Raw genomic sequence first — 57,671 nt, forward strand, 5'->3', positions numbered from 1 at the left:
GGCATAGAAGGTAAAAGCCCTGTAGCCCAAAATGAACGTATGCCTAGAGGTATCCTGAGTACGGCGGGTCACGTGAAACCCCGTCGGAATCCGGCAGGACCATCTGCCAAGGCTAAATACTCCCTAGTGACCGATAGTGAAGCAGTACCGTGAGGGAAAGGTGAAAAGCACCGCGGAAGCGGAGTGAAAAAGAACCTGAAACCGTGTGCTTACAAAAAGTCAGAGCCCTCTATATGGGTGATGGCGTGCCTTTTGTAGAATGAACCGGCGAGTTACGTTCCCGTGCGAGGTTAAGTCGAAGAGACGGAGCCGCAGCGAAAGCGAGTCTGAATAGGGCGCTTTAGTACGTGGACGTAGACCCGAAACCGTGTGATCTACCCCTGTCCAGGGTGAAGGTGAGGTAACACTCACTGGAGGCCCGAACCCACGAATGTTGAAAAATTCGGGGATGAGGTGGGGGTAGCGGAGAAATTCCAATCGAACTCGGAGATAGCTGGTTCTCCCCGAAATAGCTTTAGGGCTAGCCTCGGATGTTGTGAGTTGTGGAGGTAAAGCACTGATTGGGTGCGGGGCCCGCCAAGGGTTACCAAGTCCAGTCAAACTCTGAATGCCACAAACTTAAATCCGGGAGTCAGACAGTGAGTGCTAAGATCCATTGTCAAAAGGGAAACAGCCCAGACCATCAGCTAAGGTCCCCAAGTGTGTGTTAAGTGGGAAAGGATGTGGAGTTGCACAGACAACCAGGATGTTGGCTTAGAAGCAGCCACCATTGAAAGAGTGCGTAATAGCTCACTGGTCGAGTGACTCTGCGCCGAAAATGTAACGGGGCTAAACACGCCACCGAAGCTATGGCTTGCAGCAATGCATGGGTAGGGGAGCGTTGTATGTACGTTGAATTCTGACCGTAAGGACAGGTGGAGCGCATACAAGTGAGAATGCCGGTATAAGTAACGAAAAGATCAGTGAGAATCTGATCCGCCGAAAACCTAAGGGTTCCTGAGGAAGGCTCGTCCGCTCAGGGTAAGTCGGGACCTAAGGCGAGGCCGAAAGGCGTAGTCGATGGACAACAGGTGGAAATTCCTGTACCACCGTAGCCGTTATGAGCAATGGAGTGACGCAGAAGGATAGTGACGCGAGCTGATGGATGCTCGTCCAAGCAGTGAGGCTGGTTAGTAGGCAAATCCGCTAACCGTAAGGCTGGGCTGTGATGGGGAGGGAAATTTTAAGTACCGAAGGTCATGATTTCACACTGCCAAGAAAAGCTTCTAGCCAGGCGAAGGTGCCCGTACCGCAAACCGACACAGGTGGGTGAGAAGAGAATTCTAAGGCGCGCGGAAGAACTCTCGTTAAGGAACTCGGCAAAATGACCCCGTAACTTCGGGAGAAGGGGTGCCTCGGTAGGGTGAATAGCCCGAGGGGGCCGCAGTGAAAAGGCCCAAGCGACTGTTTAGCAAAAACACAGGTCTGTGCGAAGCCGCAAGGCGAAGTATACGGGCTGACGCCTGCCCGGTGCTGGAAGGTTAAGAGGAGTGGTTAGGAGCAATCCGAAGCTATGAATTGAAGCCCCAGTAAACGGCGGCCGTAACTATAACGGTCCTAAGGTAGCGAAATTCCTTGTCAGGTAAATTCTGACCCGCACGAATGGCGTAACGACTTGGGCGCTGTCTCAACGAGAGATCCGGTGAAATTTTAATACCTGTGAAGATGCAGGTTACCCGCGACAAGACGGAAAGACCCCATGGAGCTTTACTGCAGCTTGATATTGGACTTTGGTACGATCTGTACAGGATAGGTGGGAGCCTTTGAAGCCTGAGCGCCAGCTTGGGTGGAGGCGCCGTTGGGATACCACCCTGATCGTATCGGAGTTCTAACCTGGTACCGTGATCCGGTATGGGGACAGTGTCAGGTGGGCAGTTTGACTGGGGCGGTCGCCTCCTAAAATGTAACGGAGGCGTTTAAAGGTTCCCTCAGAATGGTTGGAAATCATTCGCAGAGTGCAAAGGCATAAGGGAGCTTGACTGCGAGACCTACAAGTCGAGCAGGGACGAAAGTCGGACTTAGTGATCCGGTGGTACCGAATGGAAGGGCCATCGCTCAACGGATAAAAGCTACCCTGGGGATAACAGGCTTATCTCCCCCAAGAGTCCACATCGACGGGGAGGTTTGGCACCTCGATGTCGGCTCATCGCATCCTGGGGCTGAAGTAGGTCCCAAGGGTTGGGCTGTTCGCCCATTAAAGCGGTACGCGAGCTGGGTTCAGAACGTCGTGAGACAGTTCGGTCCCTATCTGTCGCGGGCGTAGGAAATTTGAGAGGAGCTGTCCTTAGTACGAGAGGACCGGGATGGACGTACCGCTGGTGTACCAGTTGTCTCGCCAGAGGCACCGCTGGGTAGCTATGTACGGAGGGGATAAGCGCTGAAAGCATCTAAGCGCGAAGCCCCCCTCAAGATGAGATTTCCCAGTATGTAAGACCCCTTGTAGACGACGAGGTTGATAGGTTCGAGGTGGAAGTGCGGCAACGTATGCAGCTGACGAATACTAATCGGTCGAGGGCTTAACCAAAACCCCTAATTGTTACTTTACGCAAGTTTCGTATCTAGTTTTCAAGGCGCAAACCACGCTTTGACTGTTTGGTGATGATGGCGGAGGGGACCCACGCGTTCCCATCTCGAACACGACCGTTAAGCCCTCCAGCGTCGATGGTACTTGAACCGCAGGGTTCTGGGAGAGTAGAACGTTGCCAAGCACAATGAAAGAGTCTTTTTGGAAGAAATTCCAAGGAGACTCTTTTTTTTACATCAGTACAAAATAGCGTAAAAAACCATACTAGCCCTATAAGGAGGGATTAGTATGAAAGCATTTTTTGTGAGCAAATGGGTGGGGATTTTATTAACTTGTCTTTTGGTTTTACAGGGTTGTTCGGTGAAGATGGACGCCGTGAAAGAGGAGTTGGCTCCGCTTCAATCCTTAAAGCATTCGGCGGATACAGGACCTACACCTAAACTAGAAGCAGCATCCAAACAAGCAACTCCTCCAGTAAAGGTATCCGCTCAGCGCCAGATGCCTGCTAAGCAGGTCGTCAAAGGGATTTATGTATCGGCCTGGTCTGCGGTAGGCAATAAACTGGAGCAACTGATTGATTTGGTGGATCAAACCGATTTAAACGCAATGGTGATTGATGTGAAGAACGATTCCGGGCAAGTTACATACACCTCGGCCGTACCTATGGTGAATGAGATAGGAGCCAATAGCCATGTTATCATTCGCGATCTGAAAGGGACGCTGAAGAGATTAAAGGACAAGCATATATATACGATAGCGCGTGTTGTTGTTTTTAAAGACCCATATTTGAGTAAGAAGAAAAGCAATTATGCGATGAAGACTTATCAAGGCAGCGTTTGGCAGGATAATAAGGGAATAGCTTGGGTGGATCCATACAAGGAAGAAGTGTGGGAGTATAATCTTCAAATTGCCAAGGAAGCAGCCCAGCTAGGGTTTGACGAGGTTCAATTCGACTATGTGCGATTCCCCGAAAACAGCAAACGAGTTGACGCGGAGGTCAAATTCGATAATCCAAGGAAATGGACAAAAGCACAGGTCATTGAGTCTTTTCTCAGTAAGGCGAAGGAGCGTCTGGGGAACGAGGTTTTTTTATCCGCTGACGTATTTGGTTTAACAACCTCCTCGGACAATGACATGGGCATAGGGCAGGACTGGTCAATGATTAGCAAGCAGGTTCACTATATCTCGCCAATGTTATACCCTTCCCATTATTCGAATGGGATGTACGGTATTAAGTATCCTGATCTGCAACCCTACGCGGTGATTCACAAAGCCATTAGTGATGCGAATGGGAAGAACTCAAACCTGATGCGAGTAAGTGCACCAACGGCGGAAATCAGGCCATGGTATCAAGATTTTACAGCAACTTGGGTGAAACCTCATAAGAAATACGGGAATGTAGATGTGAAAGAGCAAATTAAAGCGGCTAGGGAACAGGGTGTGGAACAATTCTTGTTATGGAATTCAAACAGCACATATTCCTATCGTTAACCGAATGTTCTTATTCGGATGGTTGTCGATCTCTAGAGGGTTCCTTTTCCTTGACACGAAAAATGGGCTTTTGTTAAGATTGCAATCATATACGGTGAGCAGGATGCTTATGTCGAAGTTTTTGAAGAGAAAAGATCTAAGGAGGAATATGTGTTGTGAGGGAAGACAAGTTTGGTAAAGAAGGTTTAACGTTTGATGATGTGCTGCTGGTGCCAAGGAAGTCTGAAGTGTTCGGTAAGGAGATCGACGTTTCAACGGTTCTTGCTCCTCATGTGAAATTGAATATCCCGTTCATCAGCTCTGCGATGGATACTGTTACGGAATCTGCCCTAGCGATTGCAATGGCCAGAGAAGGCGGTATTGGAATTATCCATAAGAATATGCCTATCGAGCTGCAAGCTGAGCATGTAGACCGTGTTAAGCGCTCAGAGAGTGGGGTTATCACAAACCCATTCTCTTTAACACCAGAACACCATGTTTATGACGCAGAAGAGCTAATGGCGAAGTACCGGATATCAGGCGTGCCGATCGTAGATGAGACGAACAAGCTTGTTGGGATTTTGACGAATCGCGACTTGCGTTTTGTTCATGACTACTCCATTAAAATTAAAGAAGTAATGACGAAAGAAAGCCTTGTTACAGCTCCAGTAGGAACTACGCTGCAACAAGCGGAAGGTATTCTTCAAAAGCATAAAATTGAAAAGCTTCCTTTGGTCGATGATAATTTCGGTCTGAAGGGATTAATTACGATCAAAGATATCGAGAAGGCGATTCAGTTCCCTAACTCCGCGAAGGATGCACAAGGTCGTTTACTTGTAGGGGCAGCTGTAGGCGTTTCTAAGGATGTTATGGAAAGAGCTGCTGCGCTTGTCAAAGCAGGAATTGACGTGATTGTAGTAGACTCAGCACATGGCCATCACATTAACATTGCTGAAACTGTCAAGAAAATAAGAGCTCAATATCCAGATCTTCCTATCATTGCAGGGAATGTAGCGACAGGTGACGGTACACGTGATCTTATCAAAGCTGGAGCATCTATGGTGAAGGTTGGGATTGGACCAGGATCGATCTGTACGACTCGCGTCATTGCAGGAATCGGTGTTCCGCAAATTACAGCTATCTATGATTGCGCACAAGCGGCTGCAGAATTTGGTGTTCCTGTTATCGCCGATGGTGGTATTAAGTACTCCGGTGACGTGGTCAAAGCGATTGCGGCTGGGGCGAGTGCCGTGATGATTGGTAGTCTTTTTGCTGGAACAGATGAAAGCCCGGGAGAGTCTGAGATTTTCCAAGGACGTAAGTTCAAAGTTTACCGCGGGATGGGTTCTTTAGGTGCCATGAAGGAAGGCAGTAAAGACCGTTACTTCCAAGAGAACGAGAGCAAACTTGTTCCTGAAGGTATTGAGGGACGCGTAGCGTATAAAGGGCCATTAGCTGATACGGTATATCAACTTGTTGGCGGTCTCCGTTCCGGCATGGGTTATTGTGGAGCAAAAAACATTCAAGAATTGATTCATGATACGCAATTTATACGGATTACAGGGGCTGGATTGAAGGAAAGCCACCCTCATGATATTCAAATTACAAAAGAAGCTCCTAACTACTCCTTATAATTGTAACAATTTGGCTATAATTGGAGGCGCAGGATTTGAACCTGTGTCTTCTTTTTTTTGTCTAATAGGGTGTGTTACAATATAAAATGTTATAAAAATTACTAGGGAGAGTGAAGTTGTGAGATTTTTTAGTTTTACAAGGAAAAAGATTGCTTTGGTGTTAGGTGTTAGTTTAATCGCTCAATCCGTACTTTTACATATACAACCGGCGTTCGCCGCAGATACCAAAACACCAGCCGCAACAACAGCTCCTGCGACGACTACTGCACCTACCGGGGGCGAGTTGAAGGTTAATGCTAAATCTGCAATTGTAATGGAAGCAAGCACAGGTGCCGTTCTATATGAAATGAATGCTGATGAGGCACTTCCACCGGCCAGTATGGCGAAGATGATGACGGAGTACTTGGCGATGGAGAGCATCAAGGAAGGCAAATTCACGTGGGACTCCCAAGTCACAGCTTCGAAAAATGCAGCTGATGTGATTGGTTCCGGCCAGTTGATTGCTGAAAATGAAACATTATCTTTCAAAGATATGTTCAGTGCGATGTCCATTTATTCCGCCAATGATGCCTCTGTAGCTTTCGCTGAGCTTCTGGGTGGGGGATCCGAGGAAAATTTCGCAAAAATGATGAATGAGAAGGCTAAGCAATTAGGTATGTCCGACCAGGCTCATTTTATCAGCGCTACAGGACTTTCTCGTGCTGATTTGAAGAATCCGCCGCAATCGATTGAAGGCGAAACGAAAATGACAGCGCGGGACGCGGCTATTCTTGCCTACAACATCCTCAAGGATCACAAGGAAGTTCTCGAATTTACGAAAATTCCTTCGTTAAAGCTGAGACCAACCGATAAAACGCCTATGATCAATTGGAACTGGATGCTGGAAGGCAATTCGACCAATGCTAATTTTAAAAAATATGCGTATACAGGCCTGGACGGTTTGAAAACAGGTTCCACAGATGACGCTGGTTACTGCTTTACGGGAACTGCCGAAAGAAACGGCATGCGTCTTATCACGGTTGTGATGGGAACGAAAACAGAACCTGAGCGTTTTAATGAAACTAGGAAGCTGCTTGATTATGGCTTTAATAATTTCGAGATTAAACCTTTCCTAAATGCGAAACAAGAAATAGATTCTTTGAAAATCGTAAACATTAAGAAAGGCGTTCAAACGCAAGTGCCTCTAGTAACGAAAACAGGCTTAACTTTCGTTACGAAAAAGGGCGCGAAGGATACTGATTTTAAAATCACGGCAGAGCCGCTTGAAGAGAGCAAATTGGTAGCTCCAATTGCTAAAGGCGATACGCTTGGTAAAGTGAAAGTTAGCTACAATGGACAAGAGAAAACGGCAGATCTAATTGCCAATGAAGATGTCGAAAAAGGAAGTTGGATCCGGCTGTTGTTCCGCTCCATCAAAAACTTCTTTGGCGATATGTTTAAAGGGATCAAGGGCGGTTCCTAGACCAGATAATGGGTTGTATAATGCCCCTCCTTCATGTAAAATAATTGTTTAGAAGTTTACTATCGAATCGTGTAGGAAACTGTATAAATTCGTACGAAGGTATAGGAGGAAATAAAGAATGGAAACAGGAACATCCCGCGTTAAAACAGGTATGGCCGAAATGCAAAAAGGCGGCGTAATTATGGACGTTATGAACGCCGAGCAAGCAAAGATCGCAGAAGCAGCTGGTGCCTCCGCTGTTATGGCGCTAGAGCGCGTACCTGCTGACATTCGTGCAGCTGGCGGAGTATCCCGCATGGCTGATCCAACTATCGTTGAAGACGTTATGAAAGTCGTATCCATTCCGGTTATGGCGAAAGCAAGAATTGGGCACTTTGTAGAAGCAAAAGTCCTGGAATCTCTGGGCGTTGATTATATCGATGAGAGTGAAGTTTTGACACCTGCGGACGAAGTGTATCACATCAACAAGCGTGATTTCACGGTTCCTTTTGTGTGTGGTTGCCGTGATCTAGGCGAAGCTTTGCGCCGTATTGGAGAAGGAGCTTCCATGCTTCGTACCAAAGGTGAGCCAGGAACAGGGAACATTGTTGAAGCTGTTCGTCACATGCGTATGATTCAAGGTCAAATTCGCAAAGTTCAAGGCATGTCCAAGGATGAGTTGATGTTTGAAGCAAAAACACTTGGAGCTCCTTATGAACTGATGCTGCAAGTACATGAAACAGGCAAATTGCCAGTTGTTAACTTCGCTGCAGGCGGTGTAGCGACTCCGGCGGATGCTGCTCTAATGATGCATTTGGGTTCCGATGGGGTATTCGTAGGTTCCGGTATCTTCAAATCGGACAACCCAGAGAAATTCGCAAAAGCGATTGTAGAAGCTGTAACACACTATACAGACTTTAAATTGATTGCAGAAATCTCCAAAAACCTAGGCAGCCCTATGAAGGGAATCGAAATCTCCAAGCTGCAAGCTTCCGAGCGTATGCAGGAGCGCGGCTGGTAATGACGAAAATTGGGGTTCTCGCGCTTCAGGGCGCGGTAGCAGAGCATATTCGTGGCATCGAGAAAGCAGGCGCCGAGGGCGTTGTAGTTAAACGTACAGAGCAGCTAGCTGAGCTTGACGGCATCATTCTGCCAGGCGGAGAAAGTACGACAATTGGTAAGCTTATGCGTACCTATGGTTTCATCGATGCGCTGAGAGAATTTTCTGCGGCAGGAAAGCCGATCTTCGGCACTTGCGCAGGGTTGATTGTTATCGCGAAAGAGATCACCGGACAGCCGGAAGCTCACCTCGAGCTGATGGATATTACGGTGGCTCGCAACGCGTTCGGGCGTCAGCGTGAAAGCTTTGAGACGGATCTGCCGATCAAAGGCATCGACGAGAATGTTCGCGCTGTTTTCATCCGTGCTCCACTGATTGAGAAAGTGGGCCCGGGTGTGGAAGTTCTGGCTACGTATGACGGCCAGATCGTTGCGGCGCAGCAAGGACATCTCCTTGCAGCATCGTTCCACCCTGAGCTGACAGACGATTTCCGTCTGCACAGCTATTTCTTAGATATGGTAAAACAAAGTCAAGCATAATTGATGGTACAAGCACCTTGATATCACCGGATACTCCGGTAAGGGTGCTTGCTTCCATATACAACCATTTTGCGCTAACGGAGGAATCTCCTTGTTTGATGTAAAGTTACTTCGAAACGATTTGGCTGCCGTGCAAGCAGCCATGCAAAACCGTGGGAAGCAGATTGAAGAGCTGAACGGTTTTACAGCATTAGATTTAAAACGTAGAGAGCTTCTGCAAGAAACAGAGCAGCTCAAAAATCGCCGCAACACCGTTTCTCAAGAGGTGGCTGGACGTAAAAGATCCGGCGAGAACGCGGACGAACTGATTCAGGAAATGAAGGTTGTCGGAGACCGCATTAAAGAGCTGGACGACGAGATTCGCGTCTTGGACGAGTCCTTACAGCAAGTTCTCCTCTCCATCCCGAATATGCCTCATCCTAGCGTCCCTGTGGGCCGCTCCGAAGAAGAGAATGTGGAGATGCGCCGCGTTGGCGAGATTCCACAGTTCGACTTTGAAGTGAAGCCGCACTGGGAAGTGGCGCAAGAGCTGGGCATTCTGGATTTCGAAGCGGCGGCGAAGGTAACGGGTTCCCGTTTTGTGTTCTATAAAGGGCTTGGCGCAAGATTAGAGCGCGCATTGATCAACTTCATGATGGACCTGCACAGCGATGAGCATGGTTATGAAGAAATGCTGCCGCCATATATCGTTAACCGCGATAGTTTAACAGGTACAGGTCAACTTCCGAAGTTTGAGGAAGATGTCTTCAAAGTTGAGAATTCGGAGTATTTCCTAATTCCAACGGCAGAGGTACCGGTAACGAACTATCATCGGGAAGATATTTTGACGACAGAGCAGCTGCCTGTTAATTTTGTTGCATTCAGCGCTTGTTTCCGGTCTGAGGCCGGTTCGGCTGGAAGAGACACACGCGGCTTGATCAGACAGCACCAATTCAACAAAATTGAGCTTGTTAAGCTAGTTAAGCCCGAAGACTCTTATGATGAGCTGGAGAAGCTCACAGGGCACGCTGAGCGCGTTCTACAGCTGTTGAAGCTGCCATATCGTGTGCTATCCCTGTGCACAGGTGATATCGGCTTCACATCAGCGAAGACGTATGACCTGGAAGTCTGGCTTCCAAATAGCGGCGCGTATCGCGAGATCTCTTCCTGCAGTAACTTCGAAGACTTCCAAGCGCGCAGAGCGAACATTCGCTTCCGTAGAGACTCTAAGGCGAAACCGGAATTCGTACATACGTTGAATGGTTCAGGACTAGCTCTTGGACGTACGGTGGCGGCAATCCTTGAAAATTACCAACAGGCGGACGGTTCAATTATCGTGCCTGAGGTTCTTGTTCCGTACATGAACAACGTAAAAGTCATTACGAAAAAATAGCACTTGCTTCTTTGCAAGGTTATGTGATACAATGCTTTTTGTCACTGCACAAGGTTGTCTCCTCTAGAGGGGACAGCTATCGTGGAGAGGTGGTCGAGTGGTTTAAGGCAGCGGTCTTGAAAACCGCCGAGGTGCAAGCCTCCGTGGGTTCGAATCCCACCCTCTCCGTAACCATGGTAATACCCCAACCAAAAAGTCATGCGATTCTTCATGAATCGTGTGGCTTTTTTTGTTATTTCTTTTTTACGAAGCGATTTACAAATAATTAAAAATAAATTAACACAAAATGTGTATTTAGCAGGATTCTCTTTTTTTATAATAGACAAGATATTCCATGCTAAGGAGAGTGAGCAACAGTTGAAGACTGTTAGGAAGAGATTAATGCCCGTTCTGTTATCGGCGGCTGTAAGTGTATCTTCGTTTGGCTCCATCGTTTCAACCGCAGCAGCAGACGCTATTGTAATCCAGGGGACTCCGTATCAAGCGAACGGTACTTATGATGTCAATGTGCCGCACGTGTTTATTAACCAAGTGTATGGCGGGGGATTATCGACAGATTCTAGCAATACGGCCTCATCCCATGGTTTTATTGAGTTATACAATCCTACAGATCACGACGTCATCCTTAACGGGTGGTCCTTGCAATACGCGGATCGCGGATCGTCGGCTAAGACAGGCCCTACAGGTGATTGGCAGAAGCTAGACCTAGTAGGAACGATTAAAGCCAAATCCTCATTCCTTGTTCTTGGACAAGCTACAGGTTCAGGGTCTCCTAAATTTAATTTGTCAGCTACATATGACCAGTTATGGACAGGGCGCTGGATCAATAACAAAGGCTTGAAGGTTGCGCTTATGAGCAATCAGACAAAGCTGGATGTTGCGAAAAAAAATCCCTTTGCCAATAATCCAAAGCCTGCCGGTTATGTAGATATGGTGGGGACGGGAAGCAATGATGGCGACAATACGGATATTCAGACGGATATAGATGGCTATGAGTTTGACTATCCGAAGGGATCCACGGAAGGTACGTCGAAACAGAAGTCCATTCGTCGCAAAGCATTAGCAGATACAGATAATAACAAAGCTGACTTCGCACAATTTGATATCACTGGTTCCGCAACAACAGACCAAGATAGAGCTTTGAAAGGTCCGAAATACGGGGCTTACGGGGAATGGTTTCTTCCATTAGGTTATACGAACACAAGTTTGCCTAATGCATATGAACAAATGGCCTACTCCGTAACGATGAGCGTTTATGGAGGGAAACCACCGTACACGTTCTCAGCTATGGGTCTTCCAAACGGGTTATCGATCAATTCGACAACAGGGGAAGTGTATGGTGCGCCTGCACAAGGAACATCTGTCACAACTAACGTTTACGTGAAAGTAACAGATAGCTCCCTTGCACAGTACGGTCAAAATCTATCCTTAACGGTCTTGGCTCCACAAGCTGTTAATGATGCTTTGAGCATCTCCAAAATCGGACAATTTGCTGTCGGCGTTACGAATAAAGACGGCGGTGTAGCTGAAATTGTTAAGTACAACAAAGATAACAATAAGTTTTATTTGGTAAATGGTTCGGGAAATCCACCAAGTTTGGAAATCGTGCGTCTAGACCTTGTGCAAGGTTTAGTCAAAGAGAAAACAGTCACGATGAAAGATCTGGTTGAAAAGGATGGTTTCTTATATGGAGACCTGACGAGTGTAGATGTCAATACGAAGACCAAACGCGTTTCCTTATCTGTTCAAGAGCTGGATTCTAAGAAGCCAGGGAAAATTCTTGTCATGGATTACGATGGCAATGTTCTGAAATCTTATGAAGCCGGTGTGCAGCCCGATATGATCAAAACGACCTCGGATGGCCGATATATTCTGACTGCCAATGAAGGTGAGCCGCGCACAAGCGGAGCAGATCCGGAAGGAAGCATCACCATTGTTGATACGACTAATGATACGGTATCTCATGTTAGATTCAACAATGTCGCTGTTATTGATGATAAGGTCCACATTCGCGGTGCGTCTGATCCATCAACCGGTGCTGTTACGGGCGAAGGACAGAAAGCAGATGCCGTGTTTGATTTGGAGCCGGAATACATCGCAATTTCTGAAGATAACACCAAAGCTTATGTATCGTTCCAAGAAAATAACGCAATAGGAACTGTGGATATCGGTTCCAAGACGCTTTTATCTGTAAAAGGATTGGGTTTCAAAGATTTGAGTCTTCCAAACAACTCCTTAGATCTTGTCAAAGACAATGCGATTAAGTTTGAGAATGTGCCTTTTTACGGCATGTATATGCCAGATGGTATTTCCACACAAACGATCGATGGAGTTCCGTACATCTTCACAGCCAATGAGGGGGATGTTACAGAATGGCCGGGCGTCAGAACCAATGGAAGCACGATTGGCGCTATGAAGGGTAGTTTGGTACCTGGTTCGGCGGCAGCAATCTTCTTGGCGGGGAAAACCGCTTATGACGGTGTTGAGGTTGCTGGTGACATGGGCCATGACAGCATTTATCTCTATGGCGGACGTTCCTTCTCCATCTGGCAAGCGAACACAATGTCTCAAGTTTATGACAGCGGCAATGATTTTGAGAAAGTGACGGCACAGCGTTTACCTAACAATTTCAATGCAAGCAATAGTAAAACAGCAATGGACGATCGCAGCTCGAAAAAAGGTCCTGAACCTGAAGATATTAAAGTTAGCAAAGTAGGCAGCAAGATTCTGGCTTTTGTTGGGTTAGAGCGTATTGGCGGAATTATGACTTATGATGTTACAGATCCAGCCAATGCGAAATTTGTTAACTATACGAACTCGCGTGTATTTACTCCTAAAGATAACTTGAACACGGACACCGGTCCTGAAGGCATTGAGTTTATCCCTGCTTCTGTTAGTCCAAATGGCAACCCGCTCCTGCTGGTGGCTAATGAGGTTGGCGGAACCGTAGCGGTCTATCAGCTGAATGTTCAAAAAGTTACTTTGGATAAGACAGTATTATCTGTACCGGCAGGCACCGCGCCAACAAAACTGACAGCAACAATATCGGATTCCCAAGGAAATGGCGTCACTTCAGGTACGGTGCAATGGAAATCATCGAACTCTTCCGTTGCAACGGTTAATGCAGAAGGGGTAGTAACTTTCGTTGCAAACGGCAGCGCAGTGATTACTGCTTTTAGCCCGGATGGGTATGGAGCAGCGGAAGCTAGCGTATCCGTATATTCCACGAGTTACGATGATAAAGGAAATGGTGGTACGCCAGCGTCTTCTGGGCCAACGTCTCCATCTACAGTACCAACTACACCTAGTACTAGCGGTGATAAAGCAACCATTACTGCTACTGTAGAAAAAGACAGCAAAGGTACTTCCGTAGCTAATGTTTCAGTCGCTCAAGTCACGCAAGCCTTAAAAGATATGACGGAATCGACAAGTAAATCGACGGTTCTTGAGATCAAAGCAAGTACAGATCCAGCATCGAACCAAGTGGACGTTAAGCTGCCTGCAGAAGCAATGAGTAAGATTGCAAGCAGCGAAACGACAGGAATTAAGATTGCTGCAGGTATTGGACAAGTATCTTTTGACAAGCAAGCGGTCTCCACCATCTCTTCTGCCGCGTCAACAGGTGAGGTTTCCATTTCCATACGTAAAGCAGATGTGAATGACATTACACAGAACATGGATGCTACGGCCAAAGAAGCGATCCAAGAGGCTGTCAAAGATCGTCCGATCTTCGATTTTACAGTCACTGCAGGTGGCAAAACAGTATCCAGCTTCAATGGAGGATCGGCTCAAGTCGCGATTCCATATCAACCGGCTGCAAATGAGGATATTAACGCTATTGTAGCTTATTACATCGCAGATAACGGTGAGATTACCAAAGTAACGAATAGCCACTTTGATCCTATCACAGGAACATTAAGCTTTAACGTTAAGCATTTCTCGAAGTATGCTGTTGGATATCAGAAAGCAAACTTCAAGGATACAGCTTCGAGCTTCGCTAAAGATTACATTACGTACCTGTCAGCTAGAGACATTCTGAATGGTGTCAATGACGATGCGTTCGCTCCGGAAGCGGATATCACCAGAGCCGACTTCACGTTGATTCTGGCTCGTATGGCTAATGCCGATCTGAGCTCTTATACAGGCACTGGCTTTGCGGATGTCAAAGCCGATAGTTATTATGCCAAAGCTGTACAATGGGCGGCTGAGAAAGGAATTACAAGCGGCGTACGCGCAGGCGAATTCGATCCTCAGGCGAACATTACTCGCGGCCAAATGGCCGCTATGATTACCCGCTTCGCTTCGTTCATGGGCTATACGCTGCCTAAAGCGACGCAGGCGACAGATTTTGCCGATCAAGCGGAGGTTCCTGCTTATGCGGTTGAGGCCGCGAAATCTCTGCAGCAAGCTGGAATCATTTCCGGCAAGTCCGGCAATCTCTTCGCGCCGCAGGACACGGCAACACGCCAAGAAGCAGCCAAGATGCTGGCGATTCTTATGCAACTGACGATGAAATAAGCAGTGGATTCACACAACTCCCCTAAGGTAAGAGCTTAGGGGAGTTGTTGTATTTTTACATGGATAAAAGCCGGTCGGCTTCCGCATTTTAAACATGTGGAGGTGTTACCTATGAGCTATGATAAGCTGACAATTGATCAAACGGAATTGGTACAAGAGTGGAGTAATGTCCTGCCTACTACCCTGCAGCCTACTGATCAGGCGCGTGTATGGGCCGATGAAGCCGATCCTCAGACCGTTAGGGTTCATATTGAGGCAGGTGGACATACGGGCTACAATTTCGATTTTAAAGTCAACTACGTGGATGCTAGAGAGGTTAAAGTGGAGTTGATGGATGTCCAACAAGGCACCATGCACATCGATGAAACAGGTGATGTTGTGCAAAATCTGGTGGACGACTATGTTCGTCACATTCATGAATGCGCACAAGCGCTCCATAGAGTCACACACCATTAAAATGGGGAGGGGAGTTCTCTCATGACGAAGCAAAAAACGCGGGATAAAAATTTGCAAAATGTAGACAAAGATTTCCGAACGAATGCTGTAAACAGCCACAATAGGCAGCAACAGCAGCAGCAAGTGAATGATCGCAGACATCAAGATGCTTTGAATCATCAAGAATAAATTGCAGATTAACTAGGAGGGAATGATCTCTATGAAATCAGATGCCTATGGAGTAACGGATACATCCCAGAATCAGTCGAGCGGCAATAGCCAGCGACAAAAGCAACAAGAGCCCCTCTCAGGGTCGAAAAAGGTGAAAAACCGTAACCATTCAAGAAATAATGGTCATGGTGAAGGCGCCGGCCACGGTCATTAATAATTTTAAAATAAGCATGATTAAAGTTCGATAAACCGGACATACTATATTTGTCGGTGAGCAGAGAGGTGTGGTTCCGTTGGAGCATTCCGCGAAACAAAAACCGTTGCATAGAGGACTTTCATACCTGTTATAATCAGGCTGGAGGGGATGTGCCAAAGACACTTACCGTGTTTTATAAGCAGATTTTCCTAAGGTTTACGTGTAACAAGTTTAAAAGAAATCAAAAAACACCGACAAAAAAAGAACCCCTTAAAAAGGGTTCTTTTTTTCGTTTATTTCTAAATAAACCTGCGAAGGATCTGAGTCCGTATGCTGCTCTTTATAATGAACAGGCTTCGTTTTTCTATAAAGCAGTAATTTAATGCCACCACCGATCAAAATCACAGCTACAATTAACGTTTGACCGAAGTTGTTCAGCCAATACATGTAGTTCGCATGGGGAAATACCTGATATAGGAACTGGACAATGACTTCTTTGAATACATAGTAGCCTCCAAGCAGGATGAGAACGAAGCCGATGGAGCGGTGATATGCTGACCAGTTTTCAACGATAGGTTTATCTACCAGTGTACCGTTCTCATACTTGGAGATACTCTGTAAGCCATCGAAGAAGCTGAAGAACCACAGAATCGGAATCAAAAAGAAGAAAAGGGACAAGCGCAGCACATCCAGCACATAAATGGAGAACAAGAAGATCGCCATCAGTTGAATGCCCCGTTTATTCATGGAGAGATACAAGTGAGCTGCACCTGGGAAAATAGCGATAATCGTTGCCAATGTTCGGTTCTTGCGCCCAGAATCATCGCCGAAGTGAAAGTCATCAAAAAGGCTGCGATCAATAAGCGGCAGGCCATCTTGCTTACGCTCTTGCTGCTTCAATGCATCGAACATGGTGTAAAACCACAAGACAGGCATAGCTAGCAGAAAAGCAACGAAGCTATCGTTATTGGTCATCATTGTGATGAAAAAGACGAGAACAGCAACCCCGAAGAACGAAACCATAGCGGTTAAACCGCGCTGCATAAGACCTAACTGGAAATGACCCAGCCCGGGGATGAAGGAAAGCAGCATAACTCTCGTTCTTTCTTGCTGCGAGGCAGCGTGAACAGCGTAAGGATTAGGCTCCCATGCTGGCGCGTGGTCATAAGGCGGTTCAGCTCCGTAGGGTGACCCATGCGGTCCATATTGCGGCCCGGGATAGGGTTGGTAGCGCAGCAGGTAGACGATCATATCAATCATATTGATGACAGCAACGAATAATGCGAACAGGAAAAGCGGAATAAGTATATCATCATCACGCACGTGAAAAAACGCTGCACCAACGAACATGAGAAATAAGGGGCCAAAGAATCCTGCTCCATATAAAATTGCACGTACGACTCGATTCATATAGAGATGACCCGCTCCGGGGATGAAGGACAACAGGAATGCGACGATGCTGCTCTTGTTAGGCATGAAGTGTGTAGACCTCCTTGTGGCTTATTTATTTTGCAGTGTATCCAGCCAGGTTAATGTTTTATTTAGCAATCGGTCCGATATCGGTTGATCCATTTTCATTTCTGGAGGAGGAGCGGGCTGAAGTGCACCTCGAGGCCCCAATTCCTGTGATAATCCGTGGAAAAAGCCTGTAGCGACTAAAATGAGTGTAGCAGCCGCGGCAATTCCGTAATGCAGCATCGTGGAGTGGTACCAGGATCGCTTGGTTCCCAACGTTCGTGCAAGCACGGCATCTACGAATGTTCGTTCATCCGTTTCCAATACGGGCATTATCATGGTCATTTGCTCCATACAGATCATATACCGATCCAAACATTCATCGCATCGGTATAAGTGATGCTCCATTTCGCTGATTTCATGGGGTGGCAGCTGCTGATTGATATATAGCCCCCAAGCATGTTCATCGTAGTGTTTCACATGAAATCCTCCTCCTTCCAGTTGTTACGGAGCCACTGCTTGGCCCTATACAGCTTCGACTCGATCGTTTTTACCGTTACCCCGTGGGCATTCGCTATATCTTGATAAGACTGATGTTGAATATAATAGGCCGTTAGTACTTCATGGTAATTGGCGGGGATTTGGTGGAGCTTCTGACGGACCAGCTCTGTGGTCTCCTTCATCAACACTTCATGTTCCACGCCATTTGAAGAGAAAGATGAGGTTCCTGCGGTTTGGACCGCTTGCATCGGAATTTCCATCTCTGACGTCATTTCTTCCCTTCGCCTGCTAGCCGACCGTTTAAAATCAATGGCCCGATTCACCGCTATGCGGGTCATCCACGTTTTGAGTCCTTTCATCTGGTACTGAGGGAGGGAGAAATAAATTCGGGACCAGACGTCCTGCGATAAATCCTCGGCATCTTTCGTATGGCGTACAATGGCGTAGATCGTCTGGAACAAGTATTGACGATAAGTCGCAACAAGCTCTCGGAACGCCGCCTCATCACCATTCAATATGCGTGTTACAAGCTCTTGTTCCTGAATGTGCTTCTCCTCCTCTCCGCATAAATAGACGAAGGCGACCAGGATAACCCTGCACTTTACTCAAAAAAAAAGAGCGAATCGAGTAGATTCGCTTATTATCGGTTAAAGCGCCGCGGTAGATCCGCTTGACTGGACAGCTGGAATCTTAGGCGTGACTCTTACGAACCATTGAGATAGAAGAGCACTGAATACACCAAGGATACCAAGGACGATAAAGCCCTGATTCAAGGAGAACCAATCGCCGATAACACCCATCAGCACAGGGCCAACGAACATGCCTAATCCATAGATGGCTTGGAAAAATCCCATTGCCGTTGCCCGCTTCTCCGCAGGCATATGTTTAATGCTCATTCCCATCAATAGGGTGAAGGAAAGCCCCCGACCAAAGCCGGCGAAAGCCTGGGTAACCATAAGCACCCATAAATGATGCGTAAAAGGGATGGTAAATGTAAAAATCCCCATGAGGACGAACCCCCAAACAACCATTCGCTTCTCGCCGTATTTTGCTGCCCATTTTCGCCCACCAAATAAAGAAGCTAGCGCAACCGGCACATTCGCGAATAAAGAGAGGAGCGATAAAGAGAATTTATCGGCGCCTAGTGAAGTGGCATAAACGGGAGTGAACCCGAAAACGGTTGCGAAGATGAGCACCTGCGACAAAATAGCCAGTAAGGATACGAAGAGAAGCGTACGGTCCGCAGCCACATTTCCGATAGCACGCATTGTGATCTTAGGCGCATCAGGCTCTATTTTTTCGATCAAAAAGAAAGAACCGATGAACCCGAGCACCCCCAGCAGCGCTCCTAGAATAAAAGCAGCCTCCCAACCGAGCGAATCTGCCGCCCATCCCGCGGAAAGAATGCCGAGCACTTGCCCTAAGGAGTTGAAAAAAGAGATCGTGCCGATCGCTTTCGTCGACTCTTCATGCTTATAGTAGCTCGTAAATAAGACCGTGAAGTCGACCCACGTTGCCGCGGCTGCCCCCGCTAGCGCTCGGAGAATTAGAATCCACGTGAAATCGTGGGTAAACCAAAGTCCAAGTCCCCCAATGGCTGTAAAAAACAGCCCAAACGTAATAAAAAGTTTTCGTTTATGAAAGCGATCCGACATGATGCCTACCGGTATGCGGAGCAGCATTTGGGAAATCCCATACATGCCAACGATCCATCCCGCCAGTTGGTGATTCCCGCCAAGGAATTCAACATAAGGCGCCATGATGGGAACGCTCGTATACATGGACATCCAGAACAACAAGGTGACTGCGCAAAACAATGGAATACGATAAGAGCTTGGGATTTTGTTAATCGTCACGGGGATAGCTCCTTTCAGACCTGATCTAACTACTGTTTTATTATAGAACATCGACTAGGGCAAGGCTATGATTGGTTGTTTGCAAAATAAAGCAACCGGTGGAAATTGCCTAGAAAAACCTAAATTTCCTGCTATATCAAGGGCACAAAAATGGATGATTGTAGGAAACGGGAGCACCCTGTACATTGAATCTTGTCGCTGGCAAGTAGCTGCCTGCTGAAATCATTACAACGAGAATGGAGGAATACAAGTGGGCGCGAGTCGATTGAAACAAGTCTGGTCAGGCATCGCTCGGGACAAATTTTTATATGTGTTAGCGCTTCCGGGGCTGCTCTACTTCCTTATTTTCAAATATGTGCCTATGTGGGGAATCGTCATATCCTTTCAAAACTATTCACCCTATCAAGGCATGTCGGGGAGCCCATGGGTGGGACTGGAGCACTTTCAAAGGTTCTTCTCCAATCCGGATTTCTTCACACTCTTCCGAAATACGCTGGCAATTAACGTCTTATCCTTAGTGCTCTTCTTTCCGCTGCCGATTCTATTATCCCTAATGCTGAATGAAGTACGCCATATGGTTTATAAGAAAATCATTCAATCGATTGTCTATTTGCCTCACTTTTTATCGTGGGTCATTATCGTAGGGATCACTTTCCTGCTGTTCTCAACAGGAGATGGGGCTATCAATCAAATGCTGGTTGCCCTGGGCTTTGGTAAAATCGACTTCTTAACGAATAAAAACTATTTCTGGGGCATGCTGACGGCGCAGTCCATCTGGAAAGATGCCGGATGGGGCACGATCATCTTCCTTGCGTCGATGGCGAGCATTGATCCTCAATTATATGAAGCGGGCAAGATGGACGGCGCAGGCCGGTTCCGCCAAATGTGGCACATCACCTTGCCAGGTATTCGTTCCGTTATTATCATTCTTCTCATTCTGCGGATCGGCCATATCATGGATGTCGGCTTCGAGCAGGTCTTCTTGATGATGAATGGGGCGGTATCCGAGGTAGCCGACGTATTCGATACGTATGTGTATAGGCTTGGTGTGAAACAAGGTCAATTCAGTTACAGTACCGCAGTCGGATTGTTCAAATCAGTTGTCGGCTTGCTGCTGGTCATTGGAGCCAATAAATTGGCCAAGAAATTTGGCGAAGACGGCGTTTACTAGAAATGGAAGGAGGAATCCTTGATGTCAGCAGAACATGTATCTACAAATATTGCTTCAAAAGGCGATCGCGTCTTTAACGCGGTGAACGCCATCCTGCTAGGAATAATGGGGATTATTACATTCTTCCCGCTCTATTACGTGTTTGTTGTTTCGTTTAGTGATCCGTCCAGCTACATTTCGAGCGAGTTTAAGCTGCTTCCTGCTAAATGGAGTTTGGCCTCTTACAAATACCTGATGTCGACCGATGCTTTTCTACATGCTATAGGAAACAGTGTGTTCCTAGCTGTAGTTGGGACAGTGCTTAGCTTGCTAGTAACATCGTGTCTTTCTTATGCGATTTCTCGTAAAAGGCTTCAGGGCCGCAAGTTCATCATGCTGCTTATTCTGTTAACGACCCTGTTTAATCCGGGGATTATTCCCCCTTATTTGTTGGTGAGAGACCTGCACATGATTAACAGCACGTGGTCGCTCATCCTGCCGGTTCTAACAAGCGGTTGGTATGTGCTGCTGATGAAAGGCTTCTTCGACAGCATTCCGGCTAGTCTGGAGGAATCGGCGCGTATCGACGGCTGTAATGATATCAGCGTCTGGTATCGCATTATTTTGCCGCTGTCGCTGCCTTCACTTGCTGCTTTCGGACTGTTTTACGCGGTAGCATATTGGAACACCTTCTTCACAGCACTTCTCTATATCAATGATTTCACAAAGCAGCCGCTTCAAGTTTTGCTCCAAAATATGTTGATTGACGCGTCAACGGCAGCAGGCGGCGGCGCCGCAGCTGAAATGATGTCCGAGCAGCGGATTCCTCCGGAAACGCTCAAGATGGCGGCAGTTGTTATTGCGACCATCCCGATTTTGTTGGTGTACCCGTTCCTGCAAAAACACTTTGCCAAAGGTGCAATGGTAGGTTCGGTTAAAGAATAGATAATTGATGAACATTTGGGGAGGTTGTACAATAATGGTTATGAACAAGAAAGCAATAAGCGTAGTAGCATCCACCCTTCTCGTTTCCTCTGTGCTAGCTGCATGTGGAAGCAAAGAGAGCGCACCGGCTGCCAGTGCGGGACAAGCAGCGTCCGGCAAGCCAACTGAGATTAGCATCATGACAATGTATTACACGCCGGAGCCTCCAGGGCCGGACAATGTTATCGTCAAAGAAATCGAAAAGAAAACGAACACAAAGCTCAAAATCACTTGGGTTTCACCAAACAACTATGGCGATAAAATCAACGTAACACTAGCTTCAGGCGATATTCCTGATCTGATCTTGCTGGATGATCCATTCAGTGCGCAAGTACGCGGCATGGTCGCTCAAGGCGCATTCTGGGAACTTACACCGATGCTGAAGGACTATCCGAACTTGATGGAATATCCGAAGGAATCATGGGAGAATACCAAGCAAGCTGACGGTAAAACGTACGGTATCCCACGTGCCCGTCCTACGGATGGCGGTGGATTCCCTTACCTGCGTAAGGATTGGCTGGATACGTTACATCTAGAAATTCCGAAAACGACGGACGAGCTCTACACAGTATTAAAAGCTTTTGTTGAGAAAGATCCAGATGGCAACGGGAAAAATGACACCATTGGTTATGTTGGCTTTGTCGACCAAAATGGTATGTCTTACATGGGTCAATTACAGAACAGCTTCACAAAAGTTAATGGCGATTGGAAGCTTGTAGATGGCAAATTGGTCAACGTAAACGTGCTGCCTGAAATGAAGGACGCACTTACTTGGATGAATCGTGCCTACCAGGAGAAGTTAATTCCTGAGGACATCGCTGTTCTCAAAAATACACAGGCCAAAGATTTGCTGAAAGCAAACCGTGGCGGAGGCTTCCAGGATACAGCTGAAGCTGCATGGGAACCGACGGAAGAACTGCGTAAAACGAACCCGAAAGCAGACTTTATCCCACTAGTTTCGTTAAATGGTTATTCGAACAAAGACAGCGGATTCTTCGGTATGTACGCGATTCCGAAATCTGTGCCAGAAGCGAAAGTGAAGCAATTGTTGAAATTCATGGATTACGGCGCTACGCAAGAAGGTTATGATCTGGCAAGCTTTGGTCTGAAAGATGTCCACTACACAGAGAAAGACGGCATCAAGACACCGACAGAGCAAGCAAAGAAAGATATTGTAGCTCAACAAGCGCTAGGTCAAATTTTCTTGAAATATGACAAGTATCTGCGTGCTTACCGCACAGGTATGCCGAACGATTACTTGGAACGCAACAGAAAAATCATTGATGAAAAAGTGAAAATCAGTACGGGTGACCCTTCGTTAGGTCTAAATTCAGATACGAACCAAAAGGTTGGTACAGAGCTTAGAAAGAAAATTCAAGATATGAAAACGAAGGTCATTATGGGGAAAGAATCGCTCAGCGCATGGGACAGCTATGTAGCTAAGTTGAAGACAGATCCGGATATGGTCAAAATCACAGAAGAAATGAACGCTGCTTATCAAAAACGCAATAGCGCGAAATAAATAAATACCGCCCCCCCCGACGCCAAAAAAATGCGGCAGTCGCGGGGGATTTCGGCATTGGATGAAAGAGGGACAGATGATGTGGAGTCGATGGAGGCAGAGCTGGTATTGGTGGACACAACGTTCCGGCAGGGGGAATTTTTATCGCAGAAGCTTGATCTTGGTGTTGTGCATTACCAGCTTGCCTACAGCCATCATCGGGTACACTTCGTATATTACGGGACGCGCTCATATTGAGAAAGAGATTATGCGCAACCATGATACTCTGCTGAAGAAAACGATGGATCGTATGAATGATAACCTGGCTCAGCTCGAGCTGGCCGCTACGCAGTGGTCTCTGGATAGCAGGATGGATGCCAGAATTGCGGATATGAATCTCAAGGATGAATACAACACAACGCAGAATCTATATCGTTTCCTGGGCCTGATGAAGGGAGCGTATCCTTTAATTGATCAGGCGCAGCTATATTTGGACCGAGAAGATCCCGTCATTATTTCGGATAGCGAGGGGATTGTTCCGATCCGTAATGAGCTGGAGCGGGATATTTTCCACACGTTAATGAAGCAAGAGCGAGGGGTGTTCTGGTGGGAGTCCTTGCCTAAGGGAAACGGGAAGCCTGAGTCTACTTCCATTGCGCTAATCGAGAAGCTGCCAAGCGTAGGAGAGCCGTATGGGGCCCTTATTTTGTATTTGAATCGCGATAAGTTGGTAGAAATGGTTGAAGAAATGGCCACAGACCCCAATGGCGCCGCGTTTCTTATGAGTAAGGATGGACATATAGTAATGGAAATGAAGAACATGCTGAATTAGAAGCTGCAGTCAGGGAAAGTGTCATCGGACGGTCGGAAGAAATAGGCTCTTACATCCTGGACCGGAAAGGGCAGTCCTACTCTGTCGCCTTCGGCCAGTTCTCGCGTTCCGGAACATTGTGGAAATTCGTAACGGCAACCTCCTTATCGCAATTGACGGCCCCTGTGGAGTTTATGTCTAGAAGTATGCTCAGTATAGGGGGAATAGGGCTTCTCTTGGCTGTGCTGCTTTCGTGGGTGGCTTCCAAGCGAATTTATCAACCGATTGTACGGCTCGTGAATGTGATTAAGGATTATAAGCCCACACAGGAGAGCCAAGGGGATGACCTTGCCTTTATTGAACAGGAGTGGCGGCATTTAAGTCAGGAGAGCAGGGTGCTGGAATCCAAGCTGGATAAGGCCTATCCTGCCCTAAGGTCCGCGTTCCTCTTGCAGTTGGTGCAAGGACACTTTTACTCCCTGAGCGAGACAGAGCTAAGAGGGCGGATGGAGAGCTTCGACTGGCAGACGGAGTCCCAGTGGTTCGTTCTGCTGCTGGTGAAGATTAGCGGATTTGCCAAAGAAGATGGCCGGTTCCTGGAAAATGAGGAACAACTGGCAACCTTCGCGGCAGCGAATATCGCGCAAGAGATCGTAAACACGCAAACCCCAAATGCGGAGATTATGAACTTCCAGGACATGACCGTAGGTATTCTGCTCTCTTACCCCATGGATCGGACGAAACAGCAGGCCAAAGATGAGCTGTATCTGTTAGCGAATGATTTGGCACAAACCATTAGCTCCCTTCTTAAAATGCAGACCACCGTCTGCATGGGCCGTTTAACCGCGAACGTGCAGGATCTGCCGCAGCTTTTAGTATTTTTGCGCAGCTCTATCCGCTATCGGGATTTGAAAGCTGATCATCAAGTGCTTGATTTGGAAGAGATGCTGCCGAGCACCAATGACGATGTGCATTATCCGTTTGCCTTGGAAAAAGAGCTGATGCAAGCCATTCGAATGGGTCAAAGCGAGCAGTCGCTGAGCTTGATCGAGAGCTTCGTTCATGAGCTTGTGCGCCAGTCGAGCAAAGAGAAGATCCTCCAGGAAGGAGCCATGCAGGTTCTGGGCAGTATGCTGCATACTATGCTGGAGTCAGGCTTTAATCCGCATCATTTCTTCGAGGGCTACAACTTGTACGAACAGTTGAATCAGCTTAGGGAACCCGAGCAGATGGTCCGCTTTTTCCAGGCGAAGGTGATCTCACCTTATATTGAAGGGCTGAATGAGTACCAGGACATCCATATGAAGCGCCTGGTAGAGCGCGTTACAGACCGGATTCAGGAGCGTTTTATGAACAGTGACATCTCCCTAGAGGAATGTGCGGACGCTTTTAATACAACGACCTATGCGCTAAGTAAAGCATTCAAGCAAATCAATGGCGTGAATTTCATCGACTATTTGATCACCCTGCGGATGGATAAAGCCAAGAAACTGCTGGTCGAGTCCGATTTAAAGGTCAACGAGATTGCGGAGCAGATTGGGTATCAGCCATCGTATTTTATCCGTCTTTTTCGGAAATATGAGAATATGACACCGGGACAGTATCGGGACCGGATGAAGTAGGGAGGGCCTGCCGCTTTTTGATGCGGTGGGCTCTTTTTTTGCGCTGAGATGCCGCCCCGCCCTATGTTGTACTTTATACAATACTGAAGGCGGTTTTACCCCGGAATCGTCATCTTCATTGTATGAAGTACACTCATTTTGGCCTGTATGGGGTTAATACCGTCCCTCCCTCTCCAAAGTGCTGCACAAAGTACAACGAAACTGCGAATTGAAGCCGAACCTCCGTCTTTTTGTTGCAAAAAGTACAACACAGCGCATGCTTTTTCCTGAGTACTACTGTTTGGTGCATCTCCTTGCCAGATTGGGGATAAACCTCCCTCTTTTTCGTTGTTAATAACGTTCTAAAAACCTCTTACTTGTACTGATGTTGATAACGCTGATTTTTTTTCTCAGCGGGCCGGAAGTCTATTAACATGTGGATAGGTAGAAAAAATTGAATTTTTGCAGGAATTTTCTAGAAATATTAGAAATGTTACAGGTGGCAATCAACAAGCTTATTTGGGTGGGGGAGAAAGTTTTTATGAAAAAAAAGAAACTATTTGTGTTTATGCTAGCGTTTTTCTGTTTGGCTGGTGTCGTTCATGCGGCGGGCCTTCATGGGGACTACAAGGGGGCTCCAATCGTGAAGGTTTTATTAGCGGGGAAAGAGCTTCAAGCCGAGGATGTGCCTGCTACGATACAAGATGGCAGAACCGTTGTCCCGTTGTACCTGTTGAAACAAGCCGGGGCATCGGTGACGTGGGATGCTGAGAAGTACACCGTTGATCTTGCATTCCCTCAAGTAAAGGAAGATAACGCAATGAAAGATTTTGCAGCTACTATTCCGTCATTGAATGAGAAAGCTAAAGAATATCAGGGGAAAAATGTGCAGCTTATCTATAATGAGTATGGCGCTTATTTAAAAATAGATTTAGAAATGTCAAATGATAGTGCAGATAAAGATCATACCATTGCACTCTCCGATTTTTTGGTTAATTCACCTGTAGATTCAATGATAGTAAGCATTATTTATAATAACTCGGTTAGAAACTTTGTTACCGTCAAACGATCAAATGCTGAGGAGTTTAGTAAGAGCAGTAAGGACAACCTAGCAGAATACCATTTTATGAAGACTTGGAACTCTCAGCGTGTAGATAATACAACGGATGTATCTGTTCCGAATAAACCTCAACCAACGCCTACACCGCTGCCCGTGTCAAATTCGCCAATTAGAGGTCCAAGATGTCACGAGATCGCTGCTCTTTACACAGAGCAGATAAACAATGAAGTCAATCAGTACAACGCAAATCTTAGCAATCATTCTGGTGATCTTACTGGATATGTAGATAAATTAAAAGAAAATATGAACAAAGCTTTAAAAGAATTTAACTGTCCTGTGGATTGAAAAAAAACGCCAGCTAACGGCTTATACCGTTAACTGGCGTTATGTTGTATACGCGCCCGAGATGATTCGAACATCCGGCCTACAGTTTAGGAAACTGTTGCTCTATCCTGCTGAGCTACGGGCGCATGGCAAAGATTATGATAGCACGAAGCCTTATATGGCGCAACCTTTGAGTGGCAAGATTTAACTTGTAGTTGAAATTCGTTAACTGCATCGTGCGATGGGGAACTACCGGGCGCTTTTTAAGCCAAAACGTACACTTCCAGGGTTCAGACGGAACTACCGGGCTCTATTTCGCCTAGTTAGCCAAGATTTCGGCTAGAAATGCTAAAATAGCGGATCACAGTTCCCACTTCCTCGCTGAAGTACTTAAGATCCGGCGAATAGGGGATCAGTTCCCTTTCGCGTATCAATGCGAGGCGACCGCTTGCGAAGCTAGCTCGCACTCAGCTTAGCGCCCAGCCCCAACGGCAAAGTCCAAAGCCAAAAGCCAAAGCCAAAGCCAAAGCCAAAGCCAAAGCCAAAGCCAAAAGCCAACGCCAACGCGCTATTCCTTCCCGCGCAGCTTGCGGAAAAACTGCGTCAGCATCGTCGCGCACTCCTCTTGCAGCACGCCGCTGACCACATCGACCCGGTGATTGAACCGGTCCTCCTGCAGCAAGTTCATCAACGTTCCCGCGCAGCCAGCCTTGGGATCGGTTGTGCCGTAGATCACCTGCGGAACGCGCGCTTGAACAATCGCACCGGCACACATCGGGCAAGGCTCCAGCGTGACGTAGAGCTTGCAGTCAAGCAAGCGCCACGCTTGCAAATGCTCGCTGGCTTGCTTAATAGCAATCATTTCAGCGTGAGCAAGCGGATCCAGCGTCGTTTCACGAAGATTGTAGCCGCGGCCGATAATTTCCCCTTGATAGACAACGACGGCACCAATCGGGACCTCTCGAATGGCTTCGGCTTTACGGGCTTCCTCTATGGCCGCTTTCATCCACGGGATATGTTCATTATATTCATCCACAGGGGGACACCTCACTAAAAATAATCTTATCCACATGTGAACAAAGGATCGAACAAATATTCGTTGTTAACAACCTGTGGATAACAATGTGTATAACTCGAAAAGTTGTGGATATTTAATTCTTCTAACATTCATACAACAAATACCAGATGTATGCAAGAGAATTAGTTGATAATAGGGAAATCCAACCGTATAATGAGAGATAACGTAGGTCTTTTAGACCATATAGCACGATATTGTACGACAAAGCATGACAATTCATTTGTAAGGTTCGATAATGGCAAACTTACCGAAAGGTAAGGACGCAAAGCCGAGGGTCTACGGTTCCTATGGAACTACGACAGCCTGGTTACCGAAAATCGATGCTTTTTCAGGTTGAGGTAATAGGCTGTCCCCAAAGCAGGGGCAGTCTATTTTTTTATATGGAACGCGGGGAGGGTTGATCAACAAAGTGGTTAGCAAACAAAAATCTGCTAAGTTCTACGGCAGCAAAGAAGGGTACGACGCTGATGTAATGATTGACAGCAAAGCGATGCTGAGCAAGGAAGATTTCGTAGCCACTGGCGTGCTGACCTATGCACTAGGTGACATTATTGAAGTTGAGCTGCCGGAGTATCATGTATTTGCGCTGGGAGATAAGTGTAAAATGACGGTATATACGAAATCCGGGCTGTTTGTTATGGATACGGTGGTTGTGGCCAAGGAGCAGGGTTCGTTGATTGTTCTGAATCCTCCTGAAAACCGCAGGAAGTTCACGGAAAAGCGGGAATTCCCTCGCGTAGATGTGAAGAATGAAGGGCTTCTTTTCGCGCTCCAAGATAGAAACAAGAAGCTCAAACATCATTTTGATACACCGATTCGATTCTCTATCAAAAATCTATCTATTAATGGTTTAGGATTTACGATCAGTGAAAATGCTATGCTTGAAAAAGTCATTCAAAAGAACTCTCAACTGGAAGTGGAGTTAATTTTGGGCTTTTTGGTGCCATGTACAATGGAAATTGTTCGGCAAGAAAAAACGAATGACGGCTACTATTACGGTGCTAGTTTTGTCAGCATCCCGGATGAGAAAACGAACGCGCTGCGCGGATTTATTTTAAAAAATCAGATTGAAACGTACTTCGTCCAGAAGCAGGAAAATGAAACAAAAAAAGCACTGGAAAAAAAGTCTGCAGCTAATCAGTAGCCTACAGGCTTTTTTTTGCGTTCCAAGTACTATATAATAAGAAGGATGATTTTCGAAAATTAAGGAGTTGTAACTACGATGGCTTTGAAAGCAGGTATCGTCGGTCTACCGAACGTAGGAAAATCGACATTGTTTAATGCAATTACACAGGCGGGGGCAGAATCTGCAAACTATCCGTTCTGTACGATAGATCCGAATGTTGGGGTAGTTGAAGTACCGGACGAGAGATTGCACAAGCTGGTAGAGATGATTGTCCCTAAGAGCATTGTTCCGACAGCCTTCGAATTCGTTGATATTGCGGGTTTGGTGAAGGGCGCGAGCAAAGGCGAAGGGCTTGGAAATAAATTTTTGGCGCACATTCGTGAAGTGGATGCCATTGTGCATGTTGTCCGTTGTTTTGAGGATGATAATATTACGCACGTCTCCGGTAAAGTAGATCCGATTGGCGATATCGAGACGATTAATCTTGAATTGATTTTGGCTGACATTGAGTCCGTTGAGAAAAAGATCGAGCGCTCCCGCAAAAACCTGAAAGGCGGCGACAAAAAAGTTGTTGCTGAGGTTGAGTGTTTGGAACGCATCAAGGAAGCTCTTTATAACGATCTGCCAGCGCGCAGCATCGACTTGAGCGACGATGAGAAGCTGCTTGTTCGCGACCTTCACTTGTTGACCATGAAGCCGGTTCTTTATGCGGCCAATGTGAGCGAAGACGAAGTATCAACAGCGGATGAGAATCCATTTGTTAAAATCGTTCAGGAATACGCGGCGAAAGAAAACAACGAAGTTGTTTCGATCAGCGCGAAGGTGGAATCCGAGATTGCTGAGCTCGAAGAAGAAGAAAAAGCAATGTTTCTCGAAGAGTTGGGACTTCAAGAGTCCGGCTTGAATAGATTGATTAAAGCAGCTTATCGCAAACTTGGCTTGTATACGTATTTTACAGCTGGGGTGCAGGAAGTAAGAGCTTGGACGATCCGCAAAGGAACGAAAGCTCCTCAAGCGGCTGGCGTAATTCATACCGATTTCGAGCGTGGATTTATTCGTGCCGAGGTTGTGTCTTATACGGATTTGGTAACGGCGGGTTCCATGAACGGCGCGAAGGAAAAAGGGCAAGTGCGTCTGGAAGGTAAAGAGTACGTAGTGAATGACGGGGACGTTATGCATTTCCGATTTAATGTTTAATGAATAAAAAATAAAGAAAGGAGTGATCCGTTATGTTGGATCGACTTCAGTCCATTGTGGACCGCTATGATAAATTAAGTGAGCTGCTATGTGACCCGGATGTGACGAGTGACACGAAGAAGCTTAGAGAGTATTCGAAGGAACAATCCGATCTTCAGGAAGCCTACGATGCTTATAATGAATATAAGAGCGTGAGCGAGCAGCTGGCAGACGCGAAAGCGATGCAGAACGAGAAGCTGGATGATGAAATGCGTGAAATGGTGAAAATGGAGATCGAAGAGCTTAGCGAGCAATCGGCTAATCTGGAAGAACAACTCAGAATCCTCATGATGCCAAAAGACCCGAATGACGACAAGAACGTCATCGTTGAAATTCGTGGAGCAGCAGGCGGCGATGAAGCAGCGCTGTTCGCGGGCGATCTTTACCGTATGTATACCCGCTACGCGGACGCGCAAGGATGGAGAACGGAAATTCTCGATGCTTCCGTGAATGATTTGGGCGGATTCAAAGAGATTATTTTCATGATCACAGGAAAAGGCGCTTTTAGTAAGCTGAAGTTTGAGAGCGGAGCGCACCGTGTACAACGTATTCCAGTAACAGAATCAGGCGGACGTATTCATACCTCCACTTCAACAGTTGTAGTGATGCCTGAGGCGGAAGAAGTTGAGATCGTTATTAATGACGCGGATATTCGCGTAGATACATTCTGTTCGAGCGGAGCGGGCGGTCAGTCCGTTAATACGACGAAATCAGCGGTTCGCGTGACGCACGTGCCTACGGGCATTGTGGCAACATGTCAGGACGGCAAATCGCAAAACTCCAATAAGGAGCAAGCGCTTCGCGTACTGCGTGCACGAATTTCCGATAAGATTCGCGAGGAAGAGGAAGCGAAATACTCAGGCGAGCGTAAAAGCAAAGTCGGTACAGGGGACCGTTCGGAGCGAATTCGCACGTATAACTTCCCGCAAAGCCGGATTACGGATCACCGGATTGGTTTGACGCTTCACCGACTAGATACAGTGCTTAACGGTGACATGGGAGAAATCGTGTCGGCGCTAACGATTGCTGCGCAGTCGGATGCTTTGGATAATGGGGAGCAGGCAATGTGATGCCAACTGCCTCGAAGACGATTAGAGAAGCCTATGTAGAGGCTTCTTCTTTTTTAGGGAAGCTGGGCGTAGCGGAGGCGGCTTCCTGTGTGGAGCTTTTGCTGCAGCACCTATTGGGCTGCAGTCGAACTGAGCTGCTGTTCCGCTTCCAGGAACAGTTTCCTGCCGAGCTGGAGGGCGCTTGGCGCCAGCTAGTAGAGAGGAAGGCCGCGGGAGAGCCGGTACAGTATGTAATCGGCGAGCAGGATTTCTACGGCCTTACGTTTGCCGTTAGTCCGGCTGTGCTGATTCCGCGGCCGGAGACGGAGCTGCTCGTGGAAGCTTTGCTCCGCGAGGGCTCGCGTCTGTTCCCGCAAGGCGCTCCGCTGCTTGCGGATGTTGGCACCGGGAGCGGCATCATCCCGGTGACGGTGGCTCACGCGCGCCCAGACTGGCGCGTGGCGGCCAGCGACATCTCCGCGGCAGCGCTGGAGATGGCCCGCTCGAACGCGCAGCGCCACGGCGTGGCTGCGCGAGTGGAGTGGCTCGAGGGCGACCTCCTCGAGCCTTACATTGAGCGCCGGATCGCTCCGGATATACTGGTGTCTAACCCACCGTATATCCCTGATGGCGAGCTCCCGGCGCTGATGCCGGAGGTGCGGCTGTTCGAGCCGCACACGGCTTTGTTCGGCGGTGTCGAGGGACTCGACCTGTACCGCCGGATGATTGCGCAGCTGCCGCTGCTGCCGCGAATCCCGACCGTGGTCGGGTTCGAGGTCGGCATCGGGCAGGCGGAGGCTGTGGCGGCGATGCTGCGCGCCGCCGCGGATTGGGAGGAGATCCGGTTCGTACCGGATCTCCAGGGGATTGATCGCCACGTGATCGCGATCCGGCCGCGGGAGCAGTAGGGGCTTGTTGTTGGTAACCAGTGGTGGCGTTGATCTTGATAATGGGGAAGGGAACAATGGTCCGCTATTCCGCTCTAAAGTCACATTTTTCAGCTGGTACAGGAACTACAGTCCGCTATTTTGCCGGTTTTGCCTGATAAACACTCCATGGCGATTAAATAAGACCCCGTAGCTCCGTTCAGAGAGGGAAACAGCCCGTTTTTCCTAAAATAGCGTTCTCTGGTTCCGCTAAAGATAGGACCTGACAGGGATTTTGTTGATTTGGCAGTTAACTGAATCCCAACTCTATCAAATCTACCAAATTTAAATAGATTAGTAGGTTTAGCCTCTCCTCTTTTTGCCTATACTGGCTAGTAGAAGCGAAGGGAAAGGGGCTTTTCCTCATGGTAAAAAGAACGGATCGCCATTCATTCAAGCACTTATTATTCGTGGCTTTTGCACTTATTGTTATGATAACTAGTTGGGAATCCAATCGTACGAATGCGGCGGTTATTTCGCCTACCATACCGGAAGAATCTATTCGCCTGCGTATTCTAGCAAACTCGGATTCGGCTCAGGATCAAGCACTGAAACGTGAAATTCGCGATGCAATTATTGAACGTATGCAAGGTTGGGTTGTTGGCCCGCATTCCTTGGATGAAGCCAGAGCGGTAGTATTGGCTCATTTGCCGGAGTTCGATGAACTTGTTGGACAAATGATTGAAGCCCGTGGCTACAGTTACACACATACGGTTGAACTTGGCAAAGTCCCTTTTCCTACGAAAATGTACGGGAATGAAGTTTACCCTGCAGGTGACTATGAGGCGCTGCGTGTCACGATTGGCAGTGGGGAAGGCCAGAATTGGTGGTGCGTGCTATTCCCGCCGCTCTGCTTTGTAGATTCGGTTTCAGGTGAAGCGGTGGCAACTGCCGCTGTAGTAGCGAAAACAGAAGGACAAGACAAATTGAAAACTTCGTCTACACCTGCACCTGCGGCAAAAGACAGTAAAGCAGCCCAGCCAACGGTCAAGCAGAAAGCAAGTACGGATGCGCAGCCTGTCATGGTTGATGCGACTGAAGACACGCAGCCTAAAGTGAAGTTTTTCTTCTGGGAAATGACCAAAAAAATCGTTTCATGGTTTAGTTAACTTGATTTCATTTTGGAAGTAAGGATGATAGATCGTGACAAAGTACTGGAAAGTAGACCCGGATAGGGTTGGTAACAAGGGTGAAGAATTATCAGATGCCGCAGCGCTTTTGCGGGACGGGGACACCGTAGCTTTCCCTACGGAAACGGTCTACGGGCTTGGTGCTGATGCTACGAATACCACAGCGGTAAAGCGTATTTTCTCAGCCAAAGGACGACCGTCGGATAATCCGTTGATCGTCCACATTGCTGATACGAAGCAGCTCTCAGATCTCATTGAGCCTGATAGTGTCACGCCTGACCATCATAGGCTTATGGAGGCTTTCTGGCCTGGCCCTCTTACAATCGTGCTGCCTGTAAAAACAGGCGGCATTTCGCCGTTGGTGACTGCCGGTCTTACTACGGTTGGCATTCGTATACCTGATCATCCTGTGGCCTTGGAGCTACTTCGAAAAGCAGCGCTTCCTATAGCAGCCCCAAGCGCCAATAGTTCTGGCCGACCGAGTCCAACGCTGGCCTCACATGTGCGAGAAGATCTGGACGGTCGAATCGGTGGTATTGTGGATGGCGGCGGCACGGGGGTCGGTGTTGAGTCGACGGTGATTCAGCTTGTAGATGGTGAGCTGTATATTTTGCGTCCAGGCGGCGTTACGGCAGAGCAGTTGCAGTCCGCCCTGCAGGCTATTCGAATTCATGAGCCTGAGCGGGAAGATGTGCAGGTCTCAGAAACGCCTCGTGCTCCGGGGATGAAGTATACGCATTATGCGCCAAAGGGATACATGCATATTGTATCTGGAGACAATGCTGAAGCAGTGGTTGAATGGATTCAGCGCGACATTCAAGCCGCTAAAAAGCGAGGGGAATCGACGGGGGTCCTTACTTTTGAGGAAAGGGCTTCTCTATTTGAAGCTGATTTGGTCATTGCCTGCGGCTCGTTAGCGGAACCGGATAAGATTGCTCAGGGGCTGTATGCTGCATTAAGGCAATTTGATCAGCAAGGGATTCAGTATATTGCTGCAGAAGGCTGCCCGGAAACGGGGATTGGTCAGGCCATTATGAACCGTCTGCGCAAGGCAGCCGGTCACCGGCTAGTACGTGTTTAGCTAGCATGATTCCCAGTTTGTCCGCATATCTTGGTTAAGAAAGCGGACAAGGGGGACAGCACTTATGCTCGTAACTGGCGTTGAATTTGGGCAGATCATCACCATATTCATCATGGCGATAGCCTTGGGTCTGGATGCTTTTTCCTTAGGAATAGGTATCGGCATGAAGGGAATTCGCTTGTTGGATATTTTTAAAATTAGCATGGTGATTGGTATTTTTCATATCATTATGCCGTTAATGGGCATATTTATGGGACAATATGTTTCGCTTCTGCTTGGCAATGTGGCCACTGCAGCCGGCGGATGTTTGCTCATCCTTTTGGGCTCCCATATGGTGTATAGTTCGATCCGCGGAGAGGAAGCAACCTCTTTTGATCATAGATCTTTATGGGGGCTTACGATTTTTGCGCTTAGTGTAAGCATAGATTCGTTCTCAGTAGGTGTATCCTTAGGCATGTTTGCGACGGATATCCTGTTAACCGTGCTTGTATTTGGTTTGTTCGGCGCGCTGCTCTCTGTAGCTGGTTTATTGGTTGGCAGACGGGTGAACGGCTGGGTTGGCGAGTATGGTGAAGCGTTTGGCGGGCTAATTCTGCTCGCGTTTGGGATCAAGTTTTTGCTATGATACAATGGAGGCGGAGCAGGCTCTGCCTATGTTTACGAAGAAAGTTTTGCTACGCAAAACTCTGAGGAGGATCTCATGTTGCGAATTCTATTTGTCTGTACAGGAAATACGTGCCGCAGTCCATTAGCCGAAGGTTTGCTGCGTATCAGGGTGCACCAAGAAGGACTTGCGGCAGAAGTTCGTTCAGCTGGCGTATCCGCAATGACGGGCGCTCCGATCTCCCGAAATAGTGCGACACTGCTGCAGGAGGCAGGGTTCAAAGAGCCCATTCGTTCACTAGCGATTCAGGAGTCTGAGGTGAAGTGGGCGGATCTCATTTTGACGATGACGATGGGGCATAAACGTTCGGTTATCCAGCGGTATCCGGGCGCGATTGATAAAATTTTTACACTCAAAGAATATGTAGAGGACGATCAGCGTATCCTTCAAGCGATTGAGGAGAGAGAGAAGTTGGTCACGGAGCTTCAGCTTAAGCAGGCTCTTTCACAAACAGTAACCGTTGAAGAACGAAATCGGATTTATCTGTTGGAAGATGCCATCCCGGATTACGATATTTCTGACCCGTTCGGAGGCCCTATAGAGGTTTACCGGCAAACAGCGAATGAAATCAGCGGGAGTTTAGATAAATTGGTTAAGAAGCTGCGCGAGCGGAAAGAGGATTCGCAGTCTGGGAAATGATTTGCGAAAGACATCTTTACACCTCGTGCATAATGCGATAAGATGGATTCATCAAGCAAGACTCAATGTAACTGGCGACGAGTGGGAGTAACCACAATGGAGCATTGAGCTATACGGCCGGTCGCCTGGGCAAAAGAGCAACGCGCTATTTCTAGCGTGTCCGCTCTTTTTTTCGTTTTCTGGTGGACTTTGGGATATAATAGAAGGGTCGAATTCGAACAAGCAAAGGAGCGTTCTATCCATGAAAATTGCGTTAGGTGCGGATCATGCAGGCTATCGTTTGAAAGATGTTATTATTCCTTTTATTGAATCCTTGGGCCATCAGGTCATAGATTATGGATGCAGCTGTGCAGATTCCGTTGATTATCCGGATTATGCGCTCAAGGTTTGTGAAGATGTGGTTTCCGGGGAAGCCGACAAAGGAATTCTGATCTGTGGAACAGGCATCGGGATGTCGATCGCTGCGAATAAGGTTCCAGGCATCCGTTGCGCGCTGGTTCATGATCTATTTTCTGCTAAAGCCACACGGGAGCACAATGATACGAATGTACTTGCTTTAGGCGAGCGTGTCATCGGACCGGGTGTTGCCGAGGAAATCGTGAAAATTTGGCTGGAAACAGAATTTTCCCAAGGTGTCCGTCACCAGAACCGCATTAACAAGGTGCAAAGCATCGAAGATCGCTTCGCGATTCATCCATAAGGGTGGCCACCATGACAAATTCCATACTTCACACGATTGCAGAAGATTTGGAAGCAAATCTTCGCGAGTTGGTAAAGGTGGGCAATCTACGGCCAGGTCACATTCTGGTCATTGGTACAAGCACGAGTGAGATTCTCGGTCATCGGATTGGGACGTCGGGGACACTGGATGCAGCTCGGCCGATTTTTGAAGCGGCGCAGCGCATTAGCCGCGAGTTCGGCTTGCACTTGGCTTTTCAGTGCTGCGAACATTTGAACCGCGCGCTTGTCATTGAGGAAGATCTCTTCGCGATCTCCCCTCAGCTTGAGCCAGTGTCGGTGATTCCTGTGCCAAAAGCCGGCGGTTCAATGGCCTCCTACGCATACCGTCACTTCGCGAAGCCTGTAGTCGTCGAGACGATTCAAGCGCATGCCGGGATCGATATTGGCAGTACGCTGATCGGGATGCATTTGCGGCGGGTTGCTGTGCCTGCACGGCCGCCCGTGCGGAATATGGGTCATGCTTATGTGACCATGGCCTTTACACGGCCTAAATTGATTGGCGGAACAAGAGCTGTCTACACACCTGAGGCTGCCGAGCAGCTCTATCAGCAAGCCGCGCCAGATGCGGATTGCTAGGTTAACTTATAGATATAAATTATCTTTTAGGAGGAATTCCATATGACAAACTTTCTAAGTAAACAAGATCCAAAAATCGTAGAAGCTATGAACCTAGAACTTGGTCGTCAACGCGACAAAATTGAGCTTATCGCTTCTGAAAACATCGTCAGCCAAGCTGTGCTTGAAGCGATGGGTACAGTACTGACTAACAAATACGCAGAAGGTTACCCGGGCAAAAGATACTACGGCGGCTGCGAATACGTAGACATCGTAGAAGATATCGCTCGCGACCGCGCGAAAGAGCTTTTCGGAGCTGAACATGCGAACGTTCAACCGCACTCTGGTGCACAAGCGAATATGGCTGTTTACTTGGCAGCTCTTAACCCTGGTGACACTGTTCTGGGGATGAACCTGGCACACGGTGGTCACTTAACACACGGCAGCCCTGTTAATGCTTCCGGTATTCTTTACAACTTCGTGGCTTACGGTGTAAGTGAAAAAGACTTCCGCATCGACTACGACGATGTTCGTAAAGCGGCTTTCAAACATAAGCCTCGCATGTTAGTTGCTGGCGCAAGTGCTTACCCGCGCACAATTGATTTCGAAGCATTGGCATCCATCGCTAACGATGTAGGCGCATTGTTCTTCGTTGACATGGCGCATATTGCCGGTCTAGTTGCTGCTGGTTTGCACCCGAACCCAGTGCCGCATGCACATTTCGTTACAACTACAACGCACAAAACGCTTCGCGGTCCTCGCGGCGGTATGATTCTTACGCGCAAAGCTTGGGCAGCTGCGATTGATAAAGCTGTATTCCCTGGTTCCCAAGGCGGTCCTTTGATGCATACGATTGCTGCAAAAGCCGTTTCCTTCGGTGAAGCTCTGCAACCGGAATTCAAAACTTACGGTCAAAACGTCATCGACAACGCGCAAGCATTGGCGACTGCACTGACAGCTGAAGGCATTAACCTTGTTTCCGGCGGTACAGATAACCACTTGATGCTGGTTGATCTGCGCAACCTGAACATCACAGGTAAAGATGCTGAGCACGTACTTGACGAGATTGGTATCACAGCGAACAAAAACGCGATTCCTTTCGATCCAACAAGCCCGTTCATCACAAGCGGTATCCGTTTGGGCACACCGGCTGTAACATCCCGCGGCATGGGCGTAGAAGCGATGCAAACAATCGCGAAAGTGATTGCAATTACATTGAAAAGCCCGAAAGATGAGGCTGTTCTTGAGAAAGCTCGCGGCATGGTGAAAGATTTGACGGCGCAATATCCGTTGTACGCAGGTTTAACTTACTAATCAAAATAGAAAGGGCTGCCTCAAAGGGTCTTTAATGACCTTTTGAAGCAGCCCTTTTTTTATACTACTGCATGACGCACCTTCTGCTCGGCTTCCTTCAGGCTCGGCAGTATGGACGCCAGCAAGCCAATTCCCGCGACGCCGGTTAGCAGAATAAACAGCGCCATGGCTCCGGATGGCAGAAAACCGCCGATGATCATGTTTAGTCCGCTAAGCATAATGGCAACGCGATTCGTCATGCTGCTGAGCGCCATATAGGAGCTGCGGGCGTGGTCGGGGACAAGCTGTACAAGCAGCGATTGTTTTAAAGGCACATAGGTCAGCTCACCTATGGTGGCAACGAGCATTAGCAGCATAAGCATGATTGGTTGGCTGCCGAATACAAGATATGTATAGCCGGCTACGTTCAGAAACATGGCGAACAACATCATCCTGGTGTCGGAATTTCCTTTGAGCAGCCGCCCAACAAAGAGGGAAAGCAGCACGACGGCGAGTGTATTCTCTGTGCGTAGAACGCCGACAAGAGGCAGACCGTCGATGGTGGCGGACATGCCGGGAAACCAAGGGGTGTGATGGATATCCTGAGCGAGCCGGATGCCGATATATCCGTTTAAATTCATTTCTACGGAAACGATAAGCACACTTGAGATTAGATAAATGAGGAATCTGCGGTCGCTCAGCACCTCTTTATAACGGTGATACATCGAGATACGTTTAGAAGGGTGCGCCTCTTCCTCCACGCTAGTCACCTCGACCGGCATCGTTTCTGTCATGAAAAAGGCTGTCACCAGCAGCGCAACAAGTGACATTCCGCTAGCAACGAATAAAAGCTCAAAGAGATAGTCGCTAAAGAAGAAACCGCCGATCATCCCCGCAATGGAAATGGCCAGGTTGTTTGACCAATAATTTATCCGATAGATGGCTTTACGGGTATCAGGTCCTGATACATCAATCAGCATGGCCTCTACAGCAGGTTTGCTTAGGCCCCAAGAGGCCGTACTGATTACTGTCATGATGAGCGTGAGTGCTGCGGAATGCCAGATTGGCGAATTAGCGAAGGTCATGATCGTATAAGCCAGAAGGGCAACGCCTTCCCCGATTAGCATCATTTTTTTTCGGCCGACCCGGTCTGCGTAATGACCGCCGATCGTGGCGCTGATTAGAGCCACAGCAATGGAGATAGTTGTCGCTGTGCCGGCGATGGTTGTGCCGAGTGTACGTGCAAAGTAAATCGACATGAATGGAATAACCATATTGCTGAGGATGTTGGTCAGAAAGCTTAGAGCAATGCGCAGTCGCACATTAGGATGGAATTGAAAGAATGTCATGCGTCATCACCTGTTTTCTAGTGTCGTCAATTTCCGTGTTCCCCCATCATAACAAATGACCATGAGTTAAAAAGTGTACAGAGCGTTGGAAAACTTTCACCTTTTATCCCTCCTGCAGGCTGTTGACGAAATGGCAAGGCGCAACTATACTCTTTGGTAATTCGTGTAAAGGAGGGGACTTTCATGCAGCTTGCCTTACAATATGCGCAGTTGAAAACATCAGTAACGCGTGTTTTACAGATCCCCCACACGTATATGGACGTGCCAGTCTCCGTAGAAGAAATTGCCGGTTACCTGTATTGTACGGAGCGTAATGTAAAAATTTTAATCCGCAAAATGAGCGAAATGGGTTGGATCGTCTGGACGCCGGGACGAGGCCGTGGACACCGCTCGATGATTCGATTTCTGGTTCCAGCGGAAGATGTGCTGATGGCGGAAGCGAAGATCCATGTTGAACAAGGAAACCTGAACCATGCGATGAGTTTGTTTCAAATGGAAGGTTTGGACGGCAGTGTCATGGATCGGTTCTTGGCCTGGCTCGGCAGTTATTTCGGATACAAAGGCAATTGCGATTCCGGAAATCCTGAAACACTGAGGCTGCCGATGCAGATTCGCGTGCTGACGCTTGACCCTGTCGATGTGCTGTTTTCGCGGGACTTGCATTTTGTGAAGCAAGCCTTTGACACGCTGCTTTATTTCAATCCGCTTTGCGGCAGCCTGGAGCCTGGCTTGGCTCATGAGTGGGAATGCAATGCGGATGCGACGGTATGGACTTTCTTTTTGCGGAAAAGAGTGAGATTCCATCATGGCCGGGAGCTGACTGCGGACGATGTGGTGTTTTCATTCAACCGGCTGCGCTCGCTGGGCACAGAGGATTCGCCGAATCGGTGGCTGTTGAATTCCGTCAAGGATATTCGCGCCGTCGACAGGCTGACGGTTCGCATGGAACTTGCTGCGCCGAATTATATGCTGCCACATTATGTTAGCTCCTACCAGGCAGCGATTGTCCCTGCAGATGTTTACAGTGCAACTAAGGTAGCGGATGCCAGCATGCTCCCCGTTGGAACGGGTCCTTTCCGCATTACGAGGCATGATGCGGGTGGCGTGACGTTAGAGGCCTTCGAGGAGTACTACAAGGAAGGCGCCCATTTGGATCGCATCGAGCTGCTCTATGTTCCGGATAACGTCAGCGATCGAAGATGGCAGCAGTTAAACTTCCAAATGGGGAAGCTTAACCATTATAAACAGCCTGCCCCTGCACACTGGTGTAAAAAAGAAGTGATGATGCTGGGGTCTAGCACGGTTGTGTTTAATCTTCGCAAAAATGGGGCACAGCAAGCCCTTGAATTCCGCCAGGCTATTCAGCTTATTGTGAATCGCTGTGGGTTAATAAAGGAATTAGGCCTTTATCATGCAAGGCCAGCTGCCGATTTCTTGCCAACGGATTCGCCGGGGGTTGGACCCGAGGATCACCAGCCGGAGCGGGCGAGGGAGCTGCTTAGAGAATGCGGTTATAATGGCGAACCCATTACCATGACATTTACGCTCAAGAATCAGCCTCAAGCCGAATGGATTCATGCTCGCTGTCAGGAAGTGGGTATACCTGTTATTCTGAAGCTGTATACTTTTGAACAAATGACAAAGGTGCCGCTGCTGTTAGAGGCCGATGTTATCATAGGCGGAGTTGTTGCGGATGATGATGAGGCACGCTGCTTGATTGAGATGTATAAAGTGGGCAATTTAGCGGTTCGAGTCTGTGCAACGGATGAGCAGAGACGAGTTTTTGATGAGACTATTGCGGCTATCGAAAATGAGCCCGACAGGCAAGTGCGCCTGCAACGAATCCGAGGGATGCAAGATTTAGTGTCGAAAAACTTCTCTGTCCTATTCCTTTTGCATACGACGCAGCAATTGGTGTACAGCCCTCATTTACAAGGCATAACGTTCAACACGCTGGGATGGTTTGACTTCAAAAACATTTGGTACCACCCTGGGCCAGTTGAATAATAAACAGATAAGATGCAAAGCCGCTTGGGAGATACTCTCAGGTGGTTTTTTACGCAAATAAGGATATTCATGGTAGGTTTGGTTTTTCGGAGGATAAGTTGGATAACATATGATATAATGAACGAGGTTTGTCGTACCTTGACGCTAAAATGGGTAAAATACATATAACATTGTGGTTTTTTAGGAGGAAATTATGGGGAAGTTATTTATTTGTGATCATCCGTTAATTCAGCATAAGCTGACCTTTATTCGGGATGAAAATACGAAAACAAAAGATTTTCGGGAGCTCGTAGACGAAGTAGCGACTTTGATGGCTTACGAGATCACGAGAGATATTCCGCTTGAGCATGTTCAGGTGAAAACGCCTGTAACAACGGCAGATTGCCGCATTATTTCCGGCAGAATGCTGGGCCTTATTCCTATTTTGCGCGCAGGATTAGGAATGGTTGACGGTGTGCTTAAACTGATCCCAGCTGCCAAAGTAGGACATGTTGGTCTATACCGTGATCCTGACACGCTGCAGCCTGTCGAATATTATGTTAAGCTGCCGACAGATGTCTTGGAGCGGGAGCTCATTGTGATCGACCCGATGCTCGCAACAGGCGGTTCAGCGAATGCAGCGATTGAAGTATTGAAACGCAGAGGCTGTACACAAATGAAGCTGATGTGTTTAATTGCTGCGCCGGAAGGAATTAAAGCGGTTCAACAAGAGCATCCGGATGTTGATATTTACGTGGCGGCTGTGGATGACTACTTGAATGATCATGGCTATATCGTACCTGGCTTGGGAGATGCGGGAGATCGTCTGTTCGGCACGAAATAATAGACTTATGACGATGGGGGAGAAGAACCAATGAAACGTTTGAAAGTCATTACGATCTTCGGTACTAGACCTGAAGCGATTAAAATGGCTCCGTTGATTAAGGAGCTGGAGAAGCATCCAGAACATATCGAGTCTCTCGTTTGCGTAACGGCTCAGCATCGCCAGATGTTGGATCAGGTGCTTGATATTTTCAAAATCACACCGGATTATGACCTTAACGTTATGAAGGATCGTCAGACGCTGAATGAAATTACTATGCGCGTGCTGCAAGGCTTGGAGCCGGTCTTCCAAGAGGCGAAACCGGATCTGATTCTCGTGCACGGCGATACGCTGACAACCTTCCTTGCGAGCTATGCGGCATTTATGCAGCAAATCCAGGTTGGACATGTCGAAGCGGGTCTTCGTACGTGGAACAAAATGTCGCCATATCCGGAAGAAATGAACCGTCAGTTGACAGGCGTTTTGGCGGATCTGCATTTTGCACCAACCCAACAATCGGCTGATAATCTGCGCAAAGAGAATAAATCGGAATCTCAAATCTATGTAACAGGGAATACCGTTACGGATGTCTTTCAATATACCGTGCAGGAATCCTTCGAGCATCCGGTTTTGGAGTGGGCAGCAGGCCGCAGGCTGATCTTGATGACAGCCCATCGCCGTGAAGCGCAAGGTGAACCGCACCGCCAAATCTTCCGTGCTGTGAAACGTATCGCTGATGAGTTTGAAGATATCGCAATCGTATATCCGGTGCATCCGAGCCCGGCTGTCAAAGAGCCTGCTCACGAAATTCTGGGCAACCACCCGCGCATTAAACTGGTAGAACCATTCGATGCGAGTGAGTTTCATAACTTCTATCCGAAGACACATATGATTCTGACAGACTCTGGCGGCCTTCAGGAAGAAGCGCCATCCTTTGGTGTGCCGGTACTTGTGCTCCGTGATACGACAGAGCGTCCGGAAGGCATCCAAGCGGGTACATTGGAGCTGGTTGGAACAGACGAGGAGAAGGTCTACGAGCGTGCTCGCGCGCTGCTGACAGATCCAGTTTTATACAACAAAATGAGCCAAGCTGCCAACCCTTACGGGGATGGCAAAGCATCCCAAAGAATCGTTCAAGCGATTCTGCATCACTTTGGCAAGGTCTCGGAGCGCCCTGAAACATTCTAACCGTGACAAAATCATGACAAACGCTACAGCGTACAGTTCGACTGTTTGGTTTGGAAACTCGCAAACCTTAGAGCCGCAAGGCTCTGAGGGCTTTCGGGCTGCGAGGACTGTTAAGTTTCGTCAATTGACAAACCTCGCACTGCTTCGATACAATAAATGAGGATTCGTAGCACTATGTCTACGAAACAGGTTTTCCTCAGCGGAAAGCCTTCAGGAGGGATGCTATGAAACGGCAAAATCCCAATGATAATCCGTGGCGGGCAGTAGCGTTAACTAGTGCGATCGGCATTGACCTTGTAGTTTGTTTAGGAGCTGGATATTTGTTCGGCGATTGGCTAACACGCGTACTAGGGGGACAATTCTGGTTGTTAGGCGGATTTTTGCTCGGGCTTGTAACCGGAATCATTAGCATTTACTTCATGATAAAGCGGTACGGAGGGCTATGATGGATGAATTTTCAGCCACTCTGAAAACGGTTCAAAATGTGTTTCTTTTCTTTTTATCCTTTTGTTTGGCTGCATGGGCGCTTCTTGTCGATTACCGGGTTTACTTTGCCGGCATTATGCTTGGATCTATGGCGAGCATGATCAATGCAAGGTTTCTGGCCTGGAAAATTAACAAGTTGGCAGCAGCTGCGATAGAGCAGAAAGGGCGCAAGGTGACCCTAGGTTTTCTGACAAGAGCAGCAATTGCTGGCTTCGCAGGTTTGGTTGCCGTTCGGTATCCGGAACATGTCGCTTTAACCACGACGATTGTTGGATACTTTTTTGCTCAATTGGCAACACTCGTACTGGGTATTCTTTCTATTAGGAAGTCTAAGAAGTAATTCCATTCGATGAAAGGGGTGAAAATGGGAAATATGGAACATAAGGTACCAGAATTTGAGTGGTTAGGTATTCACTTCGACGCATCAGCTCTTATGATGATCGGAATTACCACCATTATCGTGCTTATCCTTGCAATCGCAGGGGCTAGCCGTGCATCTGTAACGAATCCTTCAAAAATTCAAAACTTCATGGAATGGACGATTGAGTTTGTAGAAGGCATCATTGGAAGTACGATTGGTTCTAAGCATGGCAAAGGTTTTATCGCGCTTGGTCTTACGCTCATTATGTACATCTTTATCGGCAACATGCTCGGCCTTCCTTTTTCGATCGTGACGGAAGATCATGTGTCATGGTGGAAATCACCGACGGCTGATATCGCTGTGACAGGAGCACTGACGGTTATCGTTATCGTACTAAGTCACTACTTGGGCATAACACGTAACACGAAGCATTACTTCGCGCATTATTTTGAGTACAAAGGGGCAATGTTGATCCTTCATTTGATTGAAGTCGTATCAAAGCCGCTTACGCTCGCTTTCCGTCTTTACGGTAACATTTATGCAGGTGAAATTATGATATCTGTCATCATCGGAGCTGGTTGGTTTGGAATTGCGCCTCTCTTCGTATGGCAGGGCTTCAGTGTGTTCGTAGGTGCTATTCAAGCCTTCGTATTTACAATGCTGACAATGGTTTACATCTCACAAACGTTAATCCATGAAGAACATTAAGAGTAAGACTTACCTCGGGTAGTCTCGAGTCACTTATACACAAAACAAACCTAAGAGTTTAAGGGAGGATTTTATCAATGGGAGCAATAGCATTAGTAGCAGCAGGTATCGTATTCGGTTTAGGAGCACTAGGTGCAGGTATTGGTAACGGTTTGATCGTAGGTCGCGCTTTGGAAGGTATTTCCCGTCAACCAGAACTACGTGGTACGCTTCAAACAACTATGTTTATCGGGGTAGGTCTAGTAGAGGCAATGCCGGTCGTTGCATTGGTACTTGCGTTCATCTTTATGGGGAAAGCTTAAGAAACCGTTTGGCGGGGATGGCCGTAGTCGCCACCACGCCTTCGTTTTGCCCACGTTATCAGAAGGGAGTGACGTTACTTGCATATTGAATGGTCCACATTTTGGATTCAACTTATCGCGTTCTTAATTTTATACGTGCTACTTTCCAAGTTTGCGTTCGGCCCTTTGTTCGGCATGATGGAGAAACGCAGACAGTTAGTTAAAGATCAAATTCAAACAGCTGAAGCGAGCCGCAAGCAAGCTGATCAACTGTTAGAGGAACAAAAACAAGCACTGCAACAAATGCGTAAGGAAGCTTACGATATCATTGAGCAAGCGAAACAAACAGGTTCCAAACAAGCTGATGATATTGTTCGTGCAGCTGGAGCAGAAGCAGCTCGTCTGAAAGATGAAGCTTTGAAAGATATCGAGAACGAGAAGAACAAAGCGGTTGCCGCTCTTCGCAGCCAAGTTGGCGCGATGTCCGTTCTGATTGCCTCCAAAATTATTGAAAAGCAAATCGACGAAAAGTCACAAGAGCAATTGGTTGAGCATTACCTCAAAGAGGTAGGAGGCAACGTATGAGTGACATCGTCGTAGCGAAGCGTTATGCCAGAGCTCTTTTTGAAGTAGCCAAGGATAAGGGGATTATTTCCCAAGTCGAAGAAGAGCTGAAATCTGTAGCTAGTGCGATTAGGGACAATGCAGACTTGCAGAAGTTCCTGAACCATCCGAACATCGGGAACACCGTCAAAACGGACCTGCTGAAGCAGATTTTTGAAGGCAAAGTTTCCGAACCGGTGTGGAACACGCTGCTGGTCTTGATTGATAAAGGAAGACAAGCGATTTTATCCGTTCTTGTAGGCGATTATGTGAAGATTGCGAATGAAGCGCTTGGACAAGCGAGTGCAACGATTTATTCCGCTTTTACACTGACAGAAGCTCAACAAGCGGAAATTGCATCACATTTCAGCAAAGTTACGGGAAAAACAATTCGTGTTGCGACTGTTGTTGAGCCTAAGCTGCTCGGCGGCATCCAAGTGCGCATTGGTGACCGTTTATATGATGGAAGTTTGGCAGGCAAGCTAGACCGCCTATCCAAAGCTTTGGTTTAATAACAAGCACTGTAAGAATAGGGGTGACGTTCGTTGAGTATCAAACCTGAAGAAATCAGCTCATTGATTAAACAACAGATTGAAAACTATAAATCCGATATGCAAGTGGTTGATGTTGGTACAGTCATTCAAGTAGGGGACGGTATCGCTCGTGCTCATGGTTTGGAAAACGTAATGGCAGGCGAACTGCTTGAGTTTTCAAATGGCGTTCTGGGCTACGCGTTTAACCTTGAAGAAAGCAACGTAGGTATCGTTATTCTCGGACCTTACAAAGATATCCGTGAAGGCGATCCAGTAAAACGTACAGGACGTATCATGGAGGTTCCTGTTGGGGAAGCCCTTCTCGGCCGTGTCGTTAACTCCTTGGGTCAACCAGTCGATGGTCAAGGACCTATTGCTACAACTGAATTCCGCCCTGTTGAGAACATGGCTCCAGGCGTTATGGCTCGTAAATCCGTTCATGAGCCAATGCAAACAGGTATCAAAGCGATTGACGCGATGGTTCCAGTTGGCCGTGGTCAACGTGAGTTGATCATTGGTGACCGTCAAACAGGTAAAACAGCGATTGCGATCGATGCGATCCTGAACCAAAAAGGCAACGGCGTTAAATGTATCTACGTTGCAATCGGTCAAAAACAATCCACAGTCGTAGGCGTTGTTGAAAAACTTCGTGCTGCTGGCGCTTTGGAATACACAATCGTTGTAACAGCTTCTGCTTCCGAGCCTTCACCAATGCTTTGGTTGGCTCCATACTCAGGCTGCGCAATGGGTGAGTACTTCATGTACAAAGGCGAGCACGTATTGATCGTATACGATGACTTGTCCAAACAAGCGGCTGCATACCGTGAGTTGTCCCTCTTGCTGCGTCGTCCACCAGGTCGCGAAGCATACCCAGGTGACGTATTCTACTTGCACTCCCGTTTGCTGGAGCGCGCTGCGAAATTGAACGATGATCTTGGTGGCGGTTCGATTACAGCACTTCCATTCATCGAGACACAAGCAGGCGATATCTCCGCTTACATTCCGACGAACGTAATTTCCATTACGGACGGTCAAATCTTCCTTGAGTCCGACCTGTTCTACTCCGGTCAGCGTCCAGCGGTTAACGTTGGTAACTCTGTATCCCGTGTAGGGGGCTCCGCTCAAACGAAAGCAATGAAAAAAGTTGCCGGTACACTGCGTGTAGACTTGGCTCAATACCGTGAGCTTGCTGCCTTCGCAGCGTTCGGTTCTGATCTTGATAAAGCAACAAAAGCCCGTCTTGATCGTGGGGTTCGCACACTTGAAATCTTGAAGCAAGGCGTGCATCAGCCGCTTTCCCTAGAGAAACAAGTTTGCTCTCTGTACACGGTTGTTAAAGGCCACTTAGATGACATTCCAGTACAAGACGTTACTCGTTTTGAAGCGCAATTCTTGGCTTACCTGGAATCCAACCGCTCCGAAATTTTGAACAGCATTCGTGATACCAAAGATATTACTGCGGATAACGACAAAGCGCTGGTTGATGCTATCAACACGTTCAAAAAGAGCTTCGCAGTTTCTGAATAAAATTTGAATACCTGCGCTTTTCTTCGTGAAAAGCCAGGTACTCCGTATATGCCTGAGATTGGGTGCATGCTGCCTGAGATCAGGCCTTCGAATGAAGGCTTTCCAAAGCCTCAAAAGAGAGGTGACAGGTATGGCAAAAGGAATGCGCGAGATTAAGCGCCAAATCAAATCGACACAAAACACGAAGCAAATTACGCGTGCGATGGAGATGGTTGCAGCTGCGAACTTGCGTCGTGCTCAGCAAGCTGCTGAAGCGGCTCGTCCTTATTCGGATAAGCTGAAAGAAGTAGTAGCTAGCATCGCTGCAGGCTCCAAAGGTGTGAAACATCCAATGCTGCAAACGCGCGAAGTGAAGAAAACCGCTTACTTGGTTATCACTTCGGATCGTGGTTTGGCTGGAGGCTACAACGCGAACGTATTGCGGAAAGCGATGACGGAGATTCGCGAAAAACATCAATCCCCGTCGGAATATGCTGTTTTCGTAATCGGACGTAAAGGTAGCAACTTCTTCAAAAAACGTAATGTTGAGATCGTTCAAGAAGTTACAGGACTTCCGGATTCTCCGAAGTTCTCGGATATTAAATCGATTGCGGCTTCTGCTGTTTCCAATTTTGAGAAGGGCGCGTACGACCAATTGTTCTTGGTGTACAACAAATTCCAAAATGCAATCAGTCAGATACCAACCATGGTTCGCTTGCTTCCTATGGAGGAAGTAAAAGGCGCGTCAACGGCTAGCTACGAGTATGAGCCGTCTGCGGAAGGCGTTCTAGAAGTACTGCTGCCTAAATATGCGGAAACAATTATTTACAGCGCGGTATTGGAAGGTAAAGCAAGTGAGTTCGGCGCGAGAATGACAGCGATGAACTCCGCAACGAAAAATGCAACGAAGATGATCAGCAGCTACACATTAGCATACAACCGTGCACGTCAAGCTGCCATTACGCAAGAAATTGCGGAAATCGTCAGCGGCGCGAACGCGAACGCTTAATTGATAAAACGCCTCGCTTAGAGGCGAAGCTTTTCTTAGGAGGGAAACCATGAGCAAAGGGCGCGTTGTGAATATTACAGGGCCTGTCGTCGACATTGAGTTCGGACGCGGACAACTCCCTGAAATTCTGAATGCAATCAAGATTGAAAAAACGGAAGCCGGTCAAACGGTTACGATTACGGTTGAAGCGGCGGTTCACCTCGGTGACAACCTCGTTCGTTGCGTAGCGATGTCTTCCACAGACGGACTTGTACGTGGCGCTGAAGCTACGGACACAGGAGTTCCAATCACAGTACCTGTAGGTGCTGCAACACTAGGTCGCGTATTCAACGTAGTTGGAGATCCTATCGATGGTATCGAAAACGTTGATCGCACGTTGACTAGTCCAATTCATAAAGAAGCTCCTGCATTCGAGAACTTGTCCACGAAATCGGAAGTTCTTGAAACAGGAATTAAAGTTATTGACCTTATGGCTCCTTACGCAAAAGGTGGTAAAATCGGTCTCTTCGGTGGTGCGGGTGTAGGTAAAACCGTAACGATGCAAGAGTTGATTCACAACATTGCCCAAGAGCACGGTGGTATCTCCGTTTTCGCAGGCGTTGGTGAGCGTACTCGTGAAGGTAATGACCTTTACCACGAGATGAAAGACTCCGGCGTTATCGAGAAAACAGCGATGGTATTCGGTCAAATGAACGAGCCTCCTGGCGCGCGTCTTCGCGTAGCTTTGACAGGTTTGACAATGGCTGAGTATTTCCGTGATGTTGAAGGCAGAGACGTTCTTCTGTTCGTAGATAACATCTTCCGTTTCACACAAGCAGGTTCCGAGGTTTCGGCTTTGCTTGGACGTATGCCATCTGCGGTAGGTTACCAACCGACTTTGGCTACAGAAATGGGTCAATTGCAAGAGCGTATTACATCCACGAAAAAAGGTTCCGTAACGTCGATTCAAGCGATTTACGTTCCTGCGGATGACTATACGGATCCAGCTCCAGCTACAGCGTTCGCTCACTTAGATGCGACAACGAACTTGGAGCGTAGTATCGCGGCTGCGGGTATTTTCCCAGCGGTAGATCCACTTGCTTCCTCCTCCCGTATCTTGACGCCAGAAATTCTAGGCGAAGAGCACTATAAAGTAGCACAAGGTGTTAAACAAGTTCTTCAACGTTACAAAGAGCTTCTGGATATCATCGCGATCTTGGGTATGGATGAGTTGTCCGATGAGGATAAACTAGTCGTTACTCGTGCGCGTCGTCTCCGTCTGTTCTTGTCTCAGCCGCTTCACGTTGCTGAGCCGTTCAACGGTTTCCCAGGCTTGTATGTACCATTGAAAGAAACTGTGCGCAGCTTCAAAGAAGTTCTTGAAGGTAAGCACGACAACCTTCCTGAAGTAGCGTTCCACAACGTAGGTACGATTGAGGACGCAATCGAGAAAGCGAAAACGCTGTAAGGTTACCTTTGGTAAACTTCGCGTTAGCTGAGGAAGGAGAATCCAAGTGAGTACATTCCTACTTGAAATTGTTACTCCTGAGCGCAAAGTGTACGCTGAACAAGTGAACATGTTAGTCGCAAAGGGTGTCGAAGGGGAGCTTGGAATTCTGCCGAACCACATTCCACTCGTGACTCCATTGAAAATTAGCTCGATTACTGTGAAGAAGCAGGGCTCCAAAGACGAGATCATCGCAGTGAACGGCGGATTTATGGAAGTGCGTAAGGACAAAGTGGTCATACTGGCGGAAAGCGCCGAGCTGCCAGAACAAATCGATGTGGATCGTGCGAGAGCAGCGAAAGAACGTGCGGAGAAACGTCTTGCGGATTCGAAGCAAGATAACGTTGATTTCAAACGTGCGGAAGCCTCTTTGCAAAGAGCATTGAACCGGATCAGCGTGTCCGGCAAATAATAGATCAAAGAAGCGATGGGACTCAGGTTCCGTCGCTTTTTTCTTATAAACGGATTATTCTTAAAAGTTATGGAAATTCTACTCACAAAGTATGAAAAAAAGAGGGCTTGGAATTAGTCATCGACTCCCCTGAGCTCTTTTGGTATAATATTGAAGGTGATTATTACCAATTTGAATCAATGATTTGAGAAAGTAAATAAGAATGGAGGCGGTTACATTCAGATGATGTACACAAATAACTATGTAATCGTAGCGATTTTTCTTGGGTTAGGTATTTTCCTCCCGGTGGCAGCGCTTACGATAGGCAAATGGTTAAGACCGAGCAAACCCGTTGTGGAGAAGTATACGACGTATGAGAGTGGGAACGAGCCTGTTGGTGAAGGGCAAATCCGGTTTAACATTCGATATTATTTGTTTGCGTTGATGTTTGTCATCTTTGATGTAGAGACCGTGTTCCTGTATCCTTGGGCTGTTGCTTTTAATCAACTAGGACTTTTTGCTTTAGTGGAAATGTGCATTTTTGTAGCCTTGCTAGCCATAGGATTAATATACGCTTGGAAGAAGAAGGTGCTGCAATGGACTTCAGTCTAGAGTCGATCTCCCCAGAAGAACGCGAAGAGTTAAACCGCAACGTATTTATGACAACACTGGAGCAGGTGAAAGCTTGGGCTCGCAGTAATTCACTTTGGCCTTTAACGTTTGGTCTTGCTTGCTGTGCTATCGAAATGATGGGTACGGGCGGATCGCATTATGATTTAGACCGTTTTGGAGTCATCTTCCGTACGTCCCCTAGGCAATCCGATGTCATGATTGTGGCAGGGACAGTTACGAAGAAAATGGCTCCTTTGCTGCGCCGTCTTTATGAGCAAATGCCGGAGCCGAAATGGGTAATCGCTATGGGCTCTTGCGCGACTGCCGGCGGACCGTACGTGAAATCGTACTCCGTTGTCAAAGGTGTAGATCAGATCGTTCCGGTTGATGTGTACATACCGGGTTGTCCGCCAAACCCGGCGGCACTTATCTACGGGATCAACAAGCTTCAGGAGAAGATTCGCTACGAAGCAAAGACCGGTAAGCAGGTGATCAACCGATGAGTGAGGATAAGAAACCGGAGGAGAAGGTCGAGGTCGGGCAGACAGCATCTGCGGAAGAGACCAAGGCTGAAGGAACTACAGAGCCGTCGACGCCTGCTTCTGAGGCGAAACCGGCGGGCGAACCGCCCGCGGCTGAAGCGGCGGAGAAAACCGCCGAAGAGAAGGCCGCGGAGCGCGCCGCGGCGAGAGCCGCCCGCCTAGCGGCGAAGGCGGCGGCCGCTGAGCCGACGGGCGAGCCCGCGTCGGCAGCAGCACCTCCATCCCCTGCTGCTGCAGGGGATGACGAGAAGGCGGCCAAAGCGCAGGCCGCCGCAGAAGCACGCGCAGCGCGAGCTAGCGCGCGCGGAGCGAAAACCGATGCGGCGGAGCCTGCCGCGCCGAAAGAGCCTTCGCCTAACCAGCCCCTGCTGGATAGGCTGGTGGCGATCTTGAAAGAAAGCGCCGGCGAAGAGGCCGTCGTCGATAGCTTCATTAACGAAAGGGACGGTCACCGTCCTTACGTTGTCATTCACAGCTCCCGCTGGCCGGAGGCTGCGCTGACGCTGCGGGATCACGAAGAGCTGCGCTGCGACTACTTGCGCAATCTCTCCGGTGTGGATCAAGAGACGCATCTGGAAGTGGCGTATCATCTGCTTTCCCTCACGCACAAGCGCGAGTATTGTGTGAAGGTGAAAACAGATCGGGATCAGCCAAGTATCCCATCTGTCGCTCCTTTGTGGCCAACCGCGAATTGGAATGAGCGGGAAGTGTATGACCTGCTGGGAATTGAGTTCCCCGGGCATCCCAACCTGGTAAGAATCATGATGCCTGACGATTGGGTCGGCCATCCACTGCGCAAAGATTACGAACCGCTTGACCCGGAGGTGTAGCATTTGTTACGGACAGAAGAGCTCCTGCTAAACGTTGGTCCTCAGCATCCTAGTACGCATGGCGTTTTCCGCGTGATTGTGAAGCTGGATGGAGAGGTCATCAAAGAAGCTATACCCGTTATGGGCTATCTACATAGAGGAACAGAGAAGCTGGCTGAGAATCTGAGCTACACGCAAATTATTCCTTATACAGACCGTATGGATTACGTCTCTGCCATGACGACGAACTATGTTCTCGTTCATGCCGTTGAGAAAATGATGGGACTGGAAGTTCCGGAACGTGCGGAATTCCTTCGTTTGATCGTGATGGAACTTCAGCGGATTGCTTCCCATATGGTGTGGTGGGGAACGTATTTGCTGGATATCGGAGCGATGAGTCCGTTCTTATTCGCTTTCCGTGATCGGGAAATTATCATTGACCTGTTCAATGAACTCTGCGGAGCTCGTTTGACTTACAACTACATGCGTGTAGGCGGGGTAAAATGGGACGCTCCAGACGGTTGGATCGATAAAGTTAAGAAATTTATCCCGTATATGTACGGCAAATTGGAAGAATATCATACCCTTGTATCCGGAAATGAGATTTTCCTGTCCAGGATTAAGGGAGTAGGTAAATATGACGCTGATACAGCCATTGCTTATGGGCTTAGCGGCGCGAACTTAAGATGTACGGGTGTTGACTGGGATATCCGCAAAACACAGCCATACAGCCTTTACAATCGCTTTCAATTCGATGTGCCTGTACGAAACGGCGGCGATTGTTATGATCGCTATCTAGTACGCATGGAGGAAGTAAAACAGTCCCTGCGTATTTTGGAGCAAGCTGTGGCACAGTTCCCTGAACAAGGGGAAACCATGGGCAAGGTGCCTAGGGTGATTCGTCCTCCTGAAGGTGAAGTGTATGCGGCTATCGAGTCTCCTCGTGGAGAAATCGGCTGCTATATTATTTCCCGAGGCAAGCAAGAGCCATTCCGTCTGAAATTCCGCAGACCGTCCTTCGTAAATCTACAAATATTGCCCAAGCTCCTGGTCGGTGAATCGATGACCAACCTGATTACGATATTGGGCGGCATCGATATTGTCGTTGGGGAGGTGGATGCCTAATGGTAAATTTGCTGGAAGAAAGTCTAACCTGGACGAACTTCTTCGTTTTCCTTTTCTGGGGCATCGTTATGCTGCTCTTGGTTCTTGGCTTCGTTACCTACGCGATCTACTTTGAGCGGAAGGTCATTGGCTGGATGCAGCTGCGGATCGGACCAAACCGCACAGGGCCGTTTGGGCTTCTGCAGAGCGTCGCAGACGTATTCAAACTGCTCATTAAAGAAGATACCATTCCCAAAAAGGCGGAACGTGAGCTGTTCATTTTGGCGCCTATCATTACGTTCATTCCTTCGTTTACGATTATTGCGGCGATCCCTTTCTCGGATCGTATGTTTAATGCGAATTTGAATGCGGGTCTGCTTTATTACGTGGCGCTGACAGGGATTTCTACGATTGGGATTATTCTTGGGGGCTGGGCATCAAATAATAAATATGCCTTGCTAGGCGGTATGCGTTCAGCAGCGCAAATGATCAGTTATGAGGTACCGCTCGTCATTTCCGTCATTGGTGTCATTATGATGACAGGCAGTTTAAATCTGCATACTATCGTGGACCACCAAGCGGGCGGTTTCTGGCACTGGAACTTCATTCCTCAAATTCTAGGTTTCATCATCTTCGCCATTGCCGGTGTGTCGGAGCTTAACCGGACACCTTTTGACTTGCCCGAAGCAGAGTCTGAGCTTGTAGCAGGTTATCACGTGGAATATAGCGGCTTCCGCTTTGCATTTTTCATGCTATCGGAATACGTTTACGTGTTTATCATTGCTTCTTTAACGAGCCTGATCTTCTTAGGCGGATGGCATGCGCCGTTCCCATTCCTTGATTTTATTCCGGGGATCATCTGGTTCCTGCTGAAATTCTCCCTCGTTGTATTCGTCTTGTTCTGGTTGCGGGCGACGTTGCCTCGCGTACGAATTGATCAGCTCATGGGATTTGGCTGGAAAGTGCTGCTGCCCTTGGCGCTAGTGAATATGCTGGTAACGGCGATCATTATGACGATCTTTTAATATAGCCTACGCATACGATGTCAGTTTTGCCAAAGCAAAACTCTAAGGAGTGAACCAAATGAAGGGCATAATCAAAGGCTTAGGCGTAACGTTGAAAAGTATGACACAGAAAAAAATCACGTACGCATACCCTGAGGTCCCGATCAAAATGCCGGATCGTTTTCGCGGTATTCAACATTTTGACCCAGAGAAGTGCATCGTGTGCAATCAATGTGCGCGTATTTGCCCAACCGAGTGCATTACTCTGACGGGTAAAGCGAATCCGGACCCCGAGAAAAAGGGGAAGGTCATTGATACGTACGATATCAACTTCGAAATTTGTATTTTGTGCGATCTTTGCACAGAGGTGTGTCCTACGGAAGCAATCGTCATGACAAATAATTTCGAGCTAAGTTCCTATAGTCGCGATGATCTTTTCAAAAATTTGCAATGGTTGAATGACAATAACCAAAACATTCGTCAGGAGAATAACTCGGCCATGCCAAAAGGGGGGGCCAAAAAAGATGTTTAGCGGAATTGGTGATTTCCTCTCAAGCGGTTCAAGCTGGGCTTTCTTCATTTTCGCCCTTCTGGCCATCGGCGGAGCGATCTTTATGATTTCTTTTACCAAAGTTGTTCATATGGTCATTGCCGTTGCGCTTACGTTCATTAGCTTAGCAGGGCTGTATATTATCCTTGAAGCCGAGTTTGTTGCTTTCGTACAGGTGCTGATCTATGCAGGAGCCATCTCGATCCTCATGATTTTCGGCATTATGATGACGAAGCACAGACAAGGGGAAGAGGAGGAGCCAAGGCGTCCTTGGCACGAAGGTTTGGCGATCGTTGGCGCTTTGGGCTTGTTCGGGGTGTTATTTTATGCGATTCAAAAAACGACCTTCGTCTCACAAGGCTCTTTAGATGCCGGCAAAGACAACACATTAGAAATCGGCAAGCTGTTGTATAACCAGCACGTGATTCCATTCGAAATCATGTCTGTGCTGCTGACAGTCGCTTTCATCGGCGCTATTATCGTAGCGAAGAGAGAGGAGGATTAGCTATGGGCAACATTATTACTCCCTATCTCACGCTGGCTGCAATCCTGTTCTGTATCGGTCTGTACGGCGCTTTAACGAAAAAAAATGGGGTCATCGTGTTATTGTCAATTGAGTTGATGCTCAATGCGGTGAACTTAAATTTGATCGCTTTCTCCAAACTCGGGGATCATCCAGCGCTCACAGGTCAAATTTTCTCACTCTTCAACATTACGATTGCAGCCGCAGAAGCAGCTGTGGGGATAGCGATTCTTATTACGATTTACCGAAATAGAGGAACAGTAGATGTAACGGATTTGGATTCTATGAAGCGCTAGGAGGCTAACAAGGATATGGTATCGGACTATTCACAGTACGCCTGGCTCATTCCGTTGTTTCCGTTGATTGCTTTTCTAGCGCTTACGGCTATGGGACGTCAATTAAAGGATTTGGGCATTTATATCAGTATTTTTGCGATGTTCGCCTCATTTATCGTCGCTGTGCTGATATTTGTTGAACGCATCGGCGGCAAAGTTGAGGATTATACGTGGGATAAGCTGAATTGGCTGCAAGTTGGTGATTTTACCTTGAGTATGGGGTTTGAGGTCACCAATTTGAACGCCCTGATGCTGGTCATCGTCACGTTGGTCTCTCTCCTCGTTAATATTTACTCTAGAGGTTATATGAAAGGCGACGAGCGAATCCATGTGTTCTTTGGTTATATCGCTCTGTTCTCTTTCTCCATGTTAGGTCTGGTTATTTCTGAAAACATGTTAGAGCTCTACATTTTCTGGGAACTTGTAGGGGTATGTTCCTTCTTGCTTGTAGGTTTCTGGTACTTCAAGCCAGAGGCGAAGGCTGCAGCGAAAAAAGCTTTCATCGTTACCCGCATCGGGGACGTGGGACTGTTCCTTGGCATCCTGCTGCTGTTTTGGTACATGCCGGGGCATGCTCTCGATTTTACCTCTATACATAATGCCTTCACTACAGGCAAAATTGACCCGACCATCGTCACTTGGATTGCCGTTCTGATCTTTATCGGAGCGATGGGGAAATCAGGTCAGTTCCCGCTGCACACCTGGTTGCCTGACGCCATGGAAGGTCCGACGCCGATCAGTGCGCTGATCCACGCAGCAACAATGGTTGCCGCAGGGGTGTACTTAGTGGCGCGTACGTTTGACATTTTCCATGCTTCGCCGGATGCCTTACTGGTTGTTGCTTATGTGGGCGGCTTTACCGCCATCTTTGCGGCGACAATCGGGATCGCGCAGAACGATATCAAACGTATTCTCGCTTATTCGACAGTAAGTCAGCTTGGCTATATGATGATGGCGCTCGGCATTGGCGTGTCGTATACGTCAGGGATGTTTCATTTATTCACGCATGCTTTCTTCAAAGCCTTGCTCTTCTTGGGAGCAGGCAGCGTGATTCACGCCGTGCATACGCAGGACATCAATGAAATGGGCGGCCTATCCCGCAAAATGAAAATAACGACCTGGACATTCGCCATCGGAACCTTGGCGCTCTCGGGAATATTCCCATTCGCAGGGTTCTGGTCGAAGGATATGATTCTGACAGAAGCGTACGAGCATAACCAGCTGTTGTTCTGGGTTGGAGTGATTGCGGCATTCTTCACCGCCTTTTATATGTCCCGACTGTTCTTCCTGGTTTTCCTGGGCTCGCCTAGAGGGAAAGCGCA

At 47.8% G+C, this 57,671-nt stretch carries 55 protein-coding genes, 2 tRNA genes, 2 rRNA genes and 2 riboswitches (2 of these 61 cut by a window edge); of the genes, 52 read left to right on the forward strand and 7 right to left on the reverse strand.

The window, feature by feature from the left end:
• From ACKTT9_RS00050 to ACKTT9_RS00110, 13 genes are all read left to right on the forward strand, one after another.
• Positions 1-2,563, forward strand: a 23S ribosomal RNA gene (locus tag ACKTT9_RS00050) (it extends 352 nt beyond the left edge of the window).
• A 67-nt stretch (positions 2,564-2,630) separates the two neighbouring features.
• Positions 2,631-2,747 (forward strand): 5S ribosomal RNA (rrf, locus tag ACKTT9_RS00055).
• 104 nt (positions 2,748-2,851) lie between these two features.
• Complete coding sequence (locus ACKTT9_RS00060; protein ID WP_407870069.1) at positions 2,852-4,054, forward strand: putative glycoside hydrolase; 1,203 nt, start codon at positions 2,852-2,854, stop codon at positions 4,052-4,054.
• A gap of 155 nt (positions 4,055-4,209) precedes the next feature.
• Positions 4,210-5,667: an IMP dehydrogenase gene (gene guaB / locus ACKTT9_RS00065; protein WP_407870070.1), complete on the forward strand. Its 1,458-nt coding sequence runs from the start codon at positions 4,210-4,212 to the stop codon at positions 5,665-5,667.
• Between the two features lie 118 nt (positions 5,668-5,785).
• On the forward strand, positions 5,786-7,129 hold the full coding sequence (locus tag ACKTT9_RS00070) for a D-alanyl-D-alanine carboxypeptidase family protein (protein WP_407870071.1): 1,344 nt from the start codon (positions 5,786-5,788) through the stop codon (positions 7,127-7,129).
• 118 nt (positions 7,130-7,247) lie between these two features.
• Positions 7,248-8,129 carry a pyridoxal 5'-phosphate synthase lyase subunit PdxS gene (gene pdxS / locus ACKTT9_RS00075; RefSeq protein ID WP_127453478.1) on the forward strand — a complete coding sequence of 294 codons (882 nt, stop codon included), beginning with the start codon at positions 7,248-7,250 and terminating at the stop codon, positions 8,127-8,129.
• Positions 8,129-8,707: a pyridoxal 5'-phosphate synthase glutaminase subunit PdxT gene (gene pdxT, locus ACKTT9_RS00080; protein ID WP_127453476.1), complete on the forward strand. Its 579-nt coding sequence runs from the start codon at positions 8,129-8,131 to the stop codon at positions 8,705-8,707. Before pdxS ends, pdxT begins: the two co-directional genes overlap by 1 nt.
• Positions 8,708-8,798: 91 nt before the next feature.
• Complete coding sequence (serS, locus tag ACKTT9_RS00085) at positions 8,799-10,079, forward strand: serine--tRNA ligase (protein ID WP_157318584.1); 1,281 nt, start codon at positions 8,799-8,801, stop codon at positions 10,077-10,079.
• An 83-nt stretch (positions 10,080-10,162) separates the two neighbouring features.
• Positions 10,163-10,247 (forward strand) — tRNA-Ser (locus tag ACKTT9_RS00090).
• A 213-nt stretch (positions 10,248-10,460) separates the two neighbouring features.
• Positions 10,461-14,597: a choice-of-anchor I family protein gene (locus ACKTT9_RS00095; protein ID WP_407870072.1), complete on the forward strand. Its 4,137-nt coding sequence runs from the start codon at positions 10,461-10,463 to the stop codon at positions 14,595-14,597.
• 111 nt (positions 14,598-14,708) lie between these two features.
• Positions 14,709-15,053: a hypothetical protein gene (locus tag ACKTT9_RS00100; RefSeq protein WP_127453470.1), complete on the forward strand. Its 345-nt coding sequence runs from the start codon at positions 14,709-14,711 to the stop codon at positions 15,051-15,053.
• Between the two features lie 21 nt (positions 15,054-15,074).
• On the forward strand, positions 15,075-15,221 hold the full coding sequence (locus tag ACKTT9_RS00105; RefSeq protein ID WP_407870073.1) for a hypothetical protein: 147 nt from the start codon (positions 15,075-15,077) through the stop codon (positions 15,219-15,221).
• 31 nt (positions 15,222-15,252) lie between these two features.
• On the forward strand, positions 15,253-15,417 hold the full coding sequence (locus ACKTT9_RS00110; RefSeq protein ID WP_379174283.1) for a small acid-soluble spore protein P: 165 nt from the start codon (positions 15,253-15,255) through the stop codon (positions 15,415-15,417).
• A 252-nt stretch (positions 15,418-15,669) separates the two neighbouring features.
• Here ACKTT9_RS00110 and ACKTT9_RS00115 read toward each other — a convergent pair whose 3' ends face one another.
• The 4 genes from ACKTT9_RS00115 to ACKTT9_RS00130 form a co-directional block, all read right to left on the reverse strand.
• Entirely contained in the window at positions 15,670-16,875 is a 1,206-nt protein-coding gene (locus tag ACKTT9_RS00115; protein WP_407870074.1) for a hypothetical protein, read from the reverse strand.
• Positions 16,876-16,899: 24 nt separating this feature from the next.
• The gene (locus ACKTT9_RS00120) at positions 16,900-17,334 is read right to left on the reverse strand and encodes a hypothetical protein (RefSeq protein WP_407870075.1); all 435 of its coding nucleotides are present in this window, start codon (positions 17,332-17,334) and stop codon (positions 16,900-16,902) included.
• Entirely contained in the window at positions 17,331-17,870 is a 540-nt protein-coding gene (locus ACKTT9_RS00125) for a sigma-70 family RNA polymerase sigma factor (RefSeq protein ID WP_407870076.1), read from the reverse strand. The genes ACKTT9_RS00120 and ACKTT9_RS00125 overlap by 4 nt, the downstream gene beginning before the upstream one ends.
• Before the next feature lie 132 nt (positions 17,871-18,002).
• The gene (locus ACKTT9_RS00130) at positions 18,003-19,211 is read right to left on the reverse strand and encodes an MFS transporter (RefSeq protein WP_407870077.1); all 1,209 of its coding nucleotides are present in this window, start codon (positions 19,209-19,211) and stop codon (positions 18,003-18,005) included.
• Positions 19,212-19,461: 250 nt separating this feature from the next.
• Between ACKTT9_RS00130 and ACKTT9_RS00135 the strand changes: the two genes are divergently transcribed.
• From ACKTT9_RS00135 to ACKTT9_RS00160, 6 genes are all read left to right on the forward strand, one after another.
• Positions 19,462-20,382 carry a sugar ABC transporter permease gene (locus ACKTT9_RS00135; RefSeq protein WP_281282262.1) on the forward strand — a complete coding sequence of 307 codons (921 nt, stop codon included), beginning with the start codon at positions 19,462-19,464 and terminating at the stop codon, positions 20,380-20,382.
• A gap of 21 nt (positions 20,383-20,403) precedes the next feature.
• Positions 20,404-21,306, forward strand: coding sequence for a carbohydrate ABC transporter permease (locus ACKTT9_RS00140; protein ID WP_407870078.1), 903 nt, complete (start codon positions 20,404-20,406; stop codon positions 21,304-21,306).
• Positions 21,307-21,340: 34 nt separating this feature from the next.
• A complete protein-coding gene (locus tag ACKTT9_RS00145; protein ID WP_315955520.1) occupies positions 21,341-22,867 on the forward strand; it encodes an extracellular solute-binding protein in 1,527 nt (508 codons plus the stop codon).
• A 76-nt stretch (positions 22,868-22,943) separates the two neighbouring features.
• Positions 22,944-23,678 carry a cache domain-containing protein gene (locus ACKTT9_RS00150; protein ID WP_407870079.1) on the forward strand — a complete coding sequence of 245 codons (735 nt, stop codon included), beginning with the start codon at positions 22,944-22,946 and terminating at the stop codon, positions 23,676-23,678.
• 221 nt (positions 23,679-23,899) lie between these two features.
• Positions 23,900-25,279 carry a helix-turn-helix transcriptional regulator gene (locus tag ACKTT9_RS00155; protein ID WP_407872933.1) on the forward strand — a complete coding sequence of 460 codons (1,380 nt, stop codon included), beginning with the start codon at positions 23,900-23,902 and terminating at the stop codon, positions 25,277-25,279.
• A gap of 520 nt (positions 25,280-25,799) precedes the next feature.
• Positions 25,800-26,663 carry a stalk domain-containing protein gene (locus tag ACKTT9_RS00160; RefSeq protein ID WP_407870080.1) on the forward strand — a complete coding sequence of 288 codons (864 nt, stop codon included), beginning with the start codon at positions 25,800-25,802 and terminating at the stop codon, positions 26,661-26,663.
• A 51-nt stretch (positions 26,664-26,714) separates the two neighbouring features.
• Here the strand turns inward: ACKTT9_RS00160 and ACKTT9_RS00165 are convergent.
• Both ACKTT9_RS00165 and tadA read right to left on the reverse strand, forming a co-directional pair.
• Positions 26,715-26,788, reverse strand: a tRNA-Arg gene (locus ACKTT9_RS00165).
• Positions 26,789-27,210: 422 nt separating this feature from the next.
• A complete protein-coding gene (gene tadA, locus ACKTT9_RS00170) occupies positions 27,211-27,693 on the reverse strand; it encodes a tRNA adenosine(34) deaminase TadA (RefSeq protein WP_407870081.1) in 483 nt (160 codons plus the stop codon).
• A gap of 254 nt (positions 27,694-27,947) precedes the next feature.
• Positions 27,948-28,035, forward strand: a riboswitch (cyclic di-GMP riboswitch).
• A 94-nt stretch (positions 28,036-28,129) separates the two neighbouring features.
• On the opposite strand from tadA, the gene ACKTT9_RS00175 reads away from it, so the two are divergent.
• The 11 genes from ACKTT9_RS00175 to glyA all read left to right on the forward strand — a co-directional run bounded on the left by ACKTT9_RS00175 (position 28,130) and on the right by glyA (position 38,181).
• The gene (locus ACKTT9_RS00175) at positions 28,130-28,864 is read left to right on the forward strand and encodes a PilZ domain-containing protein (protein ID WP_407870082.1); all 735 of its coding nucleotides are present in this window, start codon (positions 28,130-28,132) and stop codon (positions 28,862-28,864) included.
• Positions 28,865-28,942: 78 nt separating this feature from the next.
• Positions 28,943-30,043, forward strand: a complete 1,101-nt coding sequence (gene ychF / locus ACKTT9_RS00180) for a redox-regulated ATPase YchF (protein WP_407870083.1) — start codon at positions 28,943-28,945, stop codon at positions 30,041-30,043.
• A 32-nt stretch (positions 30,044-30,075) separates the two neighbouring features.
• The gene (gene prfA, locus ACKTT9_RS00185; protein WP_157318575.1) at positions 30,076-31,152 is read left to right on the forward strand and encodes a peptide chain release factor 1; all 1,077 of its coding nucleotides are present in this window, start codon (positions 30,076-30,078) and stop codon (positions 31,150-31,152) included.
• Positions 31,152-32,039, forward strand: a complete 888-nt coding sequence (prmC, locus tag ACKTT9_RS00190) for a peptide chain release factor N(5)-glutamine methyltransferase (protein WP_407870084.1) — start codon at positions 31,152-31,154, stop codon at positions 32,037-32,039. Before prfA ends, prmC begins: the two co-directional genes overlap by 1 nt.
• Positions 32,040-32,422: 383 nt before the next feature.
• Positions 32,423-33,166 (forward strand): stage II sporulation protein R, encoded by a 744-nt coding sequence (gene spoIIR, locus ACKTT9_RS00195; RefSeq protein ID WP_407870085.1) that lies wholly within the window; start codon positions 32,423-32,425, stop codon positions 33,164-33,166.
• A 34-nt stretch (positions 33,167-33,200) separates the two neighbouring features.
• Positions 33,201-34,268: an L-threonylcarbamoyladenylate synthase gene (locus ACKTT9_RS00200; protein ID WP_407870086.1), complete on the forward strand. Its 1,068-nt coding sequence runs from the start codon at positions 33,201-33,203 to the stop codon at positions 34,266-34,268.
• Positions 34,269-34,332: 64 nt separating this feature from the next.
• Complete coding sequence (locus tag ACKTT9_RS00205; RefSeq protein ID WP_407870087.1) at positions 34,333-34,893, forward strand: manganese efflux pump MntP family protein; 561 nt, start codon at positions 34,333-34,335, stop codon at positions 34,891-34,893.
• A gap of 75 nt (positions 34,894-34,968) precedes the next feature.
• Positions 34,969-35,571: a low molecular weight protein arginine phosphatase gene (locus ACKTT9_RS00210; protein ID WP_407870088.1), complete on the forward strand. Its 603-nt coding sequence runs from the start codon at positions 34,969-34,971 to the stop codon at positions 35,569-35,571.
• Between the two features lie 57 nt (positions 35,572-35,628).
• A riboswitch (ZMP/ZTP riboswitch) is annotated at positions 35,629-35,709 on the forward strand.
• 103 nt (positions 35,710-35,812) lie between these two features.
• Complete coding sequence (rpiB, locus tag ACKTT9_RS00215) at positions 35,813-36,271, forward strand: ribose 5-phosphate isomerase B (protein WP_157318572.1); 459 nt, start codon at positions 35,813-35,815, stop codon at positions 36,269-36,271.
• Positions 36,272-36,282: 11 nt separating this feature from the next.
• A complete protein-coding gene (locus ACKTT9_RS00220) occupies positions 36,283-36,888 on the forward strand; it encodes a TIGR01440 family protein (RefSeq protein ID WP_407870089.1) in 606 nt (201 codons plus the stop codon).
• Positions 36,889-36,930: 42 nt separating this feature from the next.
• Positions 36,931-38,181: a serine hydroxymethyltransferase gene (gene glyA, locus ACKTT9_RS00225; RefSeq protein ID WP_157318570.1), complete on the forward strand. Its 1,251-nt coding sequence runs from the start codon at positions 36,931-36,933 to the stop codon at positions 38,179-38,181.
• A gap of 59 nt (positions 38,182-38,240) precedes the next feature.
• Here the strand turns inward: glyA and ACKTT9_RS00230 are convergent, their stop codons facing one another.
• The gene (locus tag ACKTT9_RS00230; protein WP_407870090.1) at positions 38,241-39,509 is read right to left on the reverse strand and encodes an MFS transporter; all 1,269 of its coding nucleotides are present in this window, start codon (positions 39,507-39,509) and stop codon (positions 38,241-38,243) included.
• A 183-nt stretch (positions 39,510-39,692) separates the two neighbouring features.
• On the opposite strand from ACKTT9_RS00230, the gene ACKTT9_RS00235 reads away from it, so the two are divergent.
• The 22 genes from ACKTT9_RS00235 to nuoL all read left to right on the forward strand — a co-directional run.
• Positions 39,693-41,516, forward strand: a complete 1,824-nt coding sequence (locus ACKTT9_RS00235; protein ID WP_407870091.1) for an ABC transporter substrate-binding protein — start codon at positions 39,693-39,695, stop codon at positions 41,514-41,516.
• Between the two features lie 193 nt (positions 41,517-41,709).
• Complete coding sequence (gene upp, locus ACKTT9_RS00240; RefSeq protein WP_127453437.1) at positions 41,710-42,339, forward strand: uracil phosphoribosyltransferase; 630 nt, start codon at positions 41,710-41,712, stop codon at positions 42,337-42,339.
• A gap of 30 nt (positions 42,340-42,369) precedes the next feature.
• A complete protein-coding gene (gene wecB / locus ACKTT9_RS00245; protein WP_127453435.1) occupies positions 42,370-43,506 on the forward strand; it encodes a non-hydrolyzing UDP-N-acetylglucosamine 2-epimerase in 1,137 nt (378 codons plus the stop codon).
• Positions 43,507-43,730: 224 nt separating this feature from the next.
• Positions 43,731-43,952, forward strand: a complete 222-nt coding sequence (locus ACKTT9_RS00250) for an AtpZ/AtpI family protein (protein ID WP_127453433.1) — start codon at positions 43,731-43,733, stop codon at positions 43,950-43,952.
• Positions 43,949-44,332, forward strand: a complete 384-nt coding sequence (locus ACKTT9_RS00255; protein ID WP_407870092.1) for an ATP synthase subunit I — start codon at positions 43,949-43,951, stop codon at positions 44,330-44,332. Before ACKTT9_RS00250 ends, ACKTT9_RS00255 begins: the two co-directional genes overlap by 4 nt.
• Positions 44,333-44,365: 33 nt before the next feature.
• Complete coding sequence (gene atpB / locus ACKTT9_RS00260) at positions 44,366-45,061, forward strand: F0F1 ATP synthase subunit A (protein ID WP_157318598.1); 696 nt, start codon at positions 44,366-44,368, stop codon at positions 45,059-45,061.
• Between the two features lie 77 nt (positions 45,062-45,138).
• Complete coding sequence (gene atpE / locus ACKTT9_RS00265; RefSeq protein WP_028556930.1) at positions 45,139-45,363, forward strand: F0F1 ATP synthase subunit C; 225 nt, start codon at positions 45,139-45,141, stop codon at positions 45,361-45,363.
• 78 nt (positions 45,364-45,441) lie between these two features.
• Positions 45,442-45,927, forward strand: coding sequence for a F0F1 ATP synthase subunit B (atpF, locus tag ACKTT9_RS00270; RefSeq protein ID WP_145668580.1), 486 nt, complete (start codon positions 45,442-45,444; stop codon positions 45,925-45,927).
• Positions 45,924-46,457 (forward strand): F0F1 ATP synthase subunit delta, encoded by a 534-nt coding sequence (locus ACKTT9_RS00275; RefSeq protein WP_157318567.1) that lies wholly within the window; start codon positions 45,924-45,926, stop codon positions 46,455-46,457. The genes atpF and ACKTT9_RS00275 overlap by 4 nt, the downstream gene beginning before the upstream one ends.
• Before the next feature lie 33 nt (positions 46,458-46,490).
• Positions 46,491-48,005 carry a F0F1 ATP synthase subunit alpha gene (atpA, locus tag ACKTT9_RS00280; protein WP_407870093.1) on the forward strand — a complete coding sequence of 505 codons (1,515 nt, stop codon included), beginning with the start codon at positions 46,491-46,493 and terminating at the stop codon, positions 48,003-48,005.
• Between the two features lie 130 nt (positions 48,006-48,135).
• Positions 48,136-48,993 (forward strand): ATP synthase F1 subunit gamma, encoded by an 858-nt coding sequence (gene atpG, locus ACKTT9_RS00285; protein ID WP_157318565.1) that lies wholly within the window; start codon positions 48,136-48,138, stop codon positions 48,991-48,993.
• 49 nt (positions 48,994-49,042) lie between these two features.
• Positions 49,043-50,440, forward strand: a complete 1,398-nt coding sequence (gene atpD, locus ACKTT9_RS00290) for a F0F1 ATP synthase subunit beta (protein ID WP_127453420.1) — start codon at positions 49,043-49,045, stop codon at positions 50,438-50,440.
• Between the two features lie 46 nt (positions 50,441-50,486).
• Positions 50,487-50,891: a F0F1 ATP synthase subunit epsilon gene (locus tag ACKTT9_RS00295; protein ID WP_181646574.1), complete on the forward strand. Its 405-nt coding sequence runs from the start codon at positions 50,487-50,489 to the stop codon at positions 50,889-50,891.
• Between the two features lie 225 nt (positions 50,892-51,116).
• Complete coding sequence (locus tag ACKTT9_RS00300; protein WP_127453506.1) at positions 51,117-51,482, forward strand: NADH-quinone oxidoreductase subunit A; 366 nt, start codon at positions 51,117-51,119, stop codon at positions 51,480-51,482.
• Entirely contained in the window at positions 51,467-51,985 is a 519-nt protein-coding gene (locus tag ACKTT9_RS00305; RefSeq protein WP_127453417.1) for an NADH-quinone oxidoreductase subunit B family protein, read from the forward strand. Before ACKTT9_RS00300 ends, ACKTT9_RS00305 begins: the two co-directional genes overlap by 16 nt.
• A 428-nt stretch (positions 51,986-52,413) precedes the next feature.
• A complete protein-coding gene (locus tag ACKTT9_RS00310; protein ID WP_407870094.1) occupies positions 52,414-52,854 on the forward strand; it encodes an NADH-quinone oxidoreductase subunit C in 441 nt (146 codons plus the stop codon).
• Between the two features lie 3 nt (positions 52,855-52,857).
• On the forward strand, positions 52,858-53,958 hold the full coding sequence (locus ACKTT9_RS00315) for an NADH-quinone oxidoreductase subunit D (RefSeq protein WP_407870095.1): 1,101 nt from the start codon (positions 52,858-52,860) through the stop codon (positions 53,956-53,958).
• Complete coding sequence (nuoH, locus tag ACKTT9_RS00320) at positions 53,958-54,962, forward strand: NADH-quinone oxidoreductase subunit NuoH (protein ID WP_315955540.1); 1,005 nt, start codon at positions 53,958-53,960, stop codon at positions 54,960-54,962. The genes ACKTT9_RS00315 and nuoH overlap by 1 nt, the downstream gene beginning before the upstream one ends.
• A 58-nt stretch (positions 54,963-55,020) precedes the next feature.
• Complete coding sequence (gene nuoI, locus ACKTT9_RS00325; protein ID WP_127453413.1) at positions 55,021-55,473, forward strand: NADH-quinone oxidoreductase subunit NuoI; 453 nt, start codon at positions 55,021-55,023, stop codon at positions 55,471-55,473.
• Entirely contained in the window at positions 55,466-55,996 is a 531-nt protein-coding gene (locus tag ACKTT9_RS00330; protein WP_127453412.1) for an NADH-quinone oxidoreductase subunit J, read from the forward strand. Before nuoI ends, ACKTT9_RS00330 begins: the two co-directional genes overlap by 8 nt.
• A 2-nt stretch (positions 55,997-55,998) precedes the next feature.
• The gene (gene nuoK, locus ACKTT9_RS00335; RefSeq protein WP_127453411.1) at positions 55,999-56,310 is read left to right on the forward strand and encodes an NADH-quinone oxidoreductase subunit NuoK; all 312 of its coding nucleotides are present in this window, start codon (positions 55,999-56,001) and stop codon (positions 56,308-56,310) included.
• A 15-nt stretch (positions 56,311-56,325) separates the two neighbouring features.
• A protein-coding gene (gene nuoL / locus ACKTT9_RS00340; protein WP_407870096.1) for an NADH-quinone oxidoreductase subunit L crosses the window boundary here: on the forward strand, positions 56,326-57,671 show its 5' portion. Its footprint extends 556 nt past the window's final position; only the first 1,346 of its 1,902 coding nucleotides appear in the window; it begins with the start codon at positions 56,326-56,328; the stop codon falls past the right edge of the window.

The sequence above is a fragment of the Paenibacillus sp. P36 genome (assembly GCF_045866505.1).
Lineage (GTDB): Bacteria > Bacillota > Bacilli > Paenibacillales > NBRC-103111 > Paenibacillus_E > Paenibacillus_E chondroitinus.

Bases quoted from the DNA above. Each gene is read 5' to 3' on its own strand.
- upp (WP_127453437.1), top strand. From the start codon at position 41,710: ATGGGGAAGTTATTTATTTGTGATCATCCGTTAATTCAGCATAAGCTG.
- ACKTT9_RS00305 (WP_127453417.1), top strand. From the start codon at position 51,467: ATGGACTTCAGTCTAGAGTCGATCTCCCCAGAAGAACGCGAAGAGTTA.
- prmC (WP_407870084.1), top strand. From the start codon at position 31,152: ATGCCAACTGCCTCGAAGACGATTAGAGAAGCCTATGTAGAGGCTTCT.
- ACKTT9_RS00230 (WP_407870090.1), bottom strand. From the start codon at position 39,509: ATGACATTCTTTCAATTCCATCCTAATGTGCGACTGCGCATTGCTCTA.
- nuoH (WP_315955540.1), top strand. From the start codon at position 53,958: ATGGTAAATTTGCTGGAAGAAAGTCTAACCTGGACGAACTTCTTCGTT.
- ACKTT9_RS00115 (WP_407870074.1), bottom strand. From the start codon at position 16,875: ATGCCTAACAAGAGCAGCATCGTCGCATTCCTGTTGTCCTTCATCCCC.
- glyA (WP_157318570.1), top strand. From the start codon at position 36,931: ATGACAAACTTTCTAAGTAAACAAGATCCAAAAATCGTAGAAGCTATG.
- ACKTT9_RS00235 (WP_407870091.1), top strand. From the start codon at position 39,693: ATGCAGCTTGCCTTACAATATGCGCAGTTGAAAACATCAGTAACGCGT.
- nuoK (WP_127453411.1), top strand. From the start codon at position 55,999: ATGGGCAACATTATTACTCCCTATCTCACGCTGGCTGCAATCCTGTTC.
- ychF (WP_407870083.1), top strand. From the start codon at position 28,943: ATGGCTTTGAAAGCAGGTATCGTCGGTCTACCGAACGTAGGAAAATCG.
- atpE (WP_028556930.1), top strand. From the start codon at position 45,139: ATGGGAGCAATAGCATTAGTAGCAGCAGGTATCGTATTCGGTTTAGGA.
- ACKTT9_RS00255 (WP_407870092.1), top strand. From the start codon at position 43,949: ATGATGGATGAATTTTCAGCCACTCTGAAAACGGTTCAAAATGTGTTT.
- prfA (WP_157318575.1), top strand. From the start codon at position 30,076: ATGTTGGATCGACTTCAGTCCATTGTGGACCGCTATGATAAATTAAGT.
- ACKTT9_RS00250 (WP_127453433.1), top strand. From the start codon at position 43,731: ATGAAACGGCAAAATCCCAATGATAATCCGTGGCGGGCAGTAGCGTTA.
- pdxT (WP_127453476.1), top strand. From the start codon at position 8,129: ATGACGAAAATTGGGGTTCTCGCGCTTCAGGGCGCGGTAGCAGAGCAT.
- atpG (WP_157318565.1), top strand. From the start codon at position 48,136: ATGGCAAAAGGAATGCGCGAGATTAAGCGCCAAATCAAATCGACACAA.
- wecB (WP_127453435.1), top strand. From the start codon at position 42,370: ATGAAACGTTTGAAAGTCATTACGATCTTCGGTACTAGACCTGAAGCG.
- ACKTT9_RS00160 (WP_407870080.1), top strand. From the start codon at position 25,800: ATGAAAAAAAAGAAACTATTTGTGTTTATGCTAGCGTTTTTCTGTTTG.
- ACKTT9_RS00220 (WP_407870089.1), top strand. From the start codon at position 36,283: ATGACAAATTCCATACTTCACACGATTGCAGAAGATTTGGAAGCAAAT.
- ACKTT9_RS00060 (WP_407870069.1), top strand. From the start codon at position 2,852: ATGAAAGCATTTTTTGTGAGCAAATGGGTGGGGATTTTATTAACTTGT.
- pdxS (WP_127453478.1), top strand. From the start codon at position 7,248: ATGGAAACAGGAACATCCCGCGTTAAAACAGGTATGGCCGAAATGCAA.
- ACKTT9_RS00140 (WP_407870078.1), top strand. From the start codon at position 20,404: ATGTCAGCAGAACATGTATCTACAAATATTGCTTCAAAAGGCGATCGC.
- ACKTT9_RS00105 (WP_407870073.1), top strand. From the start codon at position 15,075: ATGACGAAGCAAAAAACGCGGGATAAAAATTTGCAAAATGTAGACAAA.
- ACKTT9_RS00100 (WP_127453470.1), top strand. From the start codon at position 14,709: ATGAGCTATGATAAGCTGACAATTGATCAAACGGAATTGGTACAAGAG.
- atpD (WP_127453420.1), top strand. From the start codon at position 49,043: ATGAGCAAAGGGCGCGTTGTGAATATTACAGGGCCTGTCGTCGACATT.
- ACKTT9_RS00210 (WP_407870088.1), top strand. From the start codon at position 34,969: ATGTTGCGAATTCTATTTGTCTGTACAGGAAATACGTGCCGCAGTCCA.
- spoIIR (WP_407870085.1), top strand. From the start codon at position 32,423: ATGGTAAAAAGAACGGATCGCCATTCATTCAAGCACTTATTATTCGTG.
- nuoI (WP_127453413.1), top strand. From the start codon at position 55,021: ATGAAGGGCATAATCAAAGGCTTAGGCGTAACGTTGAAAAGTATGACA.
- ACKTT9_RS00330 (WP_127453412.1), top strand. From the start codon at position 55,466: ATGTTTAGCGGAATTGGTGATTTCCTCTCAAGCGGTTCAAGCTGGGCT.
- ACKTT9_RS00095 (WP_407870072.1), top strand. From the start codon at position 10,461: ATGCCCGTTCTGTTATCGGCGGCTGTAAGTGTATCTTCGTTTGGCTCC.
- ACKTT9_RS00145 (WP_315955520.1), top strand. From the start codon at position 21,341: ATGGTTATGAACAAGAAAGCAATAAGCGTAGTAGCATCCACCCTTCTC.
- atpB (WP_157318598.1), top strand. From the start codon at position 44,366: ATGGAACATAAGGTACCAGAATTTGAGTGGTTAGGTATTCACTTCGAC.
- ACKTT9_RS00110 (WP_379174283.1), top strand. From the start codon at position 15,253: ATGAAATCAGATGCCTATGGAGTAACGGATACATCCCAGAATCAGTCG.
- ACKTT9_RS00150 (WP_407870079.1), top strand. From the start codon at position 22,944: ATGATGTGGAGTCGATGGAGGCAGAGCTGGTATTGGTGGACACAACGT.
- ACKTT9_RS00300 (WP_127453506.1), top strand. From the start codon at position 51,117: ATGTACACAAATAACTATGTAATCGTAGCGATTTTTCTTGGGTTAGGT.
- rpiB (WP_157318572.1), top strand. From the start codon at position 35,813: ATGAAAATTGCGTTAGGTGCGGATCATGCAGGCTATCGTTTGAAAGAT.
- ACKTT9_RS00275 (WP_157318567.1), top strand. From the start codon at position 45,924: ATGAGTGACATCGTCGTAGCGAAGCGTTATGCCAGAGCTCTTTTTGAA.
- ACKTT9_RS00205 (WP_407870087.1), top strand. From the start codon at position 34,333: ATGCTCGTAACTGGCGTTGAATTTGGGCAGATCATCACCATATTCATC.